The sequence below is a fragment of the Vibrio nigripulchritudo genome (genome assembly GCF_027924785.1).
Taxonomy (GTDB): Bacteria; Pseudomonadota; Gammaproteobacteria; order Enterobacterales; family Vibrionaceae; genus Vibrio; species Vibrio nigripulchritudo.
Window position 1 is genome coordinate 3,400,304 of record NZ_AP027049.1, and the last position, 57,671, is coordinate 3,457,974.

Sequence of the window (57,671 nt, forward strand, 5' to 3'; positions counted from 1 at the left end):
CTCAGATCCTTGCGGGAGATTCACCAGAGCTTTACCACTGCGGTTCTTGGATAACAAATCACTGCCCTTACAGACAAAACCATAGCCTGCGTCAGAACCGACTAACCATAGCTGCTCTTCTTCACCCATGATGACCCGGCTGATGGTAGTACCTGCCGTGATGTTCAGACGACCAGTGATCGGCTCCCCCTGACTTCGAGCTGAAGGCAAAGAGTGGGACTCTAGTGAATAGCTTCGCCCGTCAGTTCCCAGGAACACTGCTTGCTGGTTACTCTTACCACGCGCATGCGCCAGATATTTATCACCGGATTTATAGTTCAAGCCTTCTGCATCCACATCATGCCCTTTGGCATGGCGAATCCAGCCTTTCTCAGAAAGCACAACAGTGATCGGTTCGCTTGGCATGAGATCGCGTTCTGTCAACGCTTTAGCTTCCGCACGCTCTACAATTGGAGAGCGACGATCATCACCGAATTTCTCGGCGTCTGCTTTGATTTCTTTCTTCAGAAGTGTATTCAGACGACGCTCAGAGCCTAGAAGAAGTTCCAGCTTCTCACGCTCTTTTTCAAGCTCTTCCTGCTCACCGCGAATCTTCATCTCTTCCAGCTTGGCAAGGTGACGAAGTTTGGTGTCCAGAATCGCATCGGCTTGAATATCGGTAATTCCAAAGCGAGACATTAACACTGCTTTTGGATCGTCTTCTGTACGAATGATTTCAATCACTTCGTCCAGGTTCAGATACGCGACTAACAAACCTTCCAAGATATGCAAACGCGCAAGCACTTTGTCCAGACGATGCTGTAAACGACGGCGAACGGTCGCACGGCGGAACTCGATCCATTCTTTCAGAATCATCACCAGCCCTTTAACCTGAGGGCGGTTGTCCAAACCGATCATGTTGAGGTTTACACGGTAGCTCTTTTCAAGATCGGTGGATGCAAACAGGTGATTCATCAATTGATCGCAGTCTACGCGATTGGATCTCGGTACGATGACAATGCGTGTTGGGTTTTCATGATCCGACTCGTCACGAAGATCGTCCACCATTGGCAATTTCTTCGCACGCATCTGATTCGCAATTTGTTCTAGCAACTTGGCACCAGATACCTGATGAGGCAACGCCGTAATGACGATTTCACCGTTATCTTTTGACCAGACCGCACGCATTTTGATGCTGCCACGACCGTTTCGGTAGATCTTCTCAATGTCGGCTTTTGGCGAAATGATTTCCGCTTCAGTCGGGTAATCCGGTCCTTGTACATGCTGCATCACATCTTGCAGCTCAAGTTTTGGATTGTCGATCAGCTGTATCGTTGCTTCCGCCACTTCACGAACGTTATGCGGTGGGATGTCAGTTGCCATACCAACTGCGATACCGGTAACACCGTTCAGAAGGATATGAGGCAAACGCGCTGGCAGCATTTGCGGCTCTTTCATTGTGCCGTCAAAGTTAGGTTGCCACTCAACTGTGCCCTGACCTAACTCACCCAGCAGAACCTCGGCAAATTTAGACAGCTTAGCTTCGGTATAACGCATAGCAGCGAACGACTTCGGATCATCCGGCGCACCCCAGTTACCCTGACCATCCACCAGCGGGTAGCGGTAAGAGAATGGCTGTGCCATCAATACCATGGCTTCGTAACAAGCGGAATCACCATGTGGGTGGTATTTACCTAATACGTCACCAACAGTACGCGCTGACTTTTTGTATTTCGCCGCAGCGGAAAGACCCAGCTCCGACATTGCGTAAATAATGCGTCGTTGAACAGGCTTCAAGCCATCGCCAATGTATGGCAAAGCCCGGTCCATGATCACGTACATGGAATAATTCAGATAGGCGTCTTCGGTGAACCTGCGCATTGGCAGTTGTTCAACGCCATCAAAAGTAATTTCTGTCGACATCTATTAAACCTCAGCCAAATCGCCGTTGCTTTGTAGCCAGGTACGGCGGTCATCCGCACGTTTCTTGCCAAGCAACATATCCATCATTTCCATGGTCGCTTCACTGTCATCGATAGTGAGCTGCACCAATCGACGAGTGTTTGGATCCATGGTGGTTTCGCGCAACTGAAGCGGGTTCATCTCACCCAGACCTTTGAATCGCTGCACGTTGATTTTGGCTTTTTTCTTAGAAAGTCGCTCAAGGATGCCTTCTTTCTCGTCATCATCAAGCGCGTAGAATACTTCTTTACCACAGTCGATACGGTAGAGTGGCGGCATCGCAACATAGATATGCCCGGCTTCAACCAACGCTCGGAAGTGACGGGTAAACAATGCGCAAAGCAGGGTTGCGATGTGCAGACCATCCGAGTCCGCATCGGCAAGGATACAGATCTTACCGTAACGAAGCCCTTCAAGATTATCGTTATCAGGGTCAATACCCAGTGCGACTGAGATATCGTGCACTTCCTGAGAAGCAAGCACCTGATCTGCGGACACTTCCCAAGTATTCAGAATTTTACCTCGAAGCGGCATGACTGCCTGAAACTCACGATCACGGGCCTGCTTTGCAGAACCACCTGCAGAGTCCCCTTCCACAAAGAAGATTTCAGTGCGGTTTAGATCTTGTACGGAACAATCGGTCAGCTTACCCGGTAATGCCGGTCCTGATGCGACTTTCTTACGCACCACTTTCTTGCTGGCGCGCATACGTCGATGGGCGTTGGCAATACACAGTTCCGCCAGTTGCTCTGCCAGTTGAGGCTTTTCATTCAGCCATAGACTGAACGCATCTTTAACAACACCAGAAACAAACGCGGCGGTTTGGCGTGAAGAAAGCCGTTCTTTGGTTTGCCCTGCAAACTGAGGGTCCTGCATTTTAATCGACAATACGTAAGAACAACGGTCGAAAACATCATCACCAGTCAGTTTCACACCACGCGGCAAGAGATTACGGAACTCACAGAATTCACGCATCGCATCCAAAAGCCCCTGACGCAAACCATTTACGTGAGTACCACCTTGTTTAGTTGGAACCAGGTTAACGTAGCTTTCGGTGATCATCTCACCGCCTTCCGGCTGCCAGATAACTGCCCAGTTCGCCATTTCGGTTTCGGCAGAAAACTCACCAATGTATGGCTCTTCCGGAAGAACCGTGTAACCTTTCACACCTTCTGCAAGGTAGTCTTTTAAGCCATCTTCATAGAACCATTTGTGTTCTTCATTATTCACCTTGTCACTAAAGGTGATTTCTAGACCGGGACAAAGAACGGCTTTAGCACGCAGGTTGTTAACCAGTCGAAGCACAGAAAACTTGGCACTATCGAAATATTTGGCATCTGGCCAGAAATGAACGGAGGTCCCGGTGTTACGCAGACCACAAGTGCCTGTTACCGTGAGGTCGCTGACTGTATTACCGTTTTCAAAAGCGATTTCGTGTACATGCCCTTCACGCTTAACCGTTACTTCTACGCGTTTAGACAGGGCGTTTACAACGGAAATACCTACCCCGTGCAAGCCACCAGAAAATTTATAGTTGTCGTTGGAGAACTTACCACCCGCATGGAGCTTGGTCATGATAAGTTCGACACCCGATATCCCTTTCTCTGGATGAATATCGACAGGCATACCACGACCATCATCGATCACTTCAAGTGACTGGTCGTTGTGGAGAATGACTTTTATCTTCTTTGCATGCCCAGCAAGTGCTTCGTCGACTGAGTTATCGATAACCTCTTGGGCAAGGTGGTTAGGTCGCTCAGTTTCGGTATACATACCAGGACGATGTCGTACTGGGTCGAGACCTTCAAGAACGGACAGGTCTTTCGCATTATATTGTTCAGTCATAATACGGATTAATACTCAAAATGATTAGAATGCAATCAGCACCTTGATGCGTGATTGTTAAGTTTTTTGGTGACATTGTGGAAAATTGCGCCTAGTTGGAGAAAAAGACATCAAAAGCACAATGATAAAACTATGATGGAACATAGTCTGGAACAGACAAGGGGATGTCAAGTGACTGCGAGAAGTTAACCTCAAAATTATGACCCCATCCCCACTTGGGTTATCTACCCATGCATGTTTGATTTTATGGGCTACGAAGCTTAAAGCTTGAGAAACTGAATGATTTGTTCGGGGTATCTTTCAAAGTCCACAAAGCTATGATCTCCCCCCGCCTCTACAGTCTGTTTGGCACCCTTATATCGCTCTACAGCCTGACGATAATCCAATACTTCGTCTTCTTCTTGTTGAAGTAACCAAAAGTCAGAAGGTTGTTTAATTTCATCCACATCAAGCGCTTTGAGCTCATCCATGTGATTGGCTTCCAACACATACTCTTCCTGCGTATAAGGATTAGTCTGTGGACCCAGAAAATCTGCAAGTAGTTCATAAGGTTTCACTGCCGGGTTCACCAGCACCGCTTTGAATCCGTATAAGCTGTTCAGCCAGGTCGACAGATAGCCCCCTAGTGAGCTACCAATCAAACCAATTTGATAATCGGACTGATATTTTTCAATAGTTTCCAACAAAAACGACTCTGCCAGCTTTGGGTAACATGGCATCTGCGGAGCAACCACTTTGATGTCAGGTCGATTAACCCTGCACCATTCAATCATCACATTGGCTTTGTGTGACTGTGGAGAACTGTTAAAGCCATGAATATAAAGCAAAAGCGATGGCTTAGCGGACATTAGACTAATACCCCCCAGCAGAGAAATCAGGAAGGAACTCGCCATCGGGCAGGCGACCTACTTCTAATTCTAACTCGCCATAATGAGTCAGAGTCAGCATACGCCAGCCTGGTGAAAGGTTGTCTAACGCAAAGTCATCGCTGTTGGGTTTAAACTGGACACAGGTTGATGGCGTAGCAACAACTCGAACGCCTTGATAAATGACGTCGAAATCCTGATGTACGTGCCCACACAACACGGCTTCAACCTTATCGTACTTGCTCAATATCGACCAAAACGCATCGGCGTCTTTTAAAGAGTGTTGATCAAGCCAGTGGCTCCCCACCAAAACAGGATGATGGTGAAGTAAGACAACCGTCTTGTGATTTGGGTGTTCGCTCAGCTTTGCATCAAGCAGGGCAAGCTGCTCTTCACTCAGTCGACCATGGGGAACACCTTCTACCTGGCTGTCCAATAAAATGATCTGCCATTTGTCGCTAAGAACAACGTGCTGAGTGGTCTGAATTTGAGTAGAAGGCAGAATGCTGTGCATTTCCGGTTTAAAATCGTGATTACCCGGCAACCAGAAACATGGCTTCTTTAGCAATGCGATTCCATCTTCAAATCGCTGGTATGACACAGCAGTATGGTCCTGAGAAATATCACCGGTAGCCAAAATAGCATCAAATTCAATTTCATTTGAACGGATAGCATTCACAACAGCCTTGAAGCTCTCAAAGGTGTTAACGCTCAACAGACATCCGTCTTCAGGCTCAAATAAATGCGTGTCTGTAATCTGCAATAGTTTGATATCGCGACTTGAATCTAAGGACAATTTCAAAATATAACCCAGTTAAATCTCTCTACACTGTTTTAGTAAATTGGCGTTCGGCTGATACCGTTTTTTAGACAGAACGTAAGCCACTCACCTAAGAATTGGTTAAGTTGAAACTTTTCGTCCTTTTGCGCCATTTTTGTATTGGGATAATCATAACGAGCAAAGACCCGTGAAATCTGCTCGCTTGCACACACTTCTGCAACGCGAGCATCGTGATAGAGACGCACCGTCATCCTCGGAAGTGGAAAAACGGGCTGTTCGTCACATTGGCATACGTCGATGAGTGTTGTGTACTTGGTGACTTCGCTCACCTCTAACTGATAAGCCATAGACGCCACCTGATAAGAACGCACGTCCCCCACGCAGGGTTGCCCAGGCAGCAATGCATTCAGCTTGGCGTAATTGGTCTCATACACTCTCATAAGAGCGGCGAGATCAACGTGATATGGCTTATTCAACATGGTTTACTTCCAACGGGATTTTAGTTCTTCGTGATGCAGTTCCAACCATTGCAATGCAATTATTGAGGCACCATTCTCAATATTTCCGTCTCTGACGAGCTGATAAGCATCCTGGCGACTCATAACGTGCACTTTTATGTCCTCGTCTTCATAGTCTAAGCCATGAATGCCCTGAGCGCTCGCTGCGTCAACCTGCCCAACAAAAACGTCCAGTTTTTCAGAGCACCCGCCAGAAGAGGGATAATAACTTGTTATGGATTCAATTTTCCCAACTTCAACCCCTGCTTCTTCCATGGCTTCGCGCCTTACCACTTCTTCAGAAGACTCATCAGTATCGATAACGCCGGCAACAATTTCCATTTGCCATGGGTTGGCGTGTTCTAGAGCTCCGACTCGGATTTGCTCGATCATCACCACTTTGTCTTCAACAGGGTCGTAAGGCAGTAACGCCGCAGCGTGACCTCGCTCAAACATTTCTCGTTCGACGGGCTCGCTCCAACCACCGGCAAACAATTTATGCTGGAAGGTGTATTTCACCATCGAGAAAAAGCCTCGATAAAGCGATTTTCTTGAGATGATTTTTACATCTTGTGGAGTAAACTGTTGATGTTTGTTGTCTGATTGCTGCATTCCATGTCTCCAGAGATGAGAATTCTAATCATTGTATCCTTTAATCTCCAATGATTGCGCTCAACTTTTTTGATAATGATTGCAAAAATATTTAAATGAATAATTTAATTGCTGTGCTTTCCAGCGATTAATTGCTAAAAAATGCAAAGATAGGCATAAAAAACAAGCGAGTTAGGTTAAACTCGCATTGCTTCAATTTTTATTTTCACAAGGCAGGATAGGCAAAATGAAAAAGCTGCTTCCACTATTGATTACCGCCGCACTGAGCAGTAATGCAGCCTGGGCAGATAACCTGGCAGAGATATACGATCTAGCAAAACAAAACGACCCACAATTACTTGGCGCCGCCGCACAACGTGAAGCAGCCTTTGAAGCCGTGAATAGCTCTCGCAGTACCTTGCTTCCTCAAATTAACCTCACTGCTGGATATAATATCCTTGAGAGCAGTAAAAACGAACGTGATGGCAATGCATTGACTGCCGGCGTTGCTTTTAAACAAGAATTGTATGACCGTAGTAGCTGGGTAAGCTTGGATCAAGCAGAGAAAACTGCCCGTCAGGCAGACTCAGTATACGCAGCAGAGCAACAAGGTTTGATCCTTCGTGTTGCACAAGCCTATTTCGAAGTGCTTCGAGCTCAAGACAGCCTTGACTTCGTTCGAGCTGAAAAAGCTGCGGTTGCTCGTCAGCTTGAGCAGACTAAACAACGTTTTGAAGTCGGTCTATCTGCGATTACAGACGTGCATGATGCACAAGCACAGTATGACAGTGTTCTTGCTTCAGAAGTACTGCAAGAAAACACGTTGGCGAATAGCTACGAAGCGCTTCGTGAAATCACAGGTGAAGAGCACCAAAATCTCGCCATTCTGGACACTAAACGTTTCTCAGCAAGCCGCCCAGAGTCCACTACAGAATCTCTGATTGAAAAAGCTCAGCAAGAGAACCTCTCGTTGCTGGCAAGACGAATTTCACAAGATATTGCTAAGGATTCCATTTCTCTGGCAGATGCTGGTCACTTACCAAGTCTGACTCTAGACGGTGGTTACAAGTATACAGATAACTCTGGCTCTTCATTGCCAGGTGGAAACGATAACTTTAACGACTTCAACATTGGCATTAATCTAGCCGTACCGCTTTACACTGGTGGCAACATCACTTCTAAAGTGAAGCAGGCTGAAGCCAATTACGTTAAGTCGAGCCAAGAGCTTGAGCAAACCTACCGCACGGTAGTGAAAGATGTGCGTGCACACTACAACAACATCAACGCAACCATTGGTGCTATCCGGGCTTATAACCAGTCTGTGGTTTCTGCGAGATCAGCGTTAGAAGCGACCGAAGCAGGTTTCGATGTTGGTACTCGTACTATCGTCGATGTACTTGATTCAACACGTCGTCTGTACGACGCTAACCGCAACCTGTCGGATGCACGTTACAACTACATCCTTAGTGTTTTACAGCTTCGTCAGGCTGTCGGTACGTTGAGCGAGCAGGATATTCTCGACATTAATGCAGGTTTGAAATCCGCGAGCTAATCGGTAGGATTAAAGATATAAAAAACGACGCTTATTTAAGCGTCGTTTTTTTGTTTAAACAGAAGGGAAGACTAACCACGTCCACCTTTGATGGCTTCAATGATTTCTGTCGTTGAACAACCATCTTCGAAATTAAGAACCCGAACTTCACCGCCAGCAGCAATCACTTCCTCGCCACCCGCAATTTCTTCGGGTTTGTAATCACCACCTTTCACCAGCAGGCTCGGCAGAACTTCAGAAATTAAGCGCTGTGGGGTTTCTTCACTGAATGGCACAACCCAGTCCACCGCGCCCAACCCAGCCAATACCGCCATACGACGATCAGTAGAGTTTACAGGTCGACCGGGACCTTTTAACGCTTTGACCGATTCATCGGTATTGACGGCAACAATCAGTCGATCACCCAGTTCTGCTGCATGATTTAGGTAAGAGACATGACCTGCGTGTAGGATATCGAAGCAGCCATTGGTCATGACCACCTTCTCACCTTTTGCACGGGCTTTCTTCACTGCATCGATTAGGTCAGCTTCAGTAATTACGCCAAAATCGGTGTCCTGAGAACCGTGTACTGCTTCAGCCAGCTCAATAGTAGAAAGCGTCGATGTACCCAGCTTACCAACTACTACACCCGCCGCAGCATTCGCCAGCGCACAAGCTTCATCCAGCGGCTTACCAGCCGCGACAGACGCTGCAAGTACCGAGATAACGGTATCACCCGCACCTGTGACATCAAACACTTCTTTTGCCTGTGTTGGCAGGTGGAAGGGTTCTTGCCCTTTGCGAAGCAGAGTCATGCCGTGTTCACTGCGAGTGACCAGCAGAGCTTCAAAATCGAACTCCTCGATCAAAGCTAAGCCTTTTTCAACCAACTCTTCTTCGTTTTTGACTTTGCCTGCGACCAGCTCAAACTCCGCCATATTTGGTGTAAGCAATGTGGCACCGCGATAACGCTCAAAATCTGCCCCTTTAGGGTCAATGAAAACCGGCACATTCGCAGCGCGTGCTTTCTGGATGAACTGTTGAACGTGTTCCAGAGCGCCCTTTGCATAATCAGACAAAATCACTGATTTCACGTTTGGCAGCGCTTTTTCCATACGCTCTAAAACGTATTGCGCATCGGTATTTTCGAAGCTGTCTTCAAAATCTAGGCGAATCAACTGCTGCCCACGGCTCATCACTCGAAGTTTGGTGATGGTCGGGAAATCAGGCAGCGCGACAAAATCGCATTTCACTTTCAGAGACGACAACTTATCATTCAGAACTTTTGCAGGCTCATCTTCACCGGTTAACCCAACAAGGTGGGCATGGCCGCCCAGCGCTGCAATGTTCATGGCCACGTTTGCCGCACCGCCAGGACGCTCTTCGTTGTCTTCGACCTTAACCACAGGGACTGGGGCTTCTGGGGAAATGCGTCCCGTTGGTCCGTACCAGTAGCGGTCAAGCATCACGTCGCCAACAATAAGCACTCCTGATTGAGCGTAATCCGGCAAAATTGGTTTCATGTTTGTCTCCAAAAATACAATTCCGGCGGCATAGTAACATAGCCACCAGAACCAAAAAAAGTGGGGTTCAGGCGTAACAGTCAGTCCTGAACATGTTGTCCTTTAGTCGATTAACCACTCACGCCATGAATGAATAACGCATTCACGTTCTTCTTTAAGTCGATCTTCTGCAACATCTGCATCTTGATTCAACAAGTTACGGTGATGAATTTCATCCCGAATCGTAGTGTATGCCGACGTTAACTTCGCGGCTTGCTGTGCTGGCAACAATGACAGGTTTGCTGCAGCTTCAAGAATGCGTACATTATCGGAGTAAGTCAGTAAAGATTCCGATTGAGAACTGAAGTTTAGGACAAGGTATTGCACCAGAAATTCAATATCCGTGATGCCGCCGGGATCCTGCTTCAACATAAAGCGACCCGCTTTCTTTCCGCCTAAGTGGTCACGCATTTTCTCACGCATCTCCACCACTTCTTTCTTCAGTTTGTCCTGTTCACGAGGTTGTGACAGAACCTTAGCGCGAGTCGCTTCAAAGGCTTCTTTCAAAGGCGTATCACTATAAATTGCGCGCGCACGTACCAGCGCCTGATGTTCCCATGTCCAGGCATCCTGAAGCTGATACTCTTCAAACGCATCCGTTGGGCTCACCAACATACCAGACGCACCAGACGGGCGAAGACGCGTATCGGCTTCATACAAAATACCCGACGCTGTCCGAGTAGAGAAAATGTGGATGATTCGCTGAGCAAGACGCAGGTAGAACTGTCGACCATCGATTTCTTTTTTTCCATCGGTGTACACATGGACCGGGCAGTCGTGCATGAACACGATGTCCAGATCCGAGTTGTAACCCAGCTCCCAGCCACCCACTTTGCCGTATCCAATCACCGCAAAGCCTTTTCCGTCTCTGTCTTTGAGATGGGTGGGTTCGCCGTACTTTTCCGTAACTTGTAGCCAGGCTTGCCCAACGACCGCTTCAACAATGGCTTCTGCAAGATACGTTAAGTGGTCACTTACTTTCATGACGGGCAACACACCAGCAATGTCAGCCGCCGCAATTCGAAGAATGCAGATCTGCTTAAACTGACGCAGCGCTTCCATCTGCTGCTCCATATCGTCCTCGGGGATTCGAGCAAGATAATCACGCAGCTCCGACTTGTATTCCGTTAAGGGTATTGGATTATAAAGGTGTTGGGGATCGAGCAGCTCATCCAGAAGAATGGGGTAGCGGGAAAGCTGCTCGGATATCATTGGACTGGCAGTACAGAGCCTTACGAGCTGAGTCAGTGCAGCCGGGTGTTCGTCCAGAAGCTCAAGATAGGTTGTACGAGTGCAAATGTTGTGCAGAAGATGCAGCACACGTGGTAAACCGAATTCCGCATCCTTGTGGTTATACAAAGCATGGAAGATTTTCGGCATTAGGCGGTTTAAAACTTCACGCCCTCTCGGTCCCAACGTTTTTTTCGCCAGATCGGTTTTAAAGCCAACAATGGTTTGCACCATGGGTTCTGGGGCTTCGACTTTTAAGTCATCTTCCAGAATGTGAGTAAGCACTTCCTCTTTATGGGCAAGATCCCACATTTCACTGAAGTGCTTGGCGACGGTTTGTGTCTCTTCCTCTTCTTCGCCAATCAGCAGCTCGAACACACCATGAATGTTCTCCATGTGCTGGCTGATTTGTTCACGCAATGCTTCCCAACTTTCCGCTTTGAGAGCAAATGCCAGTCTCTGCCTGTCCAGCTCTTTGTCTGGCAAGGTCTGGGTTTGTTTGTCCCCAATTGCCTGAATCAAATTTTCTAGTTTTCTGAGGAACAGATAACCTTCTCGCAGTTGCCCGACTTCTTCTGAGTTGAGCAAGGCTTTGTCTTCGATAGCATTCAACGTTTCAAGCAAGCCACGACCACGCAAGCTTGGCTCGCGACCACCGCGAATCAACTGGAAAACCTGAGCGATGAATTCCACTTCACGAATGCCACCAGCACCCAGTTTAATGTTGTTCGACAAACCACGACGGCGCACTTCGGTGCTGATCATCGACTTCATTCGACGCAATGACTGAATGGCACTGAAATCAATGTAACGGCGGAATACAAACGGACGTAACATCCCTCGCAGTTCCTGATATTCCGGGTACATTTCCCGCCCCATGACTCGGGCTTTGATCATGGCGTAGCGCTCCCAGTCACGCCCCTGCTCCTGATAATAATCTTCAAGAGCTGCGTAACTCATTACCAATGGACCACTTTCGCCAAACGGGCGTAGCCTCATATCAACTCGGTAACAGAAACCGTCGAAGGTTTGTTGATCCAACGCTTTAATTAAACGCTGACCTAATCGCGTGAAGAATTGCGCATTGGCAATACTGCGTCTGGCACCTTGGGTTTCGCCGTTTTCAGGATAGGTAAAAATCAGGTCGATATCAGACGAGAAATTTAACTCGCCGCCACCCAGCTTTCCCATACCAATGATGAGCATAGGTTGGGCTTCACCATTTTCATTACATGGGGTCCCCCACTCGTTACAGCAGGTTTGATAGAGATGGTGGTAGGTTTCAAAAATCAATGCTTCTGCTAATGCCGACAAGTGAAGCAGACTGTTTTCCAACGACCAGGAAGAAGTGAAATCTCGCCATGCGATGTAGACCATTTCCCGACGACGGAATTCTCGAAGCCTTTTCATCATGGCGTTCTCGTCTTCCGTTTTCGCCAGAAGCTTCTTCAATCTATCGCGATAATCCACCGACCGATTCTGCGTCGCCAGCATCTCCGGTAGGCGTTTACACAGCTTTTCATCTCGCTGCAAGCTGTCGGAAATAAAATCGCTTAATCCAAGAACACGTTCCAACTCGACCAGTTTGTTCTCTGGCCAGGTTTCAAACACGGATGGGTATTGTTCTTCGATCTTTTGACGTGAGAGTTGGGCTTGTTCGGCAATCGGCGTCGGTAAGGTCATTGTCTATCCCTGTCAACGAGTTAGGTTATTTTTATTCGATTTACCATATCACATAAAAAAACGCCCACATATGGGATGTGGGCGTTATTTAGCGATTTTATAATCAAACATTAAACGACTGTATTTTACCATCCAGCTCTTCGGCATTGGTCTGCATGATTTCGGAGGTTTCAAGCAGCTCGCTGACAACCACAACCGAAGCTTCAACCAGTTCACGAACATTGGTCAGGTTCTGGTTCATCTCTTCGGCAACCGTACTCTGCTGACCCGCAGCGGTGGCGATCTGGAAGTTCATGTCGTTGATTTCACTTACCTGAGCCACGATACCGTCAAGCTCGGTTCCGGCATTGGTAACCAGGTCGACCCCTTCTGCTGCTTCCACAACACTTTTTTCCATCAGCTCTACCGCAGAATTGGCACTGCTTTGTAGCTGAGTAATCATTTCCTGAATTTCAACTGTTGCTTGCTGAGTACGTTGTGCAAGATTTCGAACTTCGTCGGCGACAACTGCGAAGCCACGACCTGCTTCACCAGCACGAGCCGCCTCAATAGCCGCATTCAATGCCAACAGGTTAGTCTGCTCAGAAATCCCCTGAATCGTTCCTACTACGCTGCCAATGGATTCAACACGCTCTTCGACTTGGTTAACTGCTTGTGCCGACTCGGAAATGTCTCCCGATAGCTCACTCATTTTTCCAACTGTGTCCTGAACAAATCGCTGACCTTGCTGCGCTTGTTGAGAGGCATTTTCTGTCACAGATGAAGCGTTTTGTGCATGCTCTGCGACGGTTTGCACCGTTGTCGTCATCTCGCTCATCGCAGTTGCTAGCTGGTCGATTTCGTTAAACTCTTCTTGTGCCGACTCTTTCGTCTCAGACATGCTGATCGTCATGACTTCGGTAAGACCAGACAACTCTTGTGATGAGTCGATCTGCATCTTGATCACTTCTTGCAACTGAGCTCGTGTCTTTTCCAGCTCGCGAGCCAGATCGCCGTACTCATCTTTGCATTCCATGTTGATCGGTGTGGAAAGATCTTTGTCCGCCATACGCTGGATGCTGGATGCGATGTATTGAGTCTGGCGAAGCATGATTCTTGCCGCACCCAGCAGCAATACAACAAATACGATGATCATCACAATGGTTTGCCAGAACACTTGCATTAGGTATTCGTCGTAACGCATCTGTGCAACATCGCCGCTTTGTGAGGCAACAACAAACCAGTCGGCACCACTGATCTTACTGGCATACTCAAAACGATTGCCGTTTTCCAGCTCGAAGCCAAAACCGGAAGAAGCACTACCAATCAGACTGGAAAGCTGTTGACCATTTTCTGTGGTTTGAGAAAGATCCGAGATTTGTCTGGCAGAAGGATGACCTAATACTTTGCCAGTATTGCGTTCCACCAGATAAACATAGTGATTGTTGTCTGAATTCTTAACCAGAGCGGTGATTGTTTTTTCTGCCAGAGACGTGGCATCTGAACCGTTACTCGCTAATACGCTATCAATAAATGAAGCTTGAGCGTGAGAAACTTCTTTGGCTTGGTCTTTTTGGACAATTACCAAGGAGTCATAAAAAGTGCTCGCATCCCACAATTGTTTCGCAATGATCAAAACGGTACTGAATACCATCAACATTACGAGTTTTGGGACCAAACGAATGTCAGTAATGACTCGTTCCCACGGCTTGAATTTCATGCTCGCCATCTCACCTACTCCACCTTTTGTTCATCTTTCATTGCGAACGTTCATTTTTAATAGGGCACGAACGTTGCCGCATTCCTTATGAGACGTAGCTTTATCGTTGTTGAGGATTTATTTTACGCCTCGTATGAAAAAAGCATGATAACAAAGACATCAGACAGTCATTGAGCTACCAGTCACTTTTCGTCTACGGATTGCCCTAATTGTGATCCAATGCTTGTTGTTCACGCATTTTGTTGAGAAACCCGTGATTTTTGTATCGGCATTGATACAGAAACCTGAAGTAACTTTTTGAGTTAGATAAAGAAATGAGCTCGAATTGAGCTAAAAAATAAAGAGTGAGTATTAGACTTGTCACATAGATTACCCAAGTGATGGAAATTCACTTGGGTAATGGATTTTAGATTTTTGCTATTTATTGCCAGTAAGGTGTGGCATCGATGCTCATCTGGCGAGTCTGTTCCATAGCATGCAAGATGGAGTTCTCCTGGCGAATCAGCCAACGCTCCAGTTGCGCTTGTTCATCACCTTCCAATTGCTCCAACAACGCATGCAAAGGTTCTAACATTAAAAGATCATCAATTCCCTGCCTGAGATCTTCCCATGGCAGCCGGAAAGCATTGCGGTCTTCAAAGTCATAAATAGAGGCGAAGCAGACGCCGGTGTAAAGATTACGGGTCAATCGGTATTGCTGGTCAATGTATTCTTGTCGGTTCAATTGACGCTCAGGTGGAAACGCTTCAACCAGCTCAGCCCAAGTTCTGTCGAGCTGTTTTGCCGAGAACTGTCGCACACCTTGTGCCATTTTCTCTCTTGCTTTGTCATCCAGAAACGGCTGCCAGCCACGGGTCAGGATCCAGCGGCTCAGATCTAACAACAAACCTGTGTAGCGCGAAGAGCAAAGTAACTTAAGTGCCTGTTCTCTGTCTGGAAGAGCATCGCGTTGAATACCAAGCTGATCCACCAGCCATTTCCGAGCATCCAGTTTACGCAGAACGTGCCCTTTGTCTTCCATCAGATCATCAAGGTACACAGCAGTTTTCAACCAGTTCAGTTCTTCTTCTAGCCACATCAGTTCCTGACGAAGAATTGCACTGGCGCGGCGCGGAACAATGCCTCCAAACACAGAAAGAGTCTGACGAATGAATCCGATGGAATGTGCAATTTCATGAAGGGCGTTGAATTCATCACGCTCAACATAAATTTGTTCGTGATAATGCCAATGTTCCAGTGCATGTTCTAACGATTGAATGAAGCAGTATTCCGCGTTGTGCGAAGTTTCTGTAGAAACCAGTGGTAGCGGTTTTACTTTGTCACCTTCATAACCATAAGCAAGTCGGTAACCGCGTGCGGCTTTGCTTAAGTTACCTAATCGCATCCCACCATTTTCACTCAATGTGCGGGCGAGATTGAAAAGCGCATCTGTCTGACCAGACTTAAGCTCAAGTTCAACTTCACAGATCTCATCCCGGTTGCCACTTGCAGTCACCCACCCCTGATCAAACGCGACCTCAACCTGACTGCCGTCAGACATACTGATAAGCCATTGCTCGCGTTTGAAATCGGTAGAAAAAATGGGAGTAAGCTCTTGCTGAAGCACGCCTAATTCTTTGCCTACTGGCCATATGTCGTTAGGATGAAGTGTCAGGTCGGGAGAATTGCTGGAATGTTCTGCATTATATTCAGGTCGTTGATGCAAACCTGCGACAACACGCCCTGCGGTTTTGACTGTCTGAACAAAGACATCGTCGTAGCGTCGAATCCGTAGGCCAGTGTCGTGTTGTCTTAACCAATTATCCGGTGTATCAAAGTAGGTGTTACCCAGCTCTCGACAACTGTGCTGAAGAACTTTTTCCTCAGCTATTTTGGCAACCAAAGTCGTTGAAAATTCAGGTGAAACAAAAAACTTCAGTTCTATCTCGGTTTCCATATTTTTACCTTTAACGGATGACCCTGACAGCATATTGCCTAATACCATCATCGGCAAGTGGCAAATATAGCCCAAATGATGATCTAAAACAGTTTTAATGATGGATTGATTAGGTTAACATGCGCGACTTTATAGCCATCGTTCAAGATTTCGCCTTATGGCAGAAGTTTCTATAGGTTATATTTTTTAGGTTGAATAACCATGCCAGTAAATACAATTATGGGGTTATTTGCAAAGTCCCCTATTAAACCTTTGCAACGCCACGTTGTGTGTGTGAATGAGTGCTGCTCCCACCTGGTAAATTTCTTTGAAGTTTGCTCTCAGGGCGATTGGGAAAAAGCCAGTGAAATTCGCGCACAAATTTCTCATCTGGAGAAGGAAGCGGATTCCCTTAAGCGAGAAATTCGCTTAAAGCTGCCTCGTGGTTTGTTCTTACCTGTAGACCGCACAGACATGCTTGAACTACTGACTCAGCAAGACAAGCTGGCCAATCTGGCGAAGGATATTGCCGGTCGCGTCGTCGGACGTCAGTTGCAAATTCCAGAGCCACTTCAGGAAAACTTCATTTTGTATGTCAAACGTTGCCTTGATGCTGCCGAGCAGGCGCAGAAAGTGATCAACGAACTGGACGAATTACTGGAAACTGGCTTTAAGGGTCGCGAAGTCACTTTGGTGGCAGAGATGATCCATCAACTGGATGCCATCGAAGATGATACAGATGCCATGCAGATTGAACTGCGCCAGCAACTTATGGCGATCGAATCGAAGTACAATCCGATCGACATCATGTTCTTATACAAGATTTTAGAATGGGTAGGTGGCATCGCCGATCAAGCTCAGCGCGTTGGCGCAAGGCTTGAGCTGATGTTATCTCGTTCATAAACGAAAACTGAAACACATAACATGAGATGGGATTGTAATAAGGCGCACGGAGAGCTTGTGTGCCTTTCTTGTGCGCTTGTACAAAACTCCCCTCATACGTTATCCAACAACTAGGTATTACGATGGATATCCTCGCGAACTACGGCACTATCATTATTTTAGTTGCAGCATTATTTGGCTTCATGATGGCTATCGGTATTGGTGCAAATGATGTAGCAAACGCCATGGGTACATCAGTCGGCTCAAAAGCGCTGACTGTAAAACAAGCGATCATCATCGCGATGATTTTCGAATTTGCCGGTGCTTACTTAGCAGGCGGTGAAGTGACGGATACGATCCGTAAAGGGGTAATCGAAACCTCTCTGTTTGCTGATCAGCCAGACGTTTTGGTCTACGGTATGATGTCTGCCCTTCTGGCAGCGGGTACCTGGCTACTATTGGCTTCCTACATGGGCTGGCCAGTATCGACAACACACTCTATCATTGGTGCCATTATTGGTTTCGCCTGTATCTCCGTTGGTACTGAAGCCGTTGACTGGGCCTCTGTTCAAGGCATCGTAGGTAGCTGGATCATCACGCCAATCATTTCTGGTTTCTTCGCTTACGTGATCTTTGTGAGTGCGCAGCGTCTGATTTTCGATACGGAAAACCCACTGATCAACGCGAAACGCTTTGTCCCTGTGTACATGTTCATTACCACTATGGTTATTGCGCTTGTTACCATCAAGAAAGGTCTAAAGCACGTTGGTTTGCACCTGAGCAACACTGAAGCATGGCTTTGGTCTGCCGGTGTTTCTGGTCTAATTATGATCGGCGGTTACCTGTACATTCAGAAGAAATTTGCTCACCGCGAAGACGACCACAGTTTTGCTGGCGTTGAAAGTATCTTCAGCGTACTGATGGTGATCACTGCATGTGCCATGGCTTTTGCTCACGGTTCTAACGACGTTGCGAACGCAATCGGTCCTCTTTCAGCGGTCGTATCCACAGTTGAGAACCTAGGTGAAATCACCACGAAAAGCTCTATTGCCTGGTGGATCCTTCCTCTTGGTGGTATTGGTATTGTTGTCGGTCTGGCGACTATGGGTCACAAAGTAATGGCTACCGTAGGTACAGGCATTACAGAACTGACTCCAAGTCGTGGTTTCGCCGCTCAGCTTGCAACAGCTTCAACCGTTGTTCTGGCATCAGGTACTGGTCTGCCAATTTCAACTACTCAGACTTTGGTGGGTGCGGTTCTGGGTGTAGGTTTCGCCCGTGGTATCGCAGCACTGAACCTAGGTGTAGTGCGTAATATCGTTGCTTCCTGGGTCGTAACACTACCAGCAGGCGCACTGCTTGCTGTTGTGTTCTTCTATGCAATCCAAGGGATGTTTATGTAAGGCTTTTGTTAGCCACATGTCATTATTGACTCAAACGCACAGAAAGGGAGGCTTTGCCTCCCTCTTTTGTTGCACCAGTGCCTGAAACTTCATACTATCTGTGTCTAATTAAGAATAAAGGGGTAGCGTCAAAGTGTTATCCCACCTCATCATCAGTTAAGGGACGTACCGTGAAAAAACTTATTTGTCTGGTCCTCTTTAGCATGCTTGCCGCACCAGTCAGTTTTGCCAAAGACCGCTACATTTCAGACAACCTATTCACTTACATGCACGCTGGACCGAGTAACCAGTTTCGTATCATTGGCAGCGTAAATGCAGGCGACAAAATTACCTTAGTCGCGACAAACCGTGAAACAGGATACAGCCAGGTCGTTGACTCAAAGGGTCGTAAGGGCTGGGTAGAAAGCAAATACGTATCAACCAGACCAAGCATGGCAGAGCGCTTACCTAAGCTGGAAAAAGAGCTTGGTGAAGTAAAAGAAAAGCTGGCTAACGCCCGTAAGAATTCAGATGATGAAAAAGCAGGGCTGGTGGATTCTCTTGAATCGCGTAATGAACAAATCAAAGAACTTGAGAAAAACTACGCAGACATGAACAAGCAGTTGACCGCGTCTCAGAGCGAAGTACGTGAACTGCGTGCCAAGCTAGACACTCAAAAAGAAGACTTGCTGCTTAAGTACTTCATGTACGGTGGCGGAGTTGCCGGAATTGGACTTATCTTAGGTTTGATTCTTCCGCACCTTATCCCGCGTAGGAAGAAATCGCCTTCTGGTTGGGCATAATCGAATTATCTAGACTCTGATGACATTAAAAGGGCTCCTTTCGGAGCCCTTTTGCTATTTAGGATAAGAAGCTAACTAACGCCATTCATACAGAGCAGGGATTTCTATCTTCTCCCCTTCAAAGTCCACCACTACGGTTCTTGGAGTGATGCTTTCAATCTTGACTCGCTCATCCACCCAATCGCCTTCTTTCACTTCCTGACCATTGACCTTCACCCAGCGTCTGTCACTGCTTGAGGCGTACATGTGAGTTTGAAGGTTCAGCGCAGGTAATTTTCCGCGAAAACGGCGTTCATTCCCCACTAACTCTGTGACTTCATATTGAGCATCGTCCCGGTTACGAGTACTTCCAGTGGTAGATGTGTCACTGATCGCCGACTGAACCATTTGCGCCAGCTCAGGAGACAGTTCAGACAAATCAAGATTATCCAGCGATTCGCCTGAGCGTTCAGACTTGGCAGATTCCGTTTCTACAGGTTGATAGACAAATTCCTGTGGCGTATTTTCAACAGGTTGTCCGTCAACCGCTGGAAGCGCGACAAGTTCGCCAAACTGAGGAAAGTCCAGAATCTTAGCTTGCTGCACTTTCACACTTTCAACCTGAACAATAGGAGACGTGTCTGGCTGGTAGTTTAAGTAGTGCCAACTGGCAACCAAAATCGCCGGAGTGAACAGTATGACTGTTTTAAAAAATCCAGACCCACTTGCTGCTCGTGCTGGTTCTGCACGAACCTGCATCGCCTGAGGACGCTGATACCCCGATTCTGTTTGCTTGAGCCTTTGAAGTACATTAGACATCGGTTGGCTCCTCTTTCTTTGGCGTTAATGTGGGTGCCGACTCATTGGTGATCAAATCCAAAAGCTGCAATGTTTTCGCTCCGGCTATTCCATCCACAAACAGCCCCTGCCAACGCTGAAACGCTTCCACTTTCTCTTTGAGGCTTTCGTCGAAAATACTGTTACTTTCTGAGCTTTCCCCAAGAGCCTTCGAAAGCATATCTTCTAATGCTGCTACTGACTCACCCTGATTCCCTAACTTTAAGGTCTGAGCGATAGGGTCGTGCCAGAGTGTTCGGTACTCTCCTGCCCACTTTTCTTCTAGCCAGAAGCGGGGAATTTCCACTCGCTCATCGCCCAGAAGCAGTTGCGCGTTATCGTTGTTCAGGGAGAACAACACAGCATAATGACGTTGGTTATCCACGTTCAGTGCGAACACCACTGGGCGATTCTGCTTGCCCACTTCATCCAAGGTGCCCGTTTCAACGGTACAGTAATAGGCTGACTCTGTTCTTTCGCATTCAGAATCTCTTACCGAGCCCTGAAGCCCCCAGACATTAAATAGCTTCAACGTTGCTGCAATCGCATCATGACTGCCAGACAATATCGGAGCGAGCGTCTGCTCAACTGGTACTTTGACCGTCTGAGTTTCTACTCGCACTTCCCTTGGCGCCTCTGGCATCCATTTTTGTAGGGCAAGTGGCGTAGCAAAGTAAGCAAAAGCTGCCAGCGCAGCACTCGAACCCAATAACATCAGAGAGGGCAGCACACTGGTTCGTGAGGATTTCGTAGTTATGACTGATTCGACAGGTGCTTGAAACGCCATCACGTCTTCACTCGCCGCCTGAGCGATCGTCTTATTCACCGTTTTAACGCCACTTTGGCTGGCATATTGAAGGCACTTGTCACACACCAGGTTAATCAACCTTGGAATGCCCTGAGTAAATCGAGCTATGGTTTTCACCGCAGTAGGTTCAAACAGTTCAGAAGATCCATTCGCCTGCGCAAGACGAAAGTCAATGTATTCGCCGATTTCCGCGGGGTTAAGAGGCAATAAGTGATAACGCCCTGTTATCCTTTGCGCTAACTGACGCAGCTCTGTGGTTTGCAATTTGGCTTGCAATTCTGGCTGACCGATTAACAACACTTTCAACAGTTTCTGGCTGTCAGTTTCAAGGTTGGTCAGCAACCTGAGTTGCTCTAAAACGTCGGGCAAGAGGTGCTGCGCTTCATCAATAATCAGAAGCGTCTGAAACCCGTTGTCATAGTTGTCGAGCAGGAATTGCTGAATCGACTGAGTCAGAATCTTCAGAGAAGCTTCATCTGGATACTCAATCCCAAACTCATCACAAATCGCTTCCAGTAAATCCTGACTGGAATAGGTAGGGTTGAGAATCAACGCTGCTTTGGTCTCTTCACCCAGAGCAGACAACATGGCTTTTGACACGGTAGTTTTCCCCGTGCCTACTTCGCCCGTCAGCATCGCAAAACCGCCGCCCTCACCCAAACCGGATTGAAGGTGGTTCATCGCTTCACGATGACGAGCGCTTAAATACAGGTACTTTGAACTGGGTACTATTGAGAATGGCAATTCAGTAAAACCGAAAAAATCCTTATACATGCTCATCTCTCTTCGCTAAGATTCTGGCAAATTACCATTGTGACGAGGTTTGTAAAGCCTCACGACAAACTAGGGAGTCAAACTTGGACGTATATTTAGTCGGTGGCGCCGTTCGTGACCAATTACTGGGCATTTCTGTCCACGACAAAGATTGGGTAGTCGTAGGCAGTTCACCTGAACAAATGCTGTCACAAGGCTTTCAGACCGTAGGGAAAGACTTTCCGGTTTTCCTTCACCCTAAGACTCATGAAGAGTACGCACTGGCTCGAACAGAACGTAAATCAGGTCATGGGTACACCGGATTCGAATGCCACTTTTCTCCTGATGTGACCATCGAAGATGATCTTCTGCGTCGTGATTTGACGATCAATGCCATGGCACAGCATGAAGACGGCACCATTATCGATCCCTATGACGGGCAACAAGATCTTCAAAACAAATTGCTAAGACACGTATCGGATGCGTTTGTCGAAGATCCATTGCGTGTTCTTCGTGTTGCGCGTTTTGCCGCCAAGCTTGCGCCTTTAGGATTTACCGTGGCGGATGAAACCCTAGAATTAATGAGCAAGATAGCGCAATCCGGAGAACTCTCACACCTGACAGCGGAGAGGGTCTGGCAGGAATGGCATAAGTCTCTCACTACCGAAAGACCTGACGTTTTTCTTGAAGTGCTCAGACAATGTGGCGCTCTGAAAGTCGTTCTTCCTGAATTGGATGTTCTGTTTGGTGTACCACAGCCTGCGCAATGGCACCCGGAAATTGATACGGGGATCCACACTTTAATGGTTGCCAGGCAGGCTGCCGATTTGAGCCAGGATCCAGTCATTCGCTTCGCCGCACAGGTACACGATCTAGGAAAAGGCGTGACACCGGAGGAAGAATGGCCAAGTCATAAGATGCATTGCCATACTGGTCTCAAAGTGATCAAGCAGCTGTGTAGTCGCATCAAGATCCCAAATGAATATCGCGACACAGCTTTGGTGGTGTGCGAACACCACACCAACATTCACAGAGCAGAAGAACTTCGAGCCAATACGAAACTTAAGATCCTCAATAAACTGGATGTATGGCGAAAACCTGAAAGGCTAAAGCAACTGTTGATCTGTTGTGAGGCGGATCATCGTGGACGTTTAGGTTTGGAAGACAACCCCTACCCTCAGACCCACATTTTCAATCAAGCCTACCAAGCGGCATTAAGAGCCGACGTGCAAGATGTGATTCGGGATGGGTTTACCGGAAAGAACATCCGGGAAGAGCTAGACAGAAGACGCTTGAATTTTATTAAAGAAATATAAGCCACGAAAAAGCGCCACTTTCTTAGAAGGTGGCGCTTTTTGCTCTAAGCTCTAAGCTCTAAGCTCTAAGAAATTATTCTTGAGGTACCACTTTACCAATGTAAGGCAAGTTACGGTATTTCTGAGCGTAATCAATACCAACACCGACAACAAACTCGTCTGGGATTTCAAAACCGATAAATTTCGCATCTACTTCCACTTCACGACGAGAAGGCTTATCCAGCAACGTACAGATTTGAATAGACGCAGGCTCACGAATCTCAAGGATCTCACAAACTTTGCTTAGCGTATTACCTGTATCGATGATGTCTTCCACCAGCAGCACGTCTTTGTCCTTAATGTCGTCATCCAGATCTTTCAGGATGCGGACATCGCGTGAACTTTCCATCGCATTGCCGTAACTTGATGCTGTCATAAAGTCCACGGTGTGGTTTTGACCGATAGTACGGGTAAGGTCAGCCATAAAAACAAACGAACCACGCAGCAGTCCCACCAGCACCAGTTCTTTGTCTGAGTTCTTGTAATGTTCGGTGATTTTCTCGCCCAATTCGACAACGCGCTTCTGAACATCTTGCTCAGAAATCATGACTTCAACTGTATGTTTCATACTGCTCTCAATTTATTAGTGACTGATTTTGTAGAATAAATCACATTATCTAAAATTTATATTTTCGTTAATGTGCGTCCATTAACACATTTTACCATTGCAAACTACTCAGGGAAATTTTTAACTTGGTCATGAAAATGAGTACTTTCCGGCATTTCTTCATTGACACTTTTATATGCACCATTACACTCATAATGCAAATCTAATTATAAAATAATCATTAAACTTTATATGTTGGCAAGGAAATAAAAACTATGGATACAGTAAAAAAACGTCCAAGAACAAGGCTATCTCCACAAAAGCGTAAAGAACAGCTTCACGATATTGCTATCGAAGTGTTCGCAAAACGCGGCATCGGTCGCGGGGGTCACGCTGATATCGCAGAAATTGCACAGGTTTCTGTTGCAACAGTATTCAACTACTTTCAGACACGTGAAGACTTGGTTGATGAAGTACTGAGTCAGGTTGAAAAGCAATACGCGCTATTCATCAACGAAAGCTTGAAGGTTGACGCAACAGCTGAAGAAAACCTGACAAGCCTAACGCAAAACATCATCAAAGCTGCACTGGACGGCACTCACTGGATGAAAGTCTGGTTTGAGTGGAGCACATCCACTCGTGAAGAAGTGTGGCCACTGTTCCTGTCTAGCAACGAAGAGTCACAAAAGCGTATTGAAGACATGTTCCTGACAGCAATGGAGCGTGGCGAAGTATGTGACGAGCATAAAGCCGAAGACTTAGCGAAACTGCTTCACGGCATCTGCTACTCATTGTACGTACAGGCAAACCGTAACCCGGATCCTGAGTACCTAGAAGGTTTGGTTGGAAGCTTCCTTGGCATGCTTTGCATTTACAAGCAAGACCACTAATCATTGACTAGGGTTTGTTGAATTGAAAAACGGAGGGTTTACCCTCCGTTTTTATTTCCGTTAAACAAAATCGGGATTTCAATACAACAAAAAAACCGCTGACAAGCAGCGGTTTTCATCATTCAGTATTAAGAAAAATTACTTTTTCTTCTTAACCGCTTTTTTGTTTGGAAGGTCAGTGATTGAACCTTCAAACACTTCTGCAGCCAGACCCACAGACTCATGCAGAGTTGGGTGAGCGTGGATAGTCAGAGCGATATCTTCTGCATCACAACCCATTTCGATTGCCAAGCCGATTTCACCCAGTAGCTCACCACCGTTAGTACCAACGATAGCACCACCAATTACACGGTGAGTATCTTTGTCGAAGATAAGCTTAGTCATACCATCTGCACAGTCAGACGCGATTGCACGACCAGACGCTGCCCATGGGAAAGTTGCTGTTTCGTAGTTGATGCCTTCTGCTTTCGCTTCTTTCTCAGTCTTACCAACCCACGCCACTTCTGGCTCAGTGTAAGCGATTGAAGGAATAACTTTAGGATCGAAGTAGTGCTTCTTACCAGCAATAACTTCTGCAGCAACGTGACCTTCATGCACACCTTTGTGAGCCAGCATTGGCTGACCTACAACATCACCAATTGCGAAGATGTGAGGGATGTTAGTACGCATCTGCTTATCAACATTGATGAAGCCACGCTCGTCAATTTCGATACCCGCTTTTTCGCCGTCAATCAGAAGACCATTTGGCACACGACCGATAGCAACAAGAACTGCATCGTAACGCTCAGCTTCTGCTGGTGCTTTCTTGCCTTCCATTGAAACGTAGATACCGTCTTCTTTCGCTTCAACCGCAGTTACTTTGGTTTCAAGCATCAGGTTAAATTTGTCTTTAACGCGCTTGGTGTAAACCTTAACGATGTCTTTGTCTGCAGCAGGAATAACCTGATCAAACATTTCAACAACGTCAACTTTTGAGCCAAGAGACTGGTAAACCGTACCCATTTCAAGACCGATGATACCACCGCCCATGATAAGTAGTTTGCCTGGAACTTCTTTCAGTTCAAGAGCATCCGTTGAATCCCAGATACGTGGGTCTTCATGTGGGATGAATGGCAGTTTAATTGGACGAGAACCAGCGGCAACGATAGCGTTGTCGAAGTTAACTGTAGTTGCTTCGCCTTCACCCTCTACAAGGATAGAATTAGGACCAGTGAACTTACCGTAGCCGTTAACAACAGTCACGTTACGCATCTTAGCCATACCGCCAAGACCGCCAGTCAGTTGGTTAACTACTTTTTCTTTCCAGATACGGATTTTGTTGATGTCCGTTTGTGGTTCACCAAATACCACACCGTGATCAGCCATTGCTTTCGCTTCTTCGATCACTTTTGATACGTGCAGCAGTGCTTTAGATGGGATACAACCCACGTTCAGACACACACCACCAAGGGTGGTGTAACGCTCGATAAGTACTGTTTCCAGACCTAGATCCGCACAACGGAATGCAGCAGAGTAACCAGCAGGACCAGAACCAAGTACAACAACTTGGGCTTTAATTTCTTTGCTCATTTTGACCTCTTGTAGTCATTATCCCTAACAGGCTGAGTGGGTGTTCAATGAATTCTTTTTAGAACGTTCTATTTTCAGACCGAAACAGTTTACAGAGTTGTTAAAGGTGTGAAAAGTAAATCCATTTAGCCTGTGAGCCAGACAACAGTTCGATTGTGAAACGCCTGTAGCGAACAAGGTTTAATCAAACTATTTTGAGTAACTAGAGGGCGGCATATAGCCGCCCTGTTTCAACCTATATTGACTTATAGCACCAAGCGGCGAATGTCGCTCAGGCAATTGTTCAAGTAAGTGATGAAGCGCGCACCTTCTGCACCATCGATCACACGGTGATCGTAGGAAAGAGAAAGCGGAAGCTGAAGACGAGGAGTGAAGTCTTTACCATTCCACACTGGCTTCATTTCAGACTTAGATACACCAAGGATACCTACTTCTGGAGCGTTTACGATTGGCGTAAATGCAGTACCGCCGATACCACCCAGGCTAGAGATAGTGAAACAGCCACCCTGCATATCACCAGCCGTTAGCTTGCCAGCACGTGCTTTCTTAGACACAGCCATCAGTTCTTCTGAAAGCTCGTAGATACCTTTCTTGTTCACATCTTTGAAGACAGGGACAACCAGACCATTTGGTGTATCTACTGCGATACCGATGTTCACGTATTTCTTCAGAATGATGCTTTCGCCGTCTTCTGACAGAGAAGAGTTGAACGCAGGGAAAGCTTCAAGCGCTTTAGCAGCAGCCTTCATGATGAACACAAGAGGTGTGATCTTCATACCTGATTCTTTCTTCGCTTCAATCGCGTTCTGCTCTTTACGGAATGCTTCAAGCTCTGTGATGTCTGCGTTGTCCCACTGTGTAACATGAGGGATCATTACCCAGTTACGGTGTAGGTTCGCACCAGAAATCTTCTTAATCTTAGAAAGCTTCTGTACTTCAGTCTCACCGAACTTGCTGAAATCAACTTTCGGCCATGGTAGTAGACCAAGTGCACTGCCGTCGCCACCTGATGCTCCCGCGCCAGATTCAAGGCGCTTAAGCGCTTCTTTAACGTAGCTTTGAACGTCTTCTTTCAGGATACGGCTCTTACGACCCGTGCCTTTAACCTTAGACAGGTTAACGCCAAACTCACGAGCAAGACGACGAACCACTGGAGACGCATGCGCGTATTCGTTGTTTTCCTGGAAGTCGCCCGTTGATGCTGCTGGAGCAGCTTTTGGTGCTTCAGAAGGCGCTGGTGCTGCCGGTGCCGCTGGTGCTGGAGCCGCTTGAGCAGGAGCTGGTGCTGCTGCCGGAGCTGAGCCCGCGACTTCGAAGACCATGATTAGAGAGCCAGTTGACACTTTGTCGCCAGCTGCAATCTTAATCTCTTTTACCGTACCTACAAATGGTGCTGGAACTTCCATAGAAGCCTTATCGCCTTCTACAGTGATCAGAGATTGCTCTTCTTCAACTGTGTCGCCAACAGCAACCATAATTTCAGTTACTTCGACTTCGTCACCACCGATGTCTGGCACGTGAACTTCTTTCAGTTCTGCGGCTGCCGCAGGAGCTGGTGCTGGAGCCGCTTCAGCAGCTGGTGCTGCCGGAGCAGGCGCAGCTTCAGTTGCACCTTCTGCTTCGAAGACCATGATTAGAGAGCCAGTTGAAACAGAGTCACCTTCAGCAACTTTGATTTCTTTTACGATACCCGCTTGAGAAGCAGGAACTTCCATAGAAGCTTTATCACCTTCTACAGTGATCAGAGATTGTTCTTCTTCAACCTTGTCGCCAACGCTTACAAGAATTTCAGTAACTTCAACCTCATCGGCACCGATGTCAGGTACATTAATTTCGATAGCCATTGCTTATCTACCTTCTAAATTAAGCGTTGTCTTATGCGTATAGCGGGTTTGTTTTTTCAGTGTCGATGTCGAATTTCTTAATCGCTTCAACAACCACTGATTTCTCAACATCACCGCGCTTAGCAAGTTCAGTTAGTGCTGCTACCACTACATAGCCTGCATTCACTTCGAAGTGACGACGTAGGTTCTCACGGCTGTCTGAGCGACCAAAGCCATCAGTACCCAGAACCTTGTAAGACTCAGAAGGCATAAATGAACGAACTTGCTCTGCGTAGTTTTTCATGTAGTCCGTTGCTGCAATCGCAGGTTCAGTACCCATCACTTCTGTAATGTAAGGAACTTGCGCCTCTGCTTCTGGGTGAAGCATGTTGTAGCGCTCTGCTGCCTGACCATCACGAGTCAGTTCATTGAACGACGTAACAGAGAACACGTCAGATGCGACGCCATATTCTTCGCTTAGGATAGTCGCTGCTTTACGCACTTCGTTCATGATAGTACCAGAGCCCATTAGCTGAACTTTAGACTTGTCACCTGCGTAAGACTCAAGCTTGTAGATACCCTTACGAATGCCTTCTTCAGCACCTTCTGGCATTGCTGGCATTGCGTAGTTTTCGTTCATTACTGTTAGGTAGTAGAACACGTTCTCTTGGTTCTCACCGTACATGCGACGGATACCGTCTTGCATGATTACCGCAACTTCGTAAGCGAATGTTGGGTCGTAAGAGATACAGTTAGGAACCGTACCTGCCATGATGTGTGAGTGACCGTCTTCGTGCTGCAGACCTTCACCGTTAAGTGTTGTACGACCTGCCGTTGCACCCAATAGGAAACCACGAGCTTGCTGGTCACCAGCCATCCATGCCATATCACCTACACGTTGGAAACCAAACATTGAGTAGTAGATGTAGAAAGGAATCATTGGTAGATCGTTGGTGCTGTACGAAGTCGCCGCAGCAACCCAAGAAGCCATTGAGCCTAACTCGTTGATACCTTCTTGAAGAACCTGACCAGAGGTCGCTTCTTTGTAGTAAGAAACGATGCCTTTATCTTCTGGCGTGTATTCCTGACCGTGTGGGTTGTAGATACCGATCTGACGGAATAGACCTTCCATACCGAACGTACGCGCTTCATCACAGATGATAGGAACAATGTTCTTACCAATGTTCTTGTTCTTAAGCAGAATGTTCAGGGTACGAACGTAAGCCATTGTTGTAGAGATGTCGCGCTTTTGCTCATCCAGCAAAGGCTTGAACTCTTCTAGCTCTGGTACTTTAAATTCTTGAGTAAATTTAGGCAGACGCTGTGGCGTGTAACCTTTCAGTTCTTTACGACGAGCGTGCAGGTATTCGTATTCCGCTGAGCCTTCTTCAAGTTTCAGGTAAGGAAGTTCTTTAACCGCATCGTCAGTTAGGATGTCTTGAAGACCCAGACGGTCACGTAGGTGCAGTACGTGAGTCATGTCCATCTTCTTAACCTGGTGCGCGATGTTCTTACCTTCAGCCGCTTCACCCATACCATAACCTTTAACAGTCTTCGCAAGGATTACTGTAGGACGACCTTTGGTGTCTGCTGCGTTTTTGTATGCCGCGTACAGTTTAGAAGACTCATGACCACCACGCTTAAGCGCGAAGATTTCATCGTCAGTCATGTCAGCAACAAGTGCTGCTGTTTCTGGGTACTTACCAAAGAAGTGCTCACGTACGTATGCGCCATCTTTAGATTTAAATGTTTGATAGTCACCATCCACAGTTTCGTTCATTAACTGTAGAAGCTTGCCAGTTGTATCTTTAGCAAGTAGTGCATCCCAGTTGCTACCCCAGATAACTTTAACAACGTTCCAGCCAGCGCCTTTGAACAGACCTTCTAGCTCTTGAATGATGCTACCGTTACCCATAACAGGACCATCTAGACGCTGTAGGTTACAGTTAACTAGGAAACATAGGTTGTCCAGCTTCTCACGCGCAGCGAAAGAAAGAGAACCACGTGATTCTGGCTCATCCATCTCACCGTCGCCTAGGAACGCGTATACACGTTGTGCAGACGTATCTTTCAGACCACGACCATCAAGGTACTTAAGGAAACGAGCTTGGTAGATCGCTGAGATTGGACCAAGACCCATAGATACGGTTGGGAACTGCCAGAATTCAGGCATCAGTTTAGGGTGCGGGTATGACGGGATACCTTTGCCGTCTACTTCTTGACGGAAGTTGTCTAGCTGCTCTTCAGTCAGACGACCTTCAACAAATGCGCGCGAGTAGATACCTGGAGAAATGTGACCTTGGTAGTATACGAGATCGCCACCGTCTGTTTCATTTGGAGCACGGAAGAAGTGGTTGAAACATACTTCGTAAAATGCTGCAGAAGACTGGAAAGACGCCATGTGACCACCTAGGTCCAGGTCTTTCTTTGAGGCACGCAGAACAATCATGATTGCGTTCCAGCGGATGATAGAGCGAATACGGCGCTCTAGCGTTGTATCACCTGGGTAAGCAGGTTCTTGATCGGCTGGAATAGTGTTGATGTAGTTTGTTGTTATACCTGTTGGCATATCAACGCCATCTAGGCGTGCTTTGTCTAGAACTTGCTCTAGTAGGAACTGGGCACGCTCTACACCTTCTTCACGAACTACTGACTCAAGTGCTTGAAGCCATTCTTGAGTTTCAAGTGCGTCTACGTCATGCTTCATATCAGACATGGCGATCTATCCTTCTGTTGGTTGGATCTACTTTAAACTTGTAACAGCCGGTTATGACGGCTCATTACCTCGTTGAATTCGACGCAAAGAGCGTTCTCTTCGTGACTCCTCACGAGTCAAATCCAACAATGTTTCTTCGATATAAGCTAAGTGTGAATGAGACATTTCACGCGCCTTCTCAGGGTGACCTGAAACAATCGCATCCACAATATTAGCTCTGTGTTTACTGACTCTATCCACCACTTCATCGCGGCGGTGCAATAGCTTTAAATTCTGTAAGACATTCTGCTCAAGCAAAGGAGACAAGCTACGCACAATGTGGAGCAATACCACGTTATGCGCCGCTTCGGTTAAGGCAATCAGAAACGCCATTACCGCAGAGGCTTCTGCTTCTACGTCTTTCTTCTCTTGCGCCTGGCGAATTTGCTCTAAGCAAAGCTGAATTCGCTCGAAGTCTTCATCGGTACCACGTAATGCCGCAAAGTATGCAGAAAGCCCTTCCATCGCATGGCGCGCTTCCAACAAGTCCAGTTGGGTTTCAGAATGGGTGGACAATAAATTCAGTAAAGGATCGGAGAAGCTCTTCCAAAGAGATTCACTCACGAAGGTTCCACCACCTTGACGACGGGTTAACAAACGCTTTGCTTCCAGCCTCTGAATTGCTTCTCGGACAGAAGGACGTGAAACATCAAATTGTTTCGCTAACTCCCTTTCCGGTGGCAATTGCTCGCCCGGAGAAAGTGTTCCTTCCAGTATCAACCGCTCCAACTCCTGCTCAATGACATCGGAGAGTTTCGGCTGACGAATCCTTTGATAAGCCATATTTATTGTTCTTCTACTCTTGCAGTCAATTGGTAATACCAATTTCAAATTGGGCGAAAAAATAACATAATTAAAACGATACTGTCCAGATAAAACTTGACTCACATCATTGAACGCGGCACAAATTAACCTGAATGCAACAAGAGCTTATTAAAACAGCAATAAAATTGGTCTTACCAATTAATATGTCGTTCTGTGTGACATAAATTAGAGTTATGACAATTTGTTTTTAATCGTAGGTTGAGCTTAGTCACAACTTATAGATTTGACATCTGGGAAAGCGACGGTTTCAGTTAACACACTGAAATAGTGCTACTTCGATCCAGAATTGAGAAGTTTGCGAAAATGCCGCCAGTCAAATGTGAGCCCAGGGTCAGATTTGCGAAGTGGCGCAATAAACTGATGACCAGTAATTCGATGGTCAGTCACTTGCGGGTATTTTTTTTGTATCAATTTGGTTAGCTGGATAAGCGACTGGTACTGAGTATCGGTATAGCTATCAAATTCACAGCCTTCCAGCTCGATTCCTATGGAGTAGTCATTGCAACGCTCCCTTCCAGCAAAACTCGACACGCCCGCATGCCAGGCTCTCTGATTAAAGGGAACGAACTGGACAATATTGCCATTTCGACGAATCAAGCAATGGGCGGAAACATTCAAATCCTTTATTACTTTAAAGAAGGGATGGATGGTGCTGTCTAACTTCCCTTCAAAAAACGCTTCTATATAAGTGCCCGTATAGTCTCTGGGAGGCAGGCTAATGTGGTGAAGCACAAGTAACGATATGTCTTCTTCGTTTGAACGTGAATCACAAAAAGGCGAAGGCACCCGTTTTACGTCTGTTAACCAATGTGTTTCATCAATCTGCATTACTTTTACGCCCCATGCCCTTCTTGTTTTGTCAGCAAAGTATAAAGGAGTAAGAGAAATAGCTGAATTCTCACTTCTCAAAGAGTATCATTCACACCAATTAAACTTCACTTAACTCCCAAACTGCGATGAAACACACACACAATAGCGAAGAACGTCTTGAGTATTTGAAGCAGCAACTGCCACTAGAAATCACACGTTCGGTTGAAGACACAATTAAAGAAGACTTAGGTGGCACACTTGATCCTGCCGCTGACATTACTGCTGCTTTGATTCCTGAGGACGCACAGAACACGGCAACAATCATCACCCGAGAACACGGTGTTTTCTGTGGTCAGGCATGGGCAGATGAAGTGTTTAAGCAGTTGGGTGGTGAAGTAAAAATCGACTGGCACGTTAAAGATGGCGACAAAGTGGAACCTAACCAGACACTTTGCACTTTGACTGGTCCTGCGCGCATTCTGTTGACGGGTGAGCGCAATGCGATGAACTTTATTCAAACCCTGTCAGGTTGTGCGACCATTGTTGCTCAATACGCAGAAAAGCTTGAGGGGACAGGCTGTCGCCTCCTCGATACACGAAAAACCATTCCGGGTCTGCGCAGCGCTTTGAAATACGCCGTGACGTGTGGAGGAGGCTTCAATCATCGCATTGGTGTATATGATGCTTACCTAATCAAAGAAAACCACATTCTGGCGTGTGGCGGTATTCAAAAAGCCATTGAAACCGCTAAAAACCTAAACCCCGGAAAACCCGTTGAAGTTGAAACGGAAAATCTTGATGAATTACGCCAGGCCATCGACGCTGGCGCAGACATCATTATGCTGGACAATTTCTCCACTGACATGATGCGTGAAGCGGTCAAAATCAACAATGGCAAAGCCGCATTAGAAAACTCGGGGAACGTAACATTGGATACTATCCGAGAATACGCTGAAACGGGCGTTGATTACATTTCCGTTGGCGCACTGACAAAACACCTCAAAGCGATGGACTTATCCATGCGTTTTCAATAAGTTACACAGTAGACCATTATCACAAATCTGTCATCTTTTATAAAAATAAACTAACGAATGAAAAGAGAGCCTAGCTCTCTTTTTTGTTACCTATCGCAACCTTGCGAGACACATCACTTACCCTGTTTGAAGTAACTCGCACAAGATTCGTAACCTCATGAAACAGCTAAAAAATTCTTAAAGCCTCCTCCAGCAATTCTTTAATTAGTGTTTCATTACCCTTGGCACGCTCATATTCTCGCCTTGTTTTTATACGACCTTTTAAATGGAGTTATTTATGAAAAATAAAAAACAACAGGGCTTTACACTGATAGAGCTAATGATTGTTGTGGCGATCGTTGCAATTCTTTCAGCTTTTGCCGTTCCTGCTTACCAAAACTATACAAAGAAAGCGACATTGGCAGAGTTTCCAAAAGTTGCTGCTGCAATGAAACTCGCTGTTGAACTGTGTGCTCATGAAAATGCTTCAAACGCAACTACCTTTAAGTCCAACTGTACATCTGCCGGTTCTCACGTCCCAGCGAAAATCACTAACTTAAACGACATTTCAATTGAAGCAGTTGGTGCAACAAGCGGAGGTATTAACATTATTGCCAAAGCTGTGGCTGTAAAAGGACCTATCGCTGTCAATGAAGAATACATAATGAATGCATCTTATGCTGCTGCAGGTTTGACTTGGACAGCAAGCTGTAAAGATGGATCTGGTGCAGCACAAACCGACTATTGCCCTGATTAATGCATACCAACTTAGCTAGCATTCTTCGCCAAGCTGATATTATTAGCGAAGAACATGAGCAAGCTATAGTCGATCGTATAGAGAGCTCCGGGGGCAGTGTCCCCGGAGCTATTCTTGCTCTTGGCATTCTTCCTTCTTTTGAGCTGACTCAGCATATTGCTGAGATTTTTGGTTTATCGGTCATCGAAACCAACCAATACGATTACGCTCAGCTCTGTGAGCAGTTAGGACTTCGTGACCTCATCACTCGTTATAACGCTTTACCCGTTGAATCCACTAATAACACGCTTTTTATTGCTCTATCGGACCCTACAGTGGTTGAAGCGGAAGAAGAATTTCGCTTTGCAACTAACCAACAAGTAGAAATATTGCTTTGTGATGAAAGGGAGCTTACTAGCTGTATTCGTCGTATGTACGGCAAAAATCGAGTCGATAGTAGAAATGCGGGGAAAGAGATCACTCAGGATGAACTCGCAGATCTGGTTGAAATTAGTGACGATGAATTTGAAGCCGCTGAAGATTTGAGCCTTGATGATGCACCTGTGAGCCGTTTTATCCATCAGGTTCTTCTGGACGCGGTACGTAAAGGGGCGTCGGACATTCACTTCGAGCCCTACGAAGACACCTATCGTATTCGCATGCGATGCGATGGAATACTGATTCAGGCCAATAGCCCTGCTCCACAGCTTGGAAGGCGTTTGGCTGCCCGACTTAAAATTCTATCTAAACTTGATATTGCAGAACGCCGGCTTCCACAAGATGGTCGAATCAAACTCAGGCTAAGCGAAAAAGCCGCCATCGATCTTCGCGTATCCACACTGCCTACGCTGTGGGGGGAGAAGGTGGTGCTTCGGTTATTGGACAGCAGCAGTGCCAACCTAAACATAGACATGCTTGGTTACAGTGAGCAGCAAAAAGCTCTTTATTTAGAAGCTTTGCGCCGCCCCCAAGGAATGATTCTGATGACGGGACCTACTGGCAGTGGTAAGACCGTATCCTTGTACACTGGGTTAAGTATCCTCAACACCGTTGAAAGAAACATCTCCACAGCCGAAGACCCTGTCGAAATCAACCTTGCCGGAATCAATCAGGTTCAGGTTAGCCCTAAGATTGGGTTTACCTTTGCCGCAGCACTTAAGTCCTTTCTTCGACAAGACCCGGATATTGTAATGCTTGGTGAAATTCGAGATTTCGAAACCGCGGAAATTGCCATCAAGGCAGCGCAAACAGGTCACTTGGTGCTTTCAACATTACATACCAATTCTGCGGCTGAAACCGTTATTCGACTCGGTAATATGGGAGTTGAGCCATACAACTTAGCTTCATCTCTGAGCCTCATCATTGCTCAGAGACTCGCAAGGCGACTGTGCTCGCATTGCAAACAGCCCCATCAGTTACCTTCTGCTGTATTGGAAAAACATTTAATCCCAGAAGACACCACTATTTATCAAGCTTCTGCGGAAGGCTGCGCAGACTGCAATGCAGGTTATAGCGGGCGTATAGGCATCTATGAAGTCATGCCGTTTGATGCCGATATGCAGCAAGCCATTTCTCACAAAGCGAGTATTGTGGAGATAGAAAGCCTTGCCGTTAAAAATGGAATGAAAACATTAAGCCAGTCTGGAATTGAGATCCTCAAACAAGGAATAACCAGTTATCAAGAACTCCAACGCGTTCTGTATCTGTAAGGAGACATTTTGGAACAGTCGTCCTCCCCAAAACTCAAGCTGCACAACTTTAAATGGAAGGGTATTAATAGCTCTGGTAAGAAAGTGTCCGGGCAGTTTTTAGCTTTTACCGAAATTGAAGTAAGAGATAAACTTCGCACTCAACAAATTCAGATAAAAAAGGTCAGGAAATCAGGAATTTCGCTACTGGATAAGCTCAGCCATAAAGTCAAAAAGAAAGACATTATGGTCTTCACTAGGCAGATGGCGACGATGTTGGGCACAGGTGTACCCATTGTGCAATCATTAAAAATGGTATCTGACAATCACAATAAAGCGGAAATGAAATCCATTTTGTCTCAAGTCACCAAAGCGGTAGAGGCTGGCACTCCGATATCCAAGGCATTGAGTACATCTAGTAGCCATTTCGATAACTTTTATACAGACCTTATTGAAACAGGAGAACAGACGGGTAACCTTTCGGAAGTTTTTGACCGTATTGCCACCTATCAGGAAAAAAGTGAACAGCTTAGATCTAAGGTGATCAAAGCTATGATTTACCCTGTGATGGTTATCTTAACGGCTATTGGGGTTTCATTCTTAATGCTTAAGTTCGTAATTCCAGAGTTTGAAAAGATGTTTTCAAGTTTTGGTGCTGAACTACCATGGTTTACGCAGCAAGTCCTAAAACTCTCCCACATTGTCCAAAACGATGCCTGGAAGATGGCATTGGCACTGGTCGTTTTTACCGTTGGCTTTAAACTATTAAGAAAGCGCTCTTTTAAATTCCGATTGAGGAGCTCTCGCTGGGGACTAAAATTTCCAATTGTGGGGGGCGTATTTAGTAAGGCAGCCATCGCCAAATTTAGCCGGACACTGGCCACAAGTTTTAACGCAGGCATTCCTATATTGAATGGTTTAAAAACCAGTGCCAAAACAGCAAGTAACCTGCATTATCAAGTCGCCATTGAACAGGTTTATAAAGACACAGCAGCCGGTATGCCCATATACATAGCCATGCGAAACACCGAAGCTTTCCCGGAAATGGTATTGCAAATGGTGATGATTGGAGAAGAGTCCGGTTCGCTCGATGACATGCTCAATAAAGTCGCCAACGTCTATGAGTTTGAGGTTGATAACACAGTCGACAACCTTGGGAAATTGCTTGAGCCTTTGATTATCATTTTCCTTGGAGTGGTCATTGGTGGACTTGTCGTTTCTATGTACTTACCAGTATTTAACTTAATGAGTGTATTAGGCTAATATTCTGCTTCGCCTTAGGTTTACCCGTTAGAGATCATTTATGGAAGTTTTTCACTACTACCCATGGTTATTCCCTGTGATGGCCGCAATCTTTGGATTGGTCATTGGCAGTTTCTTAAATGTAGTGATCTATCGGTTGCCTAAAATGATGGAAAACGAGTGGAGACAGGAGTGCGCAGAATCGTTTCCTGAGTACAAGATTGAGCCTCCAAAGGAAAAGCTGACACTTAGCGTTCCGCGTTCAAGTTGCCAAAGTTGTAAAACGCCAATTCGTATTCGAGATAACATCCCTGTATTGAGTTGGCTGCTTTTAAAAGGGAAATGCCATGAATGCGACGATAGCATCAAGGTTCGATACCCTTTAATAGAGTTACTCACGGCAGGGCTAAGCTTCGCGGTAGCCTGGCAATTTGGATTCAGTTACTTTTCTGTTGCTCTGCTTTTTTTCACCTTCGTACTAATTGCTGCCACGTTTATTGATCTTGATACGCTACTGTTACCCGATCAACTGACACTGCCCTTAATGTGGGCAGGCATTGCGTTATCTCTTTTTGAAATTAGCCCAATCTCTCTTACCGATGCCATCATTGGTGCCATGGTAGGCTATCTCTGCTTATGGAGTGTCTACCAGTTGTTTAAGCTCGCAACTGGCAAAGAAGGGATGGGATATGGCGACTTTAAGTTGCTGGCTGCGCTCGGAGCATGGTTAGGCTGGCAAAGTCTCCCTATTATCATATTGATGTCCTCTCTGGTTGGCGTAGTCTTTGGCGTCATTCAGCTCCGTCTGCAGAAGAAAGGCATCGAACAAGCCTTTCCTTTTGGTCCTTACCTTGCGATTGCCGGGTGGATTACCCTGATGTTTGGACAAGACATCACTAACTGGTATTTCTCACATTTTCTTGGCATTTAACCACTAATCCCCGCTAGACTAACCTCAATATTGACTCAAAAGGTTTCGAATGACATTTGTAGTAGGCTTGACAGGTGGGATTGCCAGTGGCAAAACAACGGTAGCCAATCTCTTCCAAGAGCACTTTGGTATTGAGATCGTCGATGCTGATGTGATTGCGCGTGAAGTCGTGGAACCGGGCTCTGAAGGGCTGTCAAAAATCGTTGAACACTTTGGCTCAGACATCCTTTCCACCGACGGCTCACTGGATAGAAGTCAGCTCAGATCGCGAATTTTTGAGAATGAAAATGAAAAACTTTGGCTCAATGACTTGCTTCATCCCATGATTCGCCAGAAAATGAAACAGAACCTGGCGCTTGTTCAGTCGCCTTACGCTCTTTTGGTGGTGCCTCTCTTGGTAGAAAATAACCTCCAGTCCATGGCAAATACTGTTTTGGTGGTGGATGTGGAGAGAGACACACAAATTTCGCGTACAATGAACAGAGACGGTGTTGCAAAAGCTCAGGTAGAATCGATTTTGAGCTCTCAAGCATCTCGCGACGAGCGACTAGCTCATGCAGATCATGTGGTTGATAATAACCAAGCGGATTCGGATTTACTGTCTCAAGTGACTCAATTACATCAACAGTTTATGTCTTTAAGCGGGCAGGCTTAATAAATGCAGGAAGGAGCAATAAGGCACTTTTCATGACCACTCACAAATTTGAACATCCATTGAATGAAAAAACTCGAATTTACTTAAGAGTGGAATCGCTATTGCGTCAAATGAGCCACGCTGCCACCAAAGTGGATACCGTTCAGTACCCGCTTTTCTTCCGACCTATTTTTGATTTGCTGGAAATCTTTGAGCAAATTCAAATGAAAGCTGAGCTGGCAAAAGATCTTGAAAAACAGCGCCTTTCCTATAAATCCTGGTTAAATGTTGAAGGCGTTAATCAAGATATGCTTCAGGCTGTTCTTGCCAATATCGACGACGTGCATAAAGACCTGATGACAGCAGAACGTTTTGGGCAGTCGCTAAAAGAAGATAGATTCCTTAGTACTATCCGTCAGCGATTTAATCTTCCTGGTGGTTCTTGTTGCTTCGATTTACCTTCCCTGCACTTTTGGCTTCATCAACCAGACGAAAACCGCCGCAGAGATATTGAAGGATGGTTAGAGACACTGCAACCTCTGACTTCCGCTTTACACCTATGGCTGCAACTCACCCGAGAAACCGGTCATGATAAACCCGTTATTGCTCGCGCGGGTTTTTATCAAAGTGATGCAGAAGAAGCCAATATTTTGCGCCTCAACATTCCTCTCGAATACGGTGTATACCCAATGATTTCGGGTCACAAAAACCGGTTTGCTATTAAGTTTATGAGCTTTGAATCCGGGCAGGCTTACCCTCACGATGTGGAATTTGACCTCTCAATTTGTAGCTAAAGAATCTTCAAAGCGTGCTAAAATCTCGCTTTAACAAAACGACCAAAGAAGCCACCATGAGCAACATCACCATCGTAAAATGTCCGACTTGCCAAGCCGATGTACAATGGGTTGAACAAAGTACTTTTCGACCATTTTGCAGTAAGAAGTGCCAGCTGATTGATTTTGGCGAATGGGCAGAAGAAGAAAAATCGATTCCTGGTGCACCAGATATGTCGGATTCAGACGGTTGGTCGGAAGATAACTATTAGAGTATCATTCATGGAATACGAAAAGAGACGCTTACGCGTCTCTTTTTTCTTTGTACCGCCAAGGACCAGTTAGGCTCCGTAAGTCTCAAGTACTTTTTCTAACACAGGTATATTGGCTTCCGGGAAATCATAGTCTTTCAGTTTTTCCAACCTGACCCACTCGCCTTCCTGACCTTCCTTGCCATAGGGCTCTTCATCAAAACGGGTTACCACGAAAAAATCAAAGGCTAGCGACTTGTCTGGGTAGTCGTGCTTTAAAGCTTCGAAATGCGTAATTTCCGTTACATGAATACCGATTTCTTCATAAAGCTCTCTGACCGTTGCTTCCTGAGCACTTTCGCCCTTTTCGACCTTACCGCCAGGAAACTCCCAAAAGCCACCTTTGTGCGCTTTTGCCGGTCTTTTGGTGATGAATACCTGGTCACGTGATGCATTCAGAATAACCGCAGCTGCGATATGAACACGTTTCATGAATTGTCCTTTTGTTTTCAATACTGGGGAATGCTTACGCAGAGTGTATATCTTAGCCCGCTCTCCCCTCAAGACATAAAAAAACGGGTTCCCAAATGGGAACCCGTTTTTACTATGAGAATGCAATCAGCATTACTTCTTAGCAAGTTTCTCTTTAATACGAGCCGACTTACCAGAACGCTCACGTAGGTAGTACAACTTGGCACGACGTACTGCACCGCGGCGCTTAACTTCAATGCTGTCAACTAGAGGAGAGTGAGTTTGGAACGTACGCTCAACGCCTTCGCCGTTCGAGATCTTACGAACTGTGAATGCAGAGTGTAGACCACGGTTACGAACTGCGATTACAACGCCTTCGAAAGCCTGTAGACGCTCACGGTCACCTTCTTTAACTTTTACCTGAACTACAACAGTGTCACCTGGTGCAAATTTAGGTAGGTCTGATTTCATTTGCTCTTGCTCAAGAGCTTTGATGATGTTGCTCATTTTTTAAATTCCTAGAATAAACTGATACTAAATTCAATAGGTTACTTGCTTCGATATTCTCTGATGAACTCGGCAAGCAATAATTCCTGTTCGTCAGTCAGAGCTAGGTTTTCCAGAAGCTCTGGTCTTCTAATCCAGGTGCGACCCAGCGATTGTTTTAACCGCCAGCGACGAATGTCCTTGTGATTACCGGACTTCAGTACACTTGGTACCTCTTCTCCATCCAACACTTCAGGACGTGTGTAGTGAGGACAATCCAGTAAACCATTCGCAAAGGAATCTTCCTCTGCCGACGCAAAATCCCCCAGTACCCCAGGCACAAACCTGGATACTGAATCGATAAGCGTCATGGCTGGTATCTCACCACCCGTCATCACAAAATCTCCGATTGACCATTCTTCATCAACCTCAGATTGTATGATGCGCTCATCTACCCCTTCGTACCGACCACAAATGAGAAGCAAGTTCTCGTTGGTTGCCAGTTCTTCCACTCCTTTCTGGTCGAGCTTTCGACCTTGGGGAGAAAGGTAAATGACTTTCGTCTTACCCGGTGAGGCTTGTTTGGCAGCTTGTATGGCATCGCGCAAAGGCTGAACCATCATCAGCATACCAGGACCACCACCGTAAGGTCTGTCATCAACAGTGCGATGTTTGTCGTGAGTGAAATCTCTCGGATTCCATGTCTCAATCGACAGTAGACCTTTTTTAACCGCTTGACCTGTTACTCCAAAATCAGTAACAGAACGGAACATTTCAGGAAACAGGCTTATTACGCCAACCCACATGTGTTCTCTCGCTCTGAAATTTTGAAGCTAGAATCCAGGATCCCAGTCAACTTCGATCCGTTGAGCCGAGCGATCAACTTGTTTGATCACTTGCTCTTCAAGGAACGGAATTAAACGTTCCTTTTGGCCAAAAGCATCTTTTAGATTCGCTTTCACTACCAAAACATCGTTCGAGCCAGTTTCTAACAGGTCAACGACCTCACCAAGGTTATACCCTTTGGTAGTGACAACTTGCATACCGAACAATTCACGCCAGTAGAACTCGTCTTCTGACAATTCAGGTAATGACGCGGGGTTGATGGCAATTTCAAAATTGGTTAGCAGGTGGGCTTCCTCGCGGATATCCAAACCTTCTAATTTACACACCATACCTTTGTTATGGCGTTTCCAACTTTCAACTTTACACTCTACCCACTCACCCTTTTGTTTAATAAACCAAGGGCTGTAGTCGAAAATACTTTCAGCATTGTCTGTGTAGGAAAAAACTTTAAGCCAGCCGCGAATGCCGTAAGAAGCACCAAACTTACCTACAACAATTTTGTCGCCTTGCTCACTCATCGTTTCTTTATCCTTCATCGACATAAACTAATTAACTTCTTTAAAAAGAATTAAGCCGCTGCTTTAGCGTCTTTAACTAGCTTAGCTACGCGGTCAGATACTGTTGCGCCTTGGCTTACCCAGTGCTCAACGCGATCTAGATCTAGACGTAGACCTTCTTCTTGACCTTGTGCAGTTGGGTTAAAGAAACCCACTTTCTCGATGAAACGGCCAGTTGCAGCTTTGCGGCTGTCCGCTACTACGATTTGATAGAATGGACGCTTCTTAGCGCCGTGACGTGCCAAACGAATGGTTACCATGTCGTCCTCTTTGCTTTCTCAAAAATAAAATTAACCCCAGCAACTTCTCATCTTACTGAGCAGTTTGGGGTCTCGTGCCAAAATAAAGCTCCGGAATTTTACTCTTATTGCTAGGTATTGCAAGGCTTTTAGCTATTTTTTCACCACTTGTAGGGTCGACATTTTTCTGTGAGGTCGATAACAAGTTGAAAAAATACTTTTCCTAGCAAGGGTTAGCACTCTAAGCCCGTAATTCACTGTAGTTTGCAACCTAAAAACAAAAAGGGAAGCGACTGATTCGCTTCCCCTTGAAGATTGGTTTGTGGGTTATCGACCGAACGGATTAAAACCGCCGCCCATGCCTCCCATTCCACCCATCATGCCTTGCATGTTGCGCATCATGCCTTTCATCCCACCTTTCTGCATTTTCTTCATCATTTTCTGCATCTGAGTGAACTGCTTCAGCAAGCGGTTAACATCCTGTACCTGAGTACCGGAGCCCGCTGCGATACGCTTTTTACGTGAGCCTTTGATGATTTCAGGGCGCTGACGCTCTTTCATGGTCATGGAGTTGATGATGGCTTCCATCTGCTTGAACATTTTGTCGTCAACTTTGTCTTTCACATTATCAGGAAGCTGAGACATGCCCGGAAGCTTGTCCATCATTCCCATCATGCCGCCCATATTCTGCATCTGACCAAGCTGCTCGCGAAAATCTTCCAGATCGAAGCCTTTCTTTTCTTTAAACTTCTTCGCCAGTTTTTCGGCTTTATCCTGGTCGACATTGCGCTGCAAATCTTCGATAAGAGACAGTACATCGCCCATGCCAAGAATTCGCGATGCAACACGATCCGGATGGAAAGGTTCTAACGCATCGGTTTTTTCGCCGACACCCAAGAATTTGATTGGCTTACCCGTGATGTGACGAACCGACAGAGCCGCACCACCACGTGCATCACCGTCTACCTTCGTCAGAATCACACCAGTTAGTGGAAGGGCATCACCAAACGCTTTTGCAGTATTTGCTGCATCCTGACCCGTCATGGCATCAACTACGAACAGAGTCTCCACTGGAGTGATAGCTGAGTGCAGCTCTTGGATCTCTTCCATCATTTCGTGGTCAACCGCCAAACGACCCGCGGTATCGACCAATAGCACGTCGTAGAATTTCTTCTTCGCGTGATCAATGGCTGCATTAGCAATGTCTATTGGCTTCTGATCAGCAGAAGACGGGAAGAAATCAACGCCTACATCACCTGCCAGCGTTTCCAACTGTTTGATCGCCGCAGGGCGGTAAACGTCGGCAGACACAACAAGCACTTTCTTCTTATCGCGTTCACTTAAGAGTTTGGAAAGTTTACCGACACTGGTGGTTTTACCCGCACCTTGCAGACCCGCCATAAGAATTACAGCAGGCGGTTGCGCCGCAAGGTTAAGAGCCTCGTTTGACTCTCCCATGACCGCTTCAAGTTCGTTTTGAACGATCTTGATGAATTCCTGACCTGGAGTCAGAGATTTAGAAACTTCAACGCCAACGGCGCCTTCTTTTACGCGCTTGATAAAATCGCGCACAACCGGAAGCGCTACGTCCGCTTCCAACAATGCCATGCGTACTTCGCGCAGGGTATCTTTGATATTGTCTTCGGTCAGTCGACCTTTGCCGCTGATGTTTTTCAGCGTACTGGATAGTCTATCCGTTAAATTCTCAAACATTACTTACTTCGCTCAATCAATGCGATACTTTGCCGCGAGTATACATTATATGCAGACAAGTGTCTGTCTAACCTTCCCTCATTCTTTGAAGTTACAAATCACTGCTATACCCAAGCCACCTCATGATGCCGAGTTCAGAGCTTTATCTTCTGTTTCAGTTCAAGGAAAGGAACGCAGCGGAATGACAAGTCCTTTCCAAGTTCTTTGACGATGAAATGGAGCAGAAGATAAGCTCCCAAGGGCGAGTTTGCTTGGCTTTCATACTGTGTTATCGATTTTCGATTTAGCACCACTAGATCTTCAAATCGATGTCTTGTCTGAAAACCAAGCAACTCTCGCTGAATCTAGCATCTTGAGGTGGCTTGGGTATATAATCCTCTACCTTGACAGTAAAATTGTGAAAACCATGGAAAACTTGATTGCGGTTACAGCTGTTATTCTCTATTTCTTGGCCATTTCGACTATCGTCCCTGGTCTTGCCAATCAAACTGGCATAAAAACGCGTACCGTTTTCATCAGTGCTTTGGTTGCATTGGTTTTCCACGCATGGCTGCTGAGTGACCTTATTTTCGATGGCTCCGGGCAAAACCTCAGTATTCTGAACGTTGCGTCATTGATCAGTTTTATCATTTCGCTGGTCATGAGTGTTTCCATGTTTAAAACCCGATTGTGGTTTTTACTGCCCGTTGTATATGGGTTTTCTGCCATTAATTTATCTGCAGCGACTTTTCTTCCCAGTGCATACATAACGCATCTTGAAAACGATCCTAAGCTACTGATTCATATCTCACTGGCTTTGTTCTCCTACTCCACACTCACTATTGGTGCGCTGTATGCCCTTCAGCTTGCCTGGTTAGATCACAAACTCAAGGCAAAGAAAGCATTAGCCATAAACCCTAACCTCCCTCCTTTAATGATGGTGGAGCGACAGCTTTTCAAGATCATTTTGATTGGCACGGTGTTACTAACGGCAACTCTGGTGACGGGCTATGTATTTGTGCAAGACATGTTTGCTTCGGGCAAGGCTCATAAAGCCATTTTGTCTTTCGTCGCCTGGATTGTGTATAGCGTGTTGCTGTGGGGGCATTACCAGCAAGGCTGGCGTGGAAAGAAAGTCACCTGGTTTGCGGTCAGTGGAGCGACGTTGCTCACTCTTGCATACTTCGGAAGCCGCTTTGTGCGAGAGATCATTCTTAACTGATTTTAACTTGCTTTTCTTTTTCAACCGCTCTAAAAGTTGGGGAAGATAGCTTCGCTCATAAATTCACCAATTAAGTAATATAAGGACAGTTACAATTTGGATGATATATCTACGGGTGTCTTATTTGCCCTCCTGGCGGTATTGATCGTCATTTCCGGTTACTTTTCTGGTTCTGAAACGGGGATGATGTCTTTAAACCGATATCGCCTCAAACACCTCTCTAAGGAAGGTCATAAAGGAGCTCGCCGAGTAGAAAAACTACTGGATCGCCCAGATCGGTTAATTGGTCTTATTCTGATTGGCAACAACCTGGTCAATATTCTTGCATCGGCTATTGCCACCATTATCGGTATGCGATTGTATGGGGATATAGGTGTAGCTATTGCAACAGGTGCATTAACCATGGTGGTTCTGGTATTTGCAGAGGTCACGCCAAAAACTCTTGCTGCTCTATATCCAGAAAAAGTATCGTATGCCAGCTCCATCGTTCTGACGATACTCATGAAGCTGCTCTCACCTCTGGTGATGTTAGTGAACTTCATTACCAATGGTTTCCTGCGCATTCTCGGTATTCGAGCCAATCATGGTGATGATGATCATTTGAGCTCGGAAGAATTAAGAACCGTCGTAAATGAAGCGGGTGGTTTGATCCCCCGCCGTCACCAGGACATGCTGATCTCTATTCTGGATTTAGAGCATGTTACCGTGAATGACATCATGGTGCCGCGCAATGAAATAACGGGAATCGACATCAACGATGACTGGAAGTCCATTGTTCGTCAGCTCACCCACTCTCCTCACGGGCGAATAGTTCTTTACCGTGATCAGATTGATGAAGTCGTCGGCATGCTCCGACTGCGCGAAGCCTACCGTCTGATGCTCGACAAAAACGAGTTCAACAAAGAAACGCTACTGCGCGCCGCCGACGAAGTGTATTTCATCCCAGAAGCGACGCCGCTGAATGTCCAGCTGTTAAAGTTCCAGCGTAATAAAGAACGTATCGGTCTTATCGTGAACGAATATGGTGACATCATCGGGTTGGTGACTCTGGAAGATATTCTGGAAGAAATCGTGGGGGAATTCACCACCTCAATGGCACCAAGTCTGGCAGAAGAGATTACGCCACAGAATGATGGTAGCTTCCTGATTGAAGGCAGCGCCAATATTCGTGATATCAACAAAGGGCTGGACTGGACGCTTCCAACCGATGGACCAAGAACTCTGAATGGCTTAATTCTGGAACACTTAGAAGACATTCCAGAAAGCAAGCTGAGCGTGCAGGTGGCTAACCACCCTATGGAGATCATTGATTTCACCGAGAACAAGATCAAGCTGGTCAAAGTTTATCCCTCTCAGTAATCTCAGTATTCATTCAAAAGCGCCCTGCATTTGCAGGGCGTTTTGTTTTGGGCTCATTATTCTCGCCCTAAGTAAGTCAGAAATGAGACAAATTAGGAACTGAATAGCAGGAATTATCGAATGCGTGAGCAATACCGCAAACCTGATTTATGATTAAGGCTAATAAATAGACACGTGTCACTTTTAGCAATGGAGGGCATCAAATGACACTTTCTATGGACAATATGTCAAATCAAATTAAGCAGTTGAAACAACAACTCAAGCACGACCTACCCGACTACCAAAAGGCTTATACCGCCGTTTCAGAAGCCTTAGAGAAGGAAGTCGAGCGTATTCAGGAAGAAGAGAAAAAAGGTCACTCTGTTCCTGTTTATTCCTTTCAAGAAGTAGAACGTGGCTTTTCAGATCAACAAAGACAAAAAATTCAGCAAGCAGGCTGCGTCGTTATACGCGGCACGTTACCTAAAGAAGAAGCAGTACAACACAATCAGGAGCTGGAACGATACATCATCGATAATGGCTACTACGACCATACGCCAAAGGTGGAAGACAACTATTTCAGTCAGCTCAAATCAGACAAACCACAAATCTTTGGCTTGTACTGGTCTAAAGCTCAAATCTGGGCAAGGCAGCATCAGAATATGGCAACGCTGCGCAGCCATCTAAATCGACTTTGGGATTTTGAACACGATGGCGTGAAACAATTCAACCCAGATCTGGAAGTCAGCTATGCCGACCGAGTTCGTCGTCGTAGTCCGGGTGATACCTCATTAGGGCTGTCGCCACATGTTGATTCAGGCTCAATCGAGCGCTGGCTGGAGCCCAATTATCGCTCTGTTTACCGTCATGTTTTCACTGGTCACTGGCAAGACTATCAAGCCTTCGATGCTCGACACCGAATTGATGTGGAAGAATTCAATTCGTCAGCAGTATGTAGCGTCTTTCGTACTTTTCAGGGTTGGGTCGCACTGACTCCTCAGGGAGCAGGAGACGGTACGTTACAGTTGATTCCCAGCACGCTTTCCATGCCTTACATGTTACTTCGGGCGCTGCAAGATGATGTAGCCGACGATGACTTATGTGGCGCACAACCAGGCAGAGCTCTAACGGTCAACAAACAGTGGCATGAACTATTACTTAAGGGGTTAGTCAGTATTCCAAAAATGGAACCGGGAGATACGGTCTGGTGGCATCCAGATACGGTTCACGCTGTCGAGGATAAGCACAGTGGCGAGGGCTATTCGAACGTTATGTTTATAGGCTCCGCACCTGATTGTGATAAGAACCGCCAGTTTTTACCAAAACAAAAATCTGCCTTTCTGGAAGGAAGAAGCTGCCCGGATTTCGCCCCTGAAGATCATGAAGTGACATACACCAATCGCGCCACAGAAAACGACCTCACTGCTCTAGGAAAACGCCAGATGGGGCTTTAAAAACAACAAAGCCCACATAACGTGGGCTTTGTAATCAAAAGAATGAGGTTTACTTCACGCTCAGCTCTTTCAGCATAGATTCTGGTAGTGCAAGATCTTCATTTTTGTTTACCGAAATTCCTGCTTCGATAATTGCTGTTGCAATCTCTTTTGCTTCATCCAGAGAGTGCATCGCAGCAGTACCGCACTGGTATTCGTTCAGCTCTGGGATCTGATCCTGGCTTTCAACTTTTAACACATCTTGCATAGCTGCAAGCCATGCTTCTGCCACTTGAGATTCAACAGGTGTCCCGATAAGACTCATGTAGAAACCAGTACGACAACCCATTGGTGATATATCGATAATTTCGATATCAGCGCCATTCAGGTGTTTACGCATGAAACCTGCGTACAGGTGCTCAAGTGTATGGATGCCCGTCTCAGACAGAATGTCTTTGTTAGGTGCCGTAAAACGAAGATCAAAAACGGTAATCGTGTCCCCTTTTGGCGTTTGCATGGTTTTAGCCACACGAACGGCAGGAGCATTCATCTTGGTGTGATCAACGGTAAAACTATCTAGTAATGGCATCGGATGAATTCCTTGTAATAACTGTTAAAAAAACCAGCTTCGGCTGCTTTCCAGTTCGTCTTTGCACTGCTTTAACTGCCAACCGTACTCTTTCGCTTGTCGCTCCACTTTTCGGGCAACCTTTTGAACGGTAGGTTTGCTTGCATATGTCTTGCGTTTAAAGCCACCTCGTCCTTCGTGGTAGGCTAAATACTGATTATAGGCATCCCATTTTGAAACGCCTAACTGCCGCTGGGTTTCGTGAGTATACCAACCTACGAACATAATGGAATCATCGAAATTGGTGCGTGAGCCGCCATGACGAGTCGCTTTTTGAAAATCGCTCCAAGCAGGATCCTGTGCCTGAGCGTAACCGTATGCGCTACTGACTCTTCCCCAAGGAACAAACCCAAGAACATAGTCCTTGGGTGGTCTTGCATCATGGATAAAGCTGCTTTCCTGTTTGATGAACGCCATTGCGATGTGGATGGGCGTTCCCCACTCATCTTCCATGTCTTTTGCATCGTCATACCAACTTGGTTTTTCCCTGAAAATGTTACACAGGTTACCTTGTTGCTTAGGCGGTGGGGTCGCGCATCCTGTTAACACAACCCCAGTAATCAATAACAGAAACAGCGACTTTATTTTCATTCCATTTATTGCTTCAAATAGGCAAAGTAATCATCCAGAAACTCATCAAACGGTTGAGTTTCTGACGCTTCAATTTGTTCTTGTTTAGCGCGCGAGCGGATCACTTCTTTTTCCATGATGTCGTCGCTGTAAACTTGGTATTGGTGGTCCTGATGATGCGCTTTGTAGGCTCGACCCAGGTGCATCCCTATTCCTACAATGCCACCATGTGCTTTCGTCTCTGCCAGCAATTGACCTGAGATGGTCAGCTCTGGTTGATCTATCCAGCGCTCTAGTTCATCACAGACATCCTGATAATCAGAAGTGCCATGCTGCTTATCCATCACTTCCGCGATTTGGCGCAGATCTTTGAAGACACGATGACCCCAGTCTTGCAGTGTCAGGCGTTCGCCTTTGCATCCGATTTGCAGTTCCAGACCAACTTTTCGACCTTCAAGGATGACCTTGCTCCAGTTATCACGCCAGCACTCCAGCTCGCAATTGTCCATTTCTTCGGACTCTGAAAGTGCACACCAAGTCAGGAACAGATCCAGAAAACGAATCTGCTGTTCGTTTACGCCAACCGGGCTGAATGGGTTGACATCTAAAGAGCGAACTTCGATGTATTCCACCCCACCACGTTGCAGAGCTTCAGAAGGTTTTTCACCAGAACGGGTGACTCGTTTTGGTCGAATAGGAGCATAGAGCTCATTCTCTATCTGCAATACATTTGAATTGAGTTGTCGGTACTCACCATCCACTTTGACTCCCAGTTCTGCAAACTCTTCAGAAGGGGTATGGATAGCGGCGTTCAGACCATCGAGATACTGACCTAGGCTGTTGAAACCAATTTTAAGTTCACTCTGTGCGCTGTTGGTGTAGCCAAGGTCGCTCAGTCGCAATGAGGTCGCTTCTGGCAAGTAAAGGGTTTCACCGATGTTCTGGAAAGGCAGTTTAGTGTCGCGCCCTTGAATAAAAGAAGGGCACAAAGCTGGAGAGGCGCCGTAAAAAAACGGAATCATCCAGCCAAAGCGGTAATAGTTTCGAATAAGGGCAAAGTAAGCTTCAGATTTGGCATCCTCACGGTCTTTCTCGCCTTGCTTTCCGTAAAGCGCGTCCCAGAAAGTTTCCGGAAAGGAGAAATTGAAGTGCACACCAGAAATAACCTGCATCAGACTACCGTAGCGACGTTTTAACCCTTCGCGATACAGTGTTTTCATCTTACCTGTGTTCGACTGACCGTACTGAGCTAATGCAATGTCGTCTTCATTTTGAATAAAACACGGCATTGAAAGCGGCCACAGCTTTTCGCCATCCAGCTTTTTCTGAGTGAAATGGTGCACATCCGAAAGCTGATTCAGAACCGTTTTGACGGAGTGAGACACTGGAGTAATGAATTCCAGTAAAGACTCAGAGAAATCCGTCGTAACCCAATCATTGGTTAATGCTGAGCCGAGCTCGTAAGGGTGAGGCGTTAGTGCTAGGTGACCATCTGGCGTGTATCGCAGCGACTCTCTTTCGACGCCACGTCCATACTGCTCAAAAATAGAAGGGTCTTGTGCAACTTTCTGCAGTCGCTCGGTGAATACAGTCAAAACTCAGTTCACTTATCTGTTTAGTATCTCGCTAGAATAATCATTCTAAGCATTGATTACTATGGGATTGAAGCAAATACCAAAAAATGAGATTAGAGATCTCTTATTAAAGGCTACAGTACTGGAGGTACTTAGGGTCTGCTGACATAGCAGCCCCTACTGACATTGCAGAAAGTACCTCAGATCACTGTTATGTGTGCTTTACTTGACGATTTCAAGCTTTTCGATAGGCAGATCGAACTTTTTCAACTTCGGTGCAAGTTTTTTGGCATCACCAACCACAATGATTTGGAAATCAGAAGGGTCAAACCACTTGGCTGCAACCTGATTCAAAGTCTCGATATCAACCGTTTGAAGTAACTCATCTCGCTGCTCTAAATAATCTTCTTCCAGTGAATAAGTCAGAATACTGGAAAGCAATTGAGCCTTTTTCGACGGTGTTTCATACTTTAACGCGTCCGCCTGACCACGAGCGAGCCTCATAAACTGCATCTCTTCTTCAGTCAGACCACTGGTCGAGATTTCGTTCATTTCATTGATGATTTCCTGAATCGACTCAATGGTCACGTCTGCCCTGACTTCTGCTGAGAATACGATAAGCCCTGTCTCACGCAAACCGTAGACATAGCCGTAGGCTCCGTAAGTGTAGCCCTTATCTTCACGAAGATTCTGGTTGATGCGACTGTTGAAGTTGCCTGACAGGTTATAGTTCGCCAGCTGTCCTAAGTGCATTTCCCCTACCGTATCAAACGGTAAGCCCTGACGTACCAGCCTGATGACACTTTGCGGCGCTCCCGGCTTGTCTATCAGATAAATCTTCTGCCCTTCTGGTGCTTTGATCACCTGAGGTGTAAACAGCGGTGCTGAATGCCCTTCCCATTTATTCAGAAACTCCAGAGACTTTTTGGCTTCACGCTTTTTAATGTCTCCAACAATCACGACTTGCGCACCTTGCGGCGTGTAGTGTTCCTTGTAGAATTGCTTCACATCATCCAGCGTCAGGCTACTGATAGACGCCATACTTCCATCGCTGGAACGGCTGAATCGGCTTCCTGCAAACAATACTTGTCGAGTCGCCTGTGATGCTAACCAGCCTGGCTTCTGGTGTTCATAAACAATGCCCTGAATCGCCTGCTGTTTGATTCGGTCAAAATCGGCTTCTTCAAAGGCAGGCTGACGAATCATTTCTTCAACCAGTTCTATAGTTGCTGACAAATTCTTTTCTAGCGCAGAAACACTGATCACCGTGGAGTAAGAGCCTGCATCAAATGAGATGTAACTGCCTAGTCGATCAAGCTCGGTTTGAATTTCCTGAGCAGAACGCTTTGCGGTGCCTTCCATCATCATTTCGGCAGTGAGATTTGCTAAGCCTTCCTGACCCTCTGGAACATATCGATTGCCAGCCGGGAGTTTTATATCCAGTTGTACCGTTGGTGTTTCGTCACTGACGGTTCCAAGGATCTCAACCCCACTGTCCAGGAAGATACGATACAAATCGGGCATGGTTCCTTTCACCGCGCCGGACACAGGCGGCATAACTGAACGATCAAAGTCGTCCACCGCTTTGCGGTATACCAAATCTGACTCTTTAACTTCTTGGTATTCAGGTAAAGTTCGAGGTGGAGTAGTGAAAGTGGCAGGTTTAACAGCCCAGTTCGTTTTGCTTCGTGGTACAACGCTGAGCACCACTTTGTGCTGGTTAGCTAAGTAGTCCTGATAAGCTGTGGCAACGCTTTCTGGCGTGACTGCACGCAGCTGCTCCAATTCGTATTCAATTCGATCTGGTTGCCCAAAAAAGGTTTCGTTCGACGCCAATTGCGTTACCTTGCCACGCACGCTTTCCAGGCTGAAAATTGCATTCGCTTCAGCACGCCCAATCAGGGTCTCAAGCTGAGATTCAGACACGCCCTCTTTGGACCAGTCAGACAAAGTTTCCATCAATTCATCATAAAGCGGCTTCAGCTTGCCTTTCTCTCCGGAATTGCCCATCAAATAAACACTCATGGAACACGCGAGCTCAGCACAGTTGTGATACGCACCTGCATTGACAGCTTTACCCGTCTGAACAAACTGTTGGTACAACACACTATTTTTGCCATCGCCTAATATTGTGGAAAGCATTTCCAAAGAGGCGTCAGACTCGTGCCCCTGATATTCCGTTGGCCAAGACACAACTAGCATCGGTTGCTGAATGCGATCTTCCAGCGTGATGAATTTATCTTCCGTCAAGTTGGCGGGCTGCTTTTCTGCGGCTTTAACTTCTGGACCTACAGGAATGGTACCGAAGTACTTGTTGATCCATTGAAGTGTCTCTTCAGTATCAAAATCACCGCCAATAGTCAGCGTTGCATTATTAGGACCGTACCATTTTAGGAAGAACGCTTTCAGGTCGTTGACGTTTACACGATCAAGATCTTCGACATAACCGATCGGTTGCCACGAATAAGGATGACCTTCTGGGTACATAGCTTCGCCGATGCGTTCCCACATTAGACCGTAAGGGCGGTTATCGTAGTTTTGGGCGCGTTCGTTTTTAACTGTATCACGTTGAATTTCAAATTTTCTTTGAGAAACCGCATCAAGCAGGAAACCCATTCGGTCGGACTCTAGCCACAGAATTTTCTCTAACTGGTTCGCCGGAACGGTTTCAAAATAGTTAGTGCGGTCGCGGTTCGTCGTACCATTTAAGGTTCCACCCGCTTCAGTGATCAACCTGAAATGCTCTTGATCACCTACGTTTTCACTTCCCTGAAACATCATGTGCTCAAAGAAATGAGCGAACCCCGACTTTCCGATTTCTTCTCTGGCACTGCCCACGTGATAAGTGACGTCTACGTGTACCAAAGGATCAGACTCATCGGGAGCCAGAATAACGGTTAAACCGTTGTCCAGTATGTATTTACTGTAGGGAATAACAACCTTGTCAGATTGTGGTTTAACTTCTTCAACAAGGGTGATCCCTTCTGGTACAGAAGAGAAAAATGAAACAGGTACAAGAGAGGAACAGCCCGCAATGAACACGGACGCAGCTGCACCAAACCAGATTTTTCTCATGAATGCTCCTTAAAAACCTGCGAATGCCGCCGCAATAACGCTATAGCGTATTGCTTTACCTATGGCGATGAGAATTAAACAAGGCAAAAACTTCATTCTGAGCCACCCTGCCGCAAGGCATAATGGGTCGCCAATAATGGGAAGCCAGCTAAATAGAAGAGTGATATAGCCATATTGCTTTAGCCACTGTAAAGCTTTATGACCATGTTTTTCCGATTGGGTTCGATTTGGTAAGAAAAGTCCTATCCAATAGTTAGTTAAACCGCCCAGCGTGTTGCCAATGGTGGCGACAAATATCAACTGAGCTATTGGATATTGATTGAGTTTTAGCGCGGCAACTAAGCTGGCTTCTGAGCCTCCCGGTAGGAGAGTTGCCCCCAAAAAACCTGTTGAAAATAAGACCCAGAGTACAGATTGGCTAAACCATTCGGTCAAGCCATCTAGCATTTCATATCAAGCAGTATCTTGCCTCTGGTGTGCCCGGTTTCAACTTGATCATGAGCTTTGGCGACATCAGTGTATGGGAAGATCTGCTGGACTTCGGTTTTCAAAATGCCTACGCCGACCATGTACAACATGGTATCCATCTGCTCGATATCTGGCTCAACCAACATGCCTGTGGCTTCAAAGCCCAGCATTTTGGCTTTTTCGCAGATCAAATCTGCTGTGATGGTAGGAACCGTCACAACTCGAGCGTTGTCTTTGAGGCATTTGAGTGCATCAAGCGCGGCATCACCACCGACAAGATCAATCAACACGTCGACGTCTTCGACACGCTCAGAAACAGGGGCAAACTGGTAGTTGATGGCGTGAGCGCCAAGCGTGGCAAGGTAATCCAGATTGTCTTCGCCACAAGTGGTAAATACCTCGGCTTGCGCCGCAACGGCTATCTGAACAGCAAGGTGGCCAACACCGCCTGCTCCCGCCAGAATCAATACGCGATCATTAGCGGTAACACCCGCCAAGTTCAAAGCCTGTGCGGCAGTTTGACCGGCAACAGGTAACACCGCAGCAGCTTCTAGGGTGACGCTATCTGGCACAAGACTGAGTGAGTCTTCTTTTATGCAAATATATTGGCTATATCCGCCAGCATCGGCAGGAAACCCAACTAAACCCGCAACAAAGTTTCCGACTTCAAAGGTCTTGGTTCCGGTACCACATTTTTCGACCACACCTGAGACGTCGTAACCTGGGGTCCAGGGAAGGTTGTCTTTGTTAGCTTCAGCTGCCCAACCCAACCCTTTACGCGTTTTCACATCAATGGGATTCACACCTGCGAAATGGACTTTTACCAGCACTTCACCTTCTGCAGGTTCTGGGATAGCCTCACTTTGAATGGCTAATACGTCAGTCTCACCAAACTGGGTTATCACCACTTTTTTGTTGTCCGTCATACACAAGTTCCCTTGATGCTCAAAAAAATGAAAGGGATGCAGAAGCATCCCTTTGACTATAAACCATTTTACGACGATTGGTTAACCACCAGATCGCAAATTCGTTGAACGTTATCCCACTAATGCTAATAAGATACCCGCAGCAACAGCACTTCCCAGTACCCCAGCAACGTTTGGTCCCATTGCGTGCATCAGCAAGAAGTTCTGTGGATTCGACTCAAGCCCCACCTTGTTAACCACTCGCGCAGCCATAGGTACAGCAGATACGCCAGCTGCGCCAATCAATGGGTTGATGTCTTCTTTCGAGAACTTATTCAATAACTTAGCCATCATAACACCAGCGCCCGTACCGATACTGAATGCCACAGCACCTAACCCCAAGATACCCAGAGTTTCAAAGTTCAGGAACTGCTCTGCCTGCAGCTTGGAACCCACACCCAATCCAAGGAAGATGGTCACGATATTGATAAGCTCGTTTTGTGCAGTGTTCGACAGACGATCAACTACACCCGCTTCCCTCATCAGGTTACCCAAACAGAACATACCCACTAGTGGTGTTGCAGCAGGGAGGAACAGGATCGTCATGACTAGCACAGCAAGTGGGAATAACACCTTCTCCACTTTGCTAACGTGACGAAGTTGCGCCATCTGGATCTTACGTTCTTCTGGATTGGTCAGCGCTTTCATGATTGGTGGCTGAATAATCGGCACCAACGCCATGTAGCTGTATGCCGCCACCGCAATTGCACCAAGCAGATCAGGCGATAGCTGACTTGCCAGGAAGATAGCCGTTGGACCATCTGCACCACCGATGATGGCGATGGAGGATGCATCCTGCATGGAAAACTCCATCCCTGGTACATAGTTAAGCAAGATAGCGCCAAACAGCGTGGCAAAAATACCAAACTGAGCCGCCGCCCCTAGCCACAAGGTTTTCGGGTTAGCAATCAGGGCACCAAAGTCCGTCATCGCTCCCACGCCCATAAAGATGAGCAGTGGGAATACTCCGGATTCGATCCCGATGTAGTAAACGTAATAAAGCAGACCGCCTTCATCGGTGAAGCCCGCATTGGGGATATTTGCCAACACGGCACCAAACCCAATCGGAAGCAAGAGCAAAGGCTCAAAGCCTTTGGCAATAGCAAGATAAAGCAGAATACAACCAACAAGGATCATGCATAGCTGACCAAACTCGAAGTTAGCGATCCCTGTTTCAGCCCATAAGGTCAACAATCCTTCCATGATGCTCCCTTACGCAAGGCTTAGTAGAGGCGCGCCAACTGTCACAGCATCACCTTCTTTCACGTGGATATCCTGAACGACTCCACCACGTGCAGCTCGTACTTCGGTTTCCATCTTCATAGCTTCCAGAATCAAAAGTACATCACCTTCTGATACCTCAGAACCCGGCAAAACATTCACCTTGAAAATGTTACCAGCGAGAGGAGCAGGCACAGCTTCACCTGCAGATGGAGCAGGTGCCGCGGCTGGAGCAGCCTGAGGCGCTGACGCAGGAACAACAGAAGTAAGCTGACCTTGAGGACCAACTTCAACATCGTATACCTGACCGTCCACTTTCACGCTGTACGCTTCAACGCTGCCTACCGTATTAGCCGCTGGTGCCGCTTCAGGTGCAGGAGCAGGTTCATTTCCTGGTGCTGGTTCAAATGCGTCTGGATTGTTACGATTTTTCAGGAACTTCAAACCAACTTGTGGGAACAGCGCGTAAGTAAGTACGTCATCGACTGTCTCATCCGCAAGGGAAATGCCATCTTCTTTTGCTTTGGCCAGTAGTTCATCGGTAAGCGTGTGAAGCTCTGCTTCCAGAAGATCCGCTGGTCGGCAGGTTACTGGCTCTGCACCTTCAAGCACCTTAGCCTGAAGTTCAGCGTTCAGCTCTGCTGGCGCCGCGCCATACTCACCTTTTAGTAGACCTGCAGTCTCTTTAGTGATGCTCTTGTAGCGTTCGCCAGTTAGGACATTGATCACAGACTGTGTCCCTACAATCTGAGAAGTAGGTGTTACTAATGGAATGTAGCCAAGATCTTTACGAACGCGAGGGATCTCTTCCAATACCTCATCTAAGCGATCCGCTGCACCCTGCTCTTTCAACTGGCCTTCCATATTCGTCAACATGCCACCAGGAACCTGGGCAATCAGAATACGAGAGTCTACGCCCTTCAGTTGACCTTCCCATTTCGCGTATTTCTTACGCACTTCACGGAAATAAGCAGCAATCGGCTCAAGTTGGTCAAGTTTCAGGTTGGTGTCACGTTCTGTGCCTTCCAGCATTGCAACGACTGTTTCCGTTGGTGTGTGACCGTAAGTACAACTCATTGAAGAGATTGCCGTATCCAGAATATCGACACCAGCTTCGATTGCTTTCACTGCCGTTGCAGTAGAAAGACCCGTTGTAGCATGACAGTGAAGTGCCAGTGGTACATCACAAGAGGCTTTGATTCGACTGATCAGTTCTTCTGCTTCATATGGTTTGAGAAGACCAGACATATCTTTGATACATAAAGAGTGACAACCCAGATCTTCCAATTCTTTGGCAAGATCCACCCAAGTATCCGCGTTATGAACTGGGCTGGTTGTATAAGAAAGTGTGCCTTGAGCGTGTGCGCCTACATCCACAGTCGCTTTTACCGCTTTCTGGAAGTTACGTACATCGTTCATTGCATCAAAGATACGGAACACGTCCATGCCATTTGCATGA

The 57,671-nt window shown here is 46.4% G+C and carries 49 protein-coding genes (2 of these 49 running past the window's edge); 17 read left to right on the forward strand and 32 right to left on the reverse strand.

Annotated features, from left to right (window positions below):
* From parC to nudF, 6 genes are all read right to left on the reverse strand, one after another.
* On the reverse strand, positions 1-1,902 hold the 5' portion of the coding sequence (gene parC / locus QMG91_RS15465) for a DNA topoisomerase IV subunit A (RefSeq protein WP_022549596.1). The gene continues 387 nt to the left of window position 1, outside the view; the window shows 1,902 of its 2,289 coding nt (coding positions 1-1,902); it begins with the start codon at positions 1,900-1,902; its stop codon lies beyond the left edge, outside the window.
* 3 nt (positions 1,903-1,905) lie between these two features.
* Positions 1,906-3,786: a DNA topoisomerase IV subunit B gene (parE, locus tag QMG91_RS15470; RefSeq protein WP_022549595.1), complete on the reverse strand. Its 1,881-nt coding sequence runs from the start codon at positions 3,784-3,786 to the stop codon at positions 1,906-1,908.
* 260 nt (positions 3,787-4,046) lie between these two features.
* Positions 4,047-4,634, reverse strand: a complete 588-nt coding sequence (gene yqiA, locus QMG91_RS15475; protein ID WP_281827561.1) for an esterase YqiA — start codon at positions 4,632-4,634, stop codon at positions 4,047-4,049.
* Between the two features lie 4 nt (positions 4,635-4,638).
* Complete coding sequence (gene cpdA, locus QMG91_RS15480) at positions 4,639-5,454, reverse strand: 3',5'-cyclic-AMP phosphodiesterase (RefSeq protein ID WP_281827562.1); 816 nt, start codon at positions 5,452-5,454, stop codon at positions 4,639-4,641.
* Positions 5,455-5,486: 32 nt separating this feature from the next.
* Positions 5,487-5,912 carry a DUF1249 family protein gene (locus QMG91_RS15485; RefSeq protein WP_200766151.1) on the reverse strand — a complete coding sequence of 142 codons (426 nt, stop codon included), beginning with the start codon at positions 5,910-5,912 and terminating at the stop codon, positions 5,487-5,489.
* Between the two features lie 3 nt (positions 5,913-5,915).
* On the reverse strand, positions 5,916-6,542 hold the full coding sequence (gene nudF / locus QMG91_RS15490; protein ID WP_281827566.1) for an ADP-ribose diphosphatase: 627 nt from the start codon (positions 6,540-6,542) through the stop codon (positions 5,916-5,918).
* Between the two features lie 226 nt (positions 6,543-6,768).
* Between nudF and tolC the strand changes: the two genes are divergently transcribed.
* A complete protein-coding gene (gene tolC / locus QMG91_RS15495) occupies positions 6,769-8,073 on the forward strand; it encodes an outer membrane channel protein TolC (RefSeq protein WP_022549591.1) in 1,305 nt (434 codons plus the stop codon).
* Positions 8,074-8,144: 71 nt separating this feature from the next.
* On the opposite strand, the gene hldE is transcribed toward tolC, so the two are convergent.
* The 4 genes from hldE to QMG91_RS15515 form a co-directional block, all read right to left on the reverse strand.
* Entirely contained in the window at positions 8,145-9,575 is a 1,431-nt protein-coding gene (gene hldE / locus QMG91_RS15500; protein ID WP_022599595.1) for a bifunctional D-glycero-beta-D-manno-heptose-7-phosphate kinase/D-glycero-beta-D-manno-heptose 1-phosphate adenylyltransferase HldE, read from the reverse strand.
* A gap of 102 nt (positions 9,576-9,677) precedes the next feature.
* A complete protein-coding gene (glnE, locus tag QMG91_RS15505; protein WP_281827568.1) occupies positions 9,678-12,527 on the reverse strand; it encodes a bifunctional [glutamate--ammonia ligase]-adenylyl-L-tyrosine phosphorylase/[glutamate--ammonia-ligase] adenylyltransferase in 2,850 nt (949 codons plus the stop codon).
* A gap of 103 nt (positions 12,528-12,630) precedes the next feature.
* Positions 12,631-14,235, reverse strand: a complete 1,605-nt coding sequence (locus tag QMG91_RS15510) for a methyl-accepting chemotaxis protein (protein ID WP_281827570.1) — start codon at positions 14,233-14,235, stop codon at positions 12,631-12,633.
* Positions 14,236-14,647: 412 nt separating this feature from the next.
* Positions 14,648-16,162 (reverse strand): CYTH and CHAD domain-containing protein, encoded by a 1,515-nt coding sequence (locus QMG91_RS15515; RefSeq protein ID WP_281827572.1) that lies wholly within the window; start codon positions 16,160-16,162, stop codon positions 14,648-14,650.
* A gap of 201 nt (positions 16,163-16,363) precedes the next feature.
* Between QMG91_RS15515 and QMG91_RS15520 the strand changes: the two genes are divergently transcribed.
* The 3 genes from QMG91_RS15520 (at position 16,364) to QMG91_RS15530 (ending at position 19,208) form a co-directional block, all read left to right on the forward strand.
* Positions 16,364-17,044 (forward strand): TIGR00153 family protein, encoded by a 681-nt coding sequence (locus QMG91_RS15520; protein WP_004397676.1) that lies wholly within the window; start codon positions 16,364-16,366, stop codon positions 17,042-17,044.
* A gap of 122 nt (positions 17,045-17,166) precedes the next feature.
* A complete protein-coding gene (locus QMG91_RS15525) occupies positions 17,167-18,426 on the forward strand; it encodes an inorganic phosphate transporter (RefSeq protein ID WP_004397675.1) in 1,260 nt (419 codons plus the stop codon).
* A 170-nt stretch (positions 18,427-18,596) separates the two neighbouring features.
* Entirely contained in the window at positions 18,597-19,208 is a 612-nt protein-coding gene (locus tag QMG91_RS15530; RefSeq protein ID WP_004397674.1) for a TIGR04211 family SH3 domain-containing protein, read from the forward strand.
* 75 nt (positions 19,209-19,283) lie between these two features.
* On the opposite strand, the gene QMG91_RS15535 is transcribed toward QMG91_RS15530, so the two are convergent.
* Both QMG91_RS15535 and QMG91_RS15540 read right to left on the reverse strand, forming a co-directional pair.
* Positions 19,284-20,006: a general secretion pathway protein GspB gene (locus QMG91_RS15535; protein ID WP_281827575.1), complete on the reverse strand. Its 723-nt coding sequence runs from the start codon at positions 20,004-20,006 to the stop codon at positions 19,284-19,286.
* Complete coding sequence (locus tag QMG91_RS15540; RefSeq protein ID WP_281827576.1) at positions 19,999-21,606, reverse strand: ExeA family protein; 1,608 nt, start codon at positions 21,604-21,606, stop codon at positions 19,999-20,001. Before QMG91_RS15540 ends, QMG91_RS15535 begins: the two co-directional genes overlap by 8 nt.
* Before the next feature lie 83 nt (positions 21,607-21,689).
* Between QMG91_RS15540 and QMG91_RS15545 the strand changes: the two genes are divergently transcribed.
* On the forward strand, positions 21,690-22,901 hold the full coding sequence (locus QMG91_RS15545) for a multifunctional CCA addition/repair protein (protein ID WP_281827578.1): 1,212 nt from the start codon (positions 21,690-21,692) through the stop codon (positions 22,899-22,901).
* 73 nt (positions 22,902-22,974) lie between these two features.
* On the opposite strand, the gene hpt is transcribed toward QMG91_RS15545, so the two are convergent.
* On the reverse strand, positions 22,975-23,508 hold the full coding sequence (gene hpt, locus QMG91_RS15550; RefSeq protein WP_004397670.1) for a hypoxanthine phosphoribosyltransferase: 534 nt from the start codon (positions 23,506-23,508) through the stop codon (positions 22,975-22,977).
* Positions 23,509-23,762: 254 nt separating this feature from the next.
* On the opposite strand from hpt, the gene QMG91_RS15555 reads away from it, so the two are divergent.
* Entirely contained in the window at positions 23,763-24,377 is a 615-nt protein-coding gene (locus tag QMG91_RS15555; RefSeq protein ID WP_004397669.1) for a TetR/AcrR family transcriptional regulator, read from the forward strand.
* 138 nt (positions 24,378-24,515) lie between these two features.
* On the opposite strand, the gene lpdA is transcribed toward QMG91_RS15555, so the two are convergent.
* From lpdA to ampD, 5 genes are all read right to left on the reverse strand, one after another.
* Positions 24,516-25,946, reverse strand: coding sequence for a dihydrolipoyl dehydrogenase (gene lpdA / locus QMG91_RS15560; RefSeq protein ID WP_022589429.1), 1,431 nt, complete (start codon positions 25,944-25,946; stop codon positions 24,516-24,518).
* Between the two features lie 245 nt (positions 25,947-26,191).
* A complete protein-coding gene (gene aceF / locus QMG91_RS15565; RefSeq protein ID WP_281827582.1) occupies positions 26,192-27,790 on the reverse strand; it encodes a pyruvate dehydrogenase complex dihydrolipoyllysine-residue acetyltransferase in 1,599 nt (532 codons plus the stop codon).
* Positions 27,791-27,821: 31 nt separating this feature from the next.
* Entirely contained in the window at positions 27,822-30,485 is a 2,664-nt protein-coding gene (gene aceE / locus QMG91_RS15570; protein ID WP_022549581.1) for a pyruvate dehydrogenase (acetyl-transferring), homodimeric type, read from the reverse strand.
* A gap of 51 nt (positions 30,486-30,536) precedes the next feature.
* Positions 30,537-31,307, reverse strand: coding sequence for a pyruvate dehydrogenase complex transcriptional repressor PdhR (pdhR, locus tag QMG91_RS15575; RefSeq protein WP_004397664.1), 771 nt, complete (start codon positions 31,305-31,307; stop codon positions 30,537-30,539).
* A 312-nt stretch (positions 31,308-31,619) separates the two neighbouring features.
* Entirely contained in the window at positions 31,620-32,177 is a 558-nt protein-coding gene (gene ampD, locus QMG91_RS15580; protein WP_022589433.1) for a 1,6-anhydro-N-acetylmuramyl-L-alanine amidase AmpD, read from the reverse strand.
* 128 nt (positions 32,178-32,305) lie between these two features.
* Here ampD and nadC point away from each other — a divergent pair, with 128 nt between their 5' ends.
* The 8 genes from nadC to yacG all read left to right on the forward strand — a co-directional run bounded on the left by nadC (position 32,306) and on the right by yacG (position 39,448).
* The gene (nadC, locus tag QMG91_RS15585) at positions 32,306-33,193 is read left to right on the forward strand and encodes a carboxylating nicotinate-nucleotide diphosphorylase (protein WP_281827586.1); all 888 of its coding nucleotides are present in this window, start codon (positions 32,306-32,308) and stop codon (positions 33,191-33,193) included.
* Positions 33,194-33,470: 277 nt separating this feature from the next.
* A complete protein-coding gene (locus QMG91_RS15590) occupies positions 33,471-33,929 on the forward strand; it encodes a pilin (RefSeq protein WP_022601072.1) in 459 nt (152 codons plus the stop codon).
* Positions 33,929-35,617, forward strand: coding sequence for a type IV-A pilus assembly ATPase PilB (pilB, locus tag QMG91_RS15595; RefSeq protein WP_022549577.1), 1,689 nt, complete (start codon positions 33,929-33,931; stop codon positions 35,615-35,617). The genes QMG91_RS15590 and pilB overlap by 1 nt, the downstream gene beginning before the upstream one ends.
* A gap of 9 nt (positions 35,618-35,626) precedes the next feature.
* A complete protein-coding gene (locus QMG91_RS15600) occupies positions 35,627-36,859 on the forward strand; it encodes a type II secretion system F family protein (protein ID WP_281827588.1) in 1,233 nt (410 codons plus the stop codon).
* 40 nt (positions 36,860-36,899) lie between these two features.
* Positions 36,900-37,769 carry a prepilin peptidase gene (locus QMG91_RS15605; RefSeq protein ID WP_281827589.1) on the forward strand — a complete coding sequence of 290 codons (870 nt, stop codon included), beginning with the start codon at positions 36,900-36,902 and terminating at the stop codon, positions 37,767-37,769.
* Between the two features lie 49 nt (positions 37,770-37,818).
* Positions 37,819-38,424: a dephospho-CoA kinase gene (gene coaE / locus QMG91_RS15610; protein WP_281827590.1), complete on the forward strand. Its 606-nt coding sequence runs from the start codon at positions 37,819-37,821 to the stop codon at positions 38,422-38,424.
* A gap of 32 nt (positions 38,425-38,456) precedes the next feature.
* Entirely contained in the window at positions 38,457-39,197 is a 741-nt protein-coding gene (gene zapD, locus QMG91_RS15615; RefSeq protein ID WP_022599627.1) for a cell division protein ZapD, read from the forward strand.
* A gap of 56 nt (positions 39,198-39,253) precedes the next feature.
* Entirely contained in the window at positions 39,254-39,448 is a 195-nt protein-coding gene (gene yacG / locus QMG91_RS15620; RefSeq protein ID WP_004408892.1) for a DNA gyrase inhibitor YacG, read from the forward strand.
* A gap of 69 nt (positions 39,449-39,517) precedes the next feature.
* On the opposite strand, the gene mutT is transcribed toward yacG, so the two are convergent.
* The 6 genes from mutT to ffh all read right to left on the reverse strand — a co-directional run bounded on the left by mutT (position 39,518) and on the right by ffh (position 43,739).
* Positions 39,518-39,919, reverse strand: a complete 402-nt coding sequence (gene mutT / locus QMG91_RS15625) for an 8-oxo-dGTP diphosphatase MutT (RefSeq protein ID WP_281827592.1) — start codon at positions 39,917-39,919, stop codon at positions 39,518-39,520.
* 132 nt (positions 39,920-40,051) lie between these two features.
* Positions 40,052-40,405, reverse strand: coding sequence for a 50S ribosomal protein L19 (gene rplS, locus QMG91_RS15630; RefSeq protein WP_004408890.1), 354 nt, complete (start codon positions 40,403-40,405; stop codon positions 40,052-40,054).
* A gap of 41 nt (positions 40,406-40,446) precedes the next feature.
* Positions 40,447-41,190 carry a tRNA (guanosine(37)-N1)-methyltransferase TrmD gene (gene trmD / locus QMG91_RS15635; protein WP_022603920.1) on the reverse strand — a complete coding sequence of 248 codons (744 nt, stop codon included), beginning with the start codon at positions 41,188-41,190 and terminating at the stop codon, positions 40,447-40,449.
* A gap of 27 nt (positions 41,191-41,217) precedes the next feature.
* The gene (rimM, locus tag QMG91_RS15640; protein ID WP_022599632.1) at positions 41,218-41,772 is read right to left on the reverse strand and encodes a ribosome maturation factor RimM; all 555 of its coding nucleotides are present in this window, start codon (positions 41,770-41,772) and stop codon (positions 41,218-41,220) included.
* 26 nt (positions 41,773-41,798) lie between these two features.
* Complete coding sequence (rpsP, locus tag QMG91_RS15645; protein ID WP_004408887.1) at positions 41,799-42,047, reverse strand: 30S ribosomal protein S16; 249 nt, start codon at positions 42,045-42,047, stop codon at positions 41,799-41,801.
* A 306-nt stretch (positions 42,048-42,353) separates the two neighbouring features.
* Entirely contained in the window at positions 42,354-43,739 is a 1,386-nt protein-coding gene (gene ffh / locus QMG91_RS15650; protein WP_004408886.1) for a signal recognition particle protein, read from the reverse strand.
* 406 nt (positions 43,740-44,145) lie between these two features.
* On the opposite strand from ffh, the gene QMG91_RS15655 reads away from it, so the two are divergent.
* The 3 genes from QMG91_RS15655 (at position 44,146) to QMG91_RS15665 (ending at position 47,732) form a co-directional block, all read left to right on the forward strand.
* Positions 44,146-44,940, forward strand: a complete 795-nt coding sequence (locus QMG91_RS15655) for a cytochrome C assembly family protein (protein WP_004408885.1) — start codon at positions 44,146-44,148, stop codon at positions 44,938-44,940.
* Positions 44,941-45,036: 96 nt separating this feature from the next.
* Positions 45,037-46,299, forward strand: coding sequence for an HlyC/CorC family transporter (locus tag QMG91_RS15660; protein ID WP_004408884.1), 1,263 nt, complete (start codon positions 45,037-45,039; stop codon positions 46,297-46,299).
* A 203-nt stretch (positions 46,300-46,502) separates the two neighbouring features.
* A complete protein-coding gene (locus tag QMG91_RS15665; RefSeq protein WP_281827596.1) occupies positions 46,503-47,732 on the forward strand; it encodes a YbiU family protein in 1,230 nt (409 codons plus the stop codon).
* 49 nt (positions 47,733-47,781) lie between these two features.
* On the opposite strand, the gene luxS is transcribed toward QMG91_RS15665, so the two are convergent.
* The 8 genes from luxS to oadA all read right to left on the reverse strand — a co-directional run.
* A complete protein-coding gene (gene luxS / locus QMG91_RS15670) occupies positions 47,782-48,300 on the reverse strand; it encodes an S-ribosylhomocysteine lyase (protein WP_004408881.1) in 519 nt (172 codons plus the stop codon).
* Positions 48,301-48,324: 24 nt separating this feature from the next.
* Entirely contained in the window at positions 48,325-48,930 is a 606-nt protein-coding gene (locus QMG91_RS15675) for a transglycosylase SLT domain-containing protein (protein WP_281827598.1), read from the reverse strand.
* Between the two features lie 5 nt (positions 48,931-48,935).
* Positions 48,936-50,504 (reverse strand): glutamate--cysteine ligase, encoded by a 1,569-nt coding sequence (gene gshA, locus QMG91_RS15680; RefSeq protein WP_281827599.1) that lies wholly within the window; start codon positions 50,502-50,504, stop codon positions 48,936-48,938.
* 201 nt (positions 50,505-50,705) lie between these two features.
* Complete coding sequence (locus QMG91_RS15685) at positions 50,706-53,558, reverse strand: M16 family metallopeptidase (protein ID WP_281827601.1); 2,853 nt, start codon at positions 53,556-53,558, stop codon at positions 50,706-50,708.
* Between the two features lie 9 nt (positions 53,559-53,567).
* A complete protein-coding gene (locus QMG91_RS15690) occupies positions 53,568-54,005 on the reverse strand; it encodes a YqaA family protein (RefSeq protein ID WP_281827602.1) in 438 nt (145 codons plus the stop codon).
* Positions 53,999-54,952 carry an NADP-dependent oxidoreductase gene (locus QMG91_RS15695; RefSeq protein WP_281827603.1) on the reverse strand — a complete coding sequence of 318 codons (954 nt, stop codon included), beginning with the start codon at positions 54,950-54,952 and terminating at the stop codon, positions 53,999-54,001. The genes QMG91_RS15690 and QMG91_RS15695 overlap by 7 nt, the downstream gene beginning before the upstream one ends.
* Positions 54,953-55,063: 111 nt before the next feature.
* On the reverse strand, positions 55,064-56,194 hold the full coding sequence (locus QMG91_RS15700) for a sodium ion-translocating decarboxylase subunit beta (RefSeq protein WP_004408867.1): 1,131 nt from the start codon (positions 56,192-56,194) through the stop codon (positions 55,064-55,066).
* 9 nt (positions 56,195-56,203) lie between these two features.
* On the reverse strand, positions 56,204-57,671 hold the 3' portion of the coding sequence (oadA, locus tag QMG91_RS15705) for a sodium-extruding oxaloacetate decarboxylase subunit alpha (RefSeq protein ID WP_022599639.1). The gene runs 317 nt beyond the window's last position; 1,468 of the gene's 1,785 nt are visible here — the last part of the coding sequence; the start codon falls outside the window, past its right edge; its stop codon occupies positions 56,204-56,206.

Excerpts from the sequence above, each read along its gene's own strand:
- hpt (WP_004397670.1), bottom strand. The coding sequence starts at position 23,508 with ATGAAACATACAGTTGAAGTCATGATTTCTGAGCAAGATGTTCAGAAG.
- luxS (WP_004408881.1), bottom strand. The coding sequence starts at position 48,300 with ATGCCATTACTAGATAGTTTTACCGTTGATCACACCAAGATGAATGCT.
- nudF (WP_281827566.1), bottom strand. The coding sequence starts at position 6,542 with ATGCAGCAATCAGACAACAAACATCAACAGTTTACTCCACAAGATGTA.
- pilB (WP_022549577.1), top strand. The coding sequence starts at position 33,929 with ATGCATACCAACTTAGCTAGCATTCTTCGCCAAGCTGATATTATTAGC.
- QMG91_RS15535 (WP_281827575.1), bottom strand. The coding sequence starts at position 20,006 with ATGTCTAATGTACTTCAAAGGCTCAAGCAAACAGAATCGGGGTATCAG.
- ffh (WP_004408886.1), bottom strand. The coding sequence starts at position 43,739 with ATGTTTGAGAATTTAACGGATAGACTATCCAGTACGCTGAAAAACATC.
- hldE (WP_022599595.1), bottom strand. The coding sequence starts at position 9,575 with ATGAAACCAATTTTGCCGGATTACGCTCAATCAGGAGTGCTTATTGTT.
- tolC (WP_022549591.1), top strand. The coding sequence starts at position 6,769 with ATGAAAAAGCTGCTTCCACTATTGATTACCGCCGCACTGAGCAGTAAT.
- QMG91_RS15605 (WP_281827589.1), top strand. The coding sequence starts at position 36,900 with ATGGAAGTTTTTCACTACTACCCATGGTTATTCCCTGTGATGGCCGCA.
- glnE (WP_281827568.1), bottom strand. The coding sequence starts at position 12,527 with ATGACCTTACCGACGCCGATTGCCGAACAAGCCCAACTCTCACGTCAA.
- yqiA (WP_281827561.1), bottom strand. The coding sequence starts at position 4,634 with ATGTCCGCTAAGCCATCGCTTTTGCTTTATATTCATGGCTTTAACAGT.
- nadC (WP_281827586.1), top strand. The coding sequence starts at position 32,306 with ATGAAACACACACACAATAGCGAAGAACGTCTTGAGTATTTGAAGCAG.
- aceE (WP_022549581.1), bottom strand. The coding sequence starts at position 30,485 with ATGTCTGATATGAAGCATGACGTAGACGCACTTGAAACTCAAGAATGG.
- QMG91_RS15515 (WP_281827572.1), bottom strand. The coding sequence starts at position 16,162 with ATGGAAACCGAGATAGAACTGAAGTTTTTTGTTTCACCTGAATTTTCA.
- coaE (WP_281827590.1), top strand. The coding sequence starts at position 37,819 with ATGACATTTGTAGTAGGCTTGACAGGTGGGATTGCCAGTGGCAAAACA.
- rimM (WP_022599632.1), bottom strand. The coding sequence starts at position 41,772 with ATGTCGATGAAGGATAAAGAAACGATGAGTGAGCAAGGCGACAAAATT.
- QMG91_RS15555 (WP_004397669.1), top strand. The coding sequence starts at position 23,763 with ATGGATACAGTAAAAAAACGTCCAAGAACAAGGCTATCTCCACAAAAG.
- rplS (WP_004408890.1), bottom strand. The coding sequence starts at position 40,405 with ATGAGCAACATCATCAAAGCTCTTGAGCAAGAGCAAATGAAATCAGAC.
- QMG91_RS15520 (WP_004397676.1), top strand. The coding sequence starts at position 16,364 with ATGCCAGTAAATACAATTATGGGGTTATTTGCAAAGTCCCCTATTAAA.
- trmD (WP_022603920.1), bottom strand. The coding sequence starts at position 41,190 with ATGTGGGTTGGCGTAATAAGCCTGTTTCCTGAAATGTTCCGTTCTGTT.
- ampD (WP_022589433.1), bottom strand. The coding sequence starts at position 32,177 with ATGCAGATTGATGAAACACATTGGTTAACAGACGTAAAACGGGTGCCT.
- QMG91_RS15700 (WP_004408867.1), bottom strand. The coding sequence starts at position 56,194 with ATGGAAGGATTGTTGACCTTATGGGCTGAAACAGGGATCGCTAACTTC.
- lpdA (WP_022589429.1), bottom strand. The coding sequence starts at position 25,946 with ATGAGCAAAGAAATTAAAGCCCAAGTTGTTGTACTTGGTTCTGGTCCT.
- parE (WP_022549595.1), bottom strand. The coding sequence starts at position 3,786 with ATGACTGAACAATATAATGCGAAAGACCTGTCCGTTCTTGAAGGTCTC.
- QMG91_RS15510 (WP_281827570.1), bottom strand. The coding sequence starts at position 14,235 with ATGGCGAGCATGAAATTCAAGCCGTGGGAACGAGTCATTACTGACATT.
- QMG91_RS15690 (WP_281827602.1), bottom strand. The coding sequence starts at position 54,005 with ATGCTAGATGGCTTGACCGAATGGTTTAGCCAATCTGTACTCTGGGTC.
- aceF (WP_281827582.1), bottom strand. The coding sequence starts at position 27,790 with ATGGCTATCGAAATTAATGTACCTGACATCGGTGCCGATGAGGTTGAA.
- QMG91_RS15485 (WP_200766151.1), bottom strand. The coding sequence starts at position 5,912 with ATGTTGAATAAGCCATATCACGTTGATCTCGCCGCTCTTATGAGAGTG.
- QMG91_RS15675 (WP_281827598.1), bottom strand. The coding sequence starts at position 48,930 with ATGAAAATAAAGTCGCTGTTTCTGTTATTGATTACTGGGGTTGTGTTA.
- QMG91_RS15540 (WP_281827576.1), bottom strand. The coding sequence starts at position 21,606 with ATGTATAAGGATTTTTTCGGTTTTACTGAATTGCCATTCTCAATAGTA.
- yacG (WP_004408892.1), top strand. The coding sequence starts at position 39,254 with ATGAGCAACATCACCATCGTAAAATGTCCGACTTGCCAAGCCGATGTA.
- mutT (WP_281827592.1), bottom strand. The coding sequence starts at position 39,919 with ATGAAACGTGTTCATATCGCAGCTGCGGTTATTCTGAATGCATCACGT.
- zapD (WP_022599627.1), top strand. The coding sequence starts at position 38,457 with ATGACCACTCACAAATTTGAACATCCATTGAATGAAAAAACTCGAATT.
- QMG91_RS15525 (WP_004397675.1), top strand. The coding sequence starts at position 17,167 with ATGGATATCCTCGCGAACTACGGCACTATCATTATTTTAGTTGCAGCA.
- QMG91_RS15655 (WP_004408885.1), top strand. The coding sequence starts at position 44,146 with ATGGAAAACTTGATTGCGGTTACAGCTGTTATTCTCTATTTCTTGGCC.
- QMG91_RS15665 (WP_281827596.1), top strand. The coding sequence starts at position 46,503 with ATGACACTTTCTATGGACAATATGTCAAATCAAATTAAGCAGTTGAAA.
- QMG91_RS15590 (WP_022601072.1), top strand. The coding sequence starts at position 33,471 with ATGAAAAATAAAAAACAACAGGGCTTTACACTGATAGAGCTAATGATT.
- QMG91_RS15695 (WP_281827603.1), bottom strand. The coding sequence starts at position 54,952 with ATGACGGACAACAAAAAAGTGGTGATAACCCAGTTTGGTGAGACTGAC.
- rpsP (WP_004408887.1), bottom strand. The coding sequence starts at position 42,047 with ATGGTAACCATTCGTTTGGCACGTCACGGCGCTAAGAAGCGTCCATTC.
- pdhR (WP_004397664.1), bottom strand. The coding sequence starts at position 31,307 with ATGGCTTATCAAAGGATTCGTCAGCCGAAACTCTCCGATGTCATTGAG.
- QMG91_RS15685 (WP_281827601.1), bottom strand. The coding sequence starts at position 53,558 with ATGAGAAAAATCTGGTTTGGTGCAGCTGCGTCCGTGTTCATTGCGGGC.